Below are 55,983 nucleotides of genomic sequence, written 5' to 3' on the forward strand. Positions count from 1 at the left end.
CCGGCCGGCTCAACCCGCCCGCGGCCCCGCGACTTACTCCACCGTCACGCTCTTGGCGAGGTTGCGCGGCTTGTCCACGTCCGTGCCACGCGCGCATGCCGTGTGGTACGACAGCAGCTGCAGCGGCACCGTATGCAGGATCGGCGACAAGGCGCCGTAGTGCTCGGGCATGCGGATCACGTGCATGCCGTCGCTGCTCGTAATACGGCTGTCGCCGTCGGCGAACACATACAGCTCGCCGCCGCGGGCGCGCACTTCCTGCATGTTCGATTTCAGCTTTTCCAGCAGGGCGTCGTTGGGCGCGATGGTGACCACGGGCATTTGCTCGGTGACGAGCGCCAGCGGCCCGTGCTTGAGCTCGCCGGCGGGATAGGCCTCGGCGTGGATGTAGCTGATCTCCTTCAGCTTCAGCGCGCCTTCCAGGGCGATGGGATAGTGCATGCCGCGCCCCAGGAACAGGGCGTTTTCCTTGCTGGCGAAACGATCCGCCCAGGCCATGATCTGCGGCTCCAGCGCCAGCACCGAGCCGATGGCCGCGGGCAGGTGGCGCAGGTCCTTCAGGTGCTGGGCTTCCTGCTCGGCGCTGAGGTGGCCGCGCGTCTGGGCCAGCGCCAGCGTCAACAGGAACAGCGCCGTCAGCTGGGTGGTGAAGGCCTTGGTCGAGGCCACGCCGATCTCGACGCCGGCGCGGGTGATATACGACAGCTTGCACTCGCGCACCATCGCGCTGGTGGCCACGTTGCAGATGGTCAGCGTGTGCTCCATGCCGAGCGAACGCGCGTGCTTGAGCGCGGCCAGGGTGTCGGCGGTCTCGCCCGATTGCGAGATGGTGACCACCAGGCTGCGCGGGTTCGGCACGCTGTCGCGATAGCGATATTCGCTGGCGATCTCGACCGCCACGGGAATCTTGGCGATGGATTCGATCCAGTACTTGGCGGTCAGGCCGGCGTAGTAGCTGGTGCCGCATGCCAGGATCAGCAGCGAGTCGATGTCCTTGAAGGTCTTGTAGGCTTCGTCGCCGAACAGCTCGGGCGTCACGGATTCGATGTCCTGCAAGGTATCGCCGACCGCGCGCGGCTGCTCGAAGATTTCCTTCTGCATGTAGTGGCGGTACGGACCCAGTTCAGCCGCGCCGGTGTGCACTTGCACGGTGTTGACCTTGCGTTCGACCGGCTTGCCTTCCATGTCGGTGATCCACACGCGCGACAGTTGCAGGTCGACCACATCGCCGTCTTCCAGGTAGATGATCTGGTCGGTGGTACCGGCCAGGGCCAGGGCGTCGGAAGCGAGGAAGTTCTCGTTCTGGCCCACGCCCACCACCAGGGGCGAACCCTGGCGCGCGCCCACCACGCGGTGCGGCTCGTCACGGCAGAACACGGCGATGGCGTACGCCCCATGCAGGCGGCGCACTGCCTGTTGCACGGCCTCGAACAGGTCGCCGTTGTACAGGTGGTTGACCAGGTGCGCGATGACTTCGGTGTCGGTCTGACTTTCGAAGACGTAGCCGGCGGCCTGCAGCTCGGCACGCAGCTCGTCGTGGTTCTCGATGATGCCGTTGTGCACCAGCGCGATGCGCGGCTCGTCCTTGCCCAGGTGCGAGAAATGCGGGTGGGCGTTATGGGTGGCCGGCACGCCGTGGGTAGCCCAGCGAGTATGGGCGATGCCGGTGAATCCGGCCAGCTTGTCCTGGGCGACCTGGTCGGCCAGCTCGGACACGCGCTGCGTGCTGCGCGTGCGGCGCAGGTGGCCGTCGATGTACAGCGCCACGCCGCACGAGTCGTAGCCGCGGTATTCCAGCCGCTTCAGGCCTTCGACCAGGATCGGGGTGATGTCGCGCTGGGCGACGGCGCCAACAATGCCGCACATAGGGGAATCTCCGTGAATTTGCGTATCGGCGCATTGTGCGCTTCCCCGCCTGAAATTTGATTTCTTTCTTTTCTCTTATATGAAAGCTGATTTTCTTACAGAAAAGTGATTAAATATTATTTCTCACTCATCAGTTTAATGAAATATAAATGCAAGAAACACCTGCCAACCCTATCGAACTGGACGACCTGGACCGCCGCATCCTGGATCAACTGCAGCGCGACTGCGCGCTGACCAACCAGGAGCTGGCCACGCGCGTGCACGCCTCGCCCCCGACCTGCCTGCGGCGGGTGCGGCGCCTGGTGGAAACGGGCGTGATCGACCGGCAGGTGGCGATCCTGGCGCCGGAAAAACTCGGCAGCACGCTGACCGCGATCGTGGAAATCACCCTGGATGTGCAGGCGGCCGAGAGCCTGGACGCCTTCGAGCGCAGCCTGGTGGACGAGCCGGCCGTGCTGCAGTGCTATCGCGTGTCGCCGGGGCCGGATTTCGTGGTGGTGGCGCAGGTGCGCGACATGCCGGCCTACCATGCGCTGGTGCACCGGGCCTTCACGGCGCAGGCGAATGTGCGCAATGTGCGGACGTTTTTCTCGGTGCACCGGTCCAAGTTCGAGACGCGCATCGACGTATCGGCGGAGTAGGCGCCGCAAGGCGCTCGCCGTCGCAGGTGTTCGTCGCAGGTGTTCGTCGCAGGTGTTCGTCGCAGGTGTTCGTCGCAGGTGTTCGTCGCAGGTGTCAGACACCCCCCGAGACAACGGCTGCCATGCAACGGGCATCGCAAGGGGTGTCTGACACCTCCCCCACAGGCGCCTGACAGCTCTGCCCTGTGGCGCCCGCCGGTGCAGGCCTAGCCCCGCCGCGCCAGCAACTGCTCGAACTGCGCCAGGTAGCGGCGGCCCATTTCGGTGACGTCGTGCTCGGTGCGCACGTACTCGTAGGCGCGCTGCGTGCAGTCGGCGCGGAACGCGGCGTCGTCCAGGCAGCGCGCCATGCCCTGGGCCAGGGCATGCGCGTCGCCGGTGGGGCACAGCACGCCGCGGCCGTCGGCCACGCTTTCCTTCAAACCGCCGGCGTCGGTCGACACGACCGGCACGCGCTGCAGGAAGGCGTCCAGCACGCTGCTGCCCAGGGCCTCTTCCTGGGAGCTCATGACGAAGACATCGAAGATGCTGTAGAAATCCTCGACGCCCTTGCGAAAGCCGGCGAACAGGTAGACGTCCTGCAGGCCCAGCCGCTGGACCTCTGCGCGTGATTCGGCTTCGCGGTCGCCGCCGGCGCCGAAGTGCACGAAGACGAAGTCGTCGCGCGTGCGGGCCAGCTCGCCCACGGCGCGGATCAGCGTCAACGGATCCTTGTCGCGGATCAGCGCGGCGGAGGTGGCCAGCACCTTGCGGCCGCACAGGCCCAGCTCGTCGACCAGGCGGTCGACGTTGCCGCGGTCGATGAGGTGCGGCTCGACGGCGCTGCGGATGATGACAGGCTGCAGCCCCAGCCGGCGCGGTTCGGCCGCCGCCATCTCGCTGATGGCGACGAAGCAGTCGACGTGGCGCCATTTGGCGCCGGTTTTCCATTCCTCGTTCGGCTCGACCACGAACGACGTGCGGCGCGAAAACACTACCGGACGGCGATGCAGCGCCTTGGTCAGCACGGCCCAGGTGACAGTGTTGGCGGTCTGCGCATGGATGATGTCGTAGCCGCGCCCGGCGCACGCCAGGAAGGCCAGCTGGGCCGGCACATTGCGCACGCCGTGGGCGATGAAGCCCTCCTGGCCGGCGCGCGCCTGCAGCGGGCCGCCGGCGCGGCACAGCAGTTCGACCTCGTGCCCCGCCGCGCGGAAGGCGCGCATGCAGTACAGCGTCTGGCGCTCGCCGCCGCGCCAGCCTTTCTCGAAGTTGAGCTGCAGGATCCTCATGACCGCCCGATGCCCTGGTACTCGAAGCCCTGGGCGCGCATGTCGGCGGGCGCGTAAAGATTGCGGCCGTCGATCACCAGCGGTGCCTTGAGCAGGGCGCGCACGCGCTCCAGGTCGGGCGCGCGGAACACTTTCCATTCGGTGGCGATGAGCAGGCCGTCCGCGCCATCCAGCGCCTGGTACATGTCGTCGGCGAACTCGACCGCCGCATTGCCCGCCAGCAATTGACGGGCATGGGGCATCGCGATGGGGTCGTAGGCGCGCACCCGCGCGCCGCGCCGGGTCAGCTCGGCGATGGCGGCCAGGCTGGGCGCCTCGCGCATATCGTCGGTATTGGGCTTGAAGGCCAGGCCCCACAAGGCGAACGTGCGGCCGGACAAGTCCTCGCCGTAGCGCGCCACCACTTTCTGCGACAGGCGCAGCTTCTGCGCGTCGTTGGCGGCCTCGGCGGCCGCGACCACGCGCATCGGCAGGCCATGCTCCGCGGCGGTGCGCGCCAGCGCCTGCACGTCCTTGGGGAAGCACGAGCCGCCGTAGCCCACCCCGGGGTACAGGAAGTGGTAGCCGATGCGCGGGTCGGCGCCGATGCCGCGCCGCACTTGTTCGATGTCGGCGCCCAGGGCTTCGGCCAGGTTGGCCATCTCGTTCATGAACGAGATGCGGGTGGCCAGCATGGCGTTGGCCGCGTATTTGGTGAGCTCGGCCGAGCGCACGTCCATGACCATCAGGCGCTCATGGGTGCGCTGGAAGGGCGCGTAGATGCGGCGCATCACATCGACGGCGTAGTCGTCGTCGGCGCCCACGATGATGCGGTCGGGGCTCATGAAGTCCTTGATGGCCGCGCCTTCCTTCAGGAACTCGGGATTGGAGGCCACACTGAAGGGGACGTCCACGCCGCGCCCCGCCAGCACCTCGGCGATGGCCTGGCGGACTTTGTCGGCGGTGCCGACGGGCACGGTGGATTTGTCGACCACGACCTTGCGGGTCGTCATGTGGCGCGCGATATTGCGGGCCGCGGCCAGCACGTGCTGCAGGTCGGCCGAACCGTCCTCGCCGGGCGGCGTGCCCACGGCGATGAATTGCACGTCGCCGAAGGCCACGCTGGCGGCGACATCGGTGGTGAATCGCAGGCGGCCGGCCTGGGCATTGCGCTTGACCAGCTCTTCCAGGCCGGGCTCGTAGATGGGAATGCCGCCCTGCTGCAGGGTCTGGATCTTGGCTTGGTCGACATCCAGGCACATGACCTCGTTGCCCATGTCGGCCAGGCAGGCGCCCGAGACCAGCCCAACGTAGCCCGTGCCGATTACCGTGATTTTCATGCGCAATGCCTATAGGGGTCGGTTGAGGCAAATTATAGAGGGACACCGCGCCGGGGCCGGCGCGCATTCCCGCTATGGCGTCTTCAGCTTGTTGACCCGCACCGCGTTCACGCCGACCGCCAGGGCGGCGCACAAGGTGGCCAGCAGCAGCGCGACCGTCGGCCCGCGCGCGCCGCCGACGGCGAAGGCAATGGCCACCAGGGCGGTGCCGAAGCTTTGGCCGAACACCCGCGTCGTGGCTTGCAACCCCCCGGCGGCGCCGCTGCGCTGGCGCGGCGCGGAGGACAACATGGCGCGGTTGTTGGGCGTCTGGAAAAAGCCGAAGCCCATGCCGACCACGAACATCGCGGCCATGATCCACGGATTGCTGGCGCTCAGCGGCAGCAGGGCCAGCGCGGCCAGGCCGGCAACCATGACCGCAGCGCCGACGCCGCTGAGCGTGGCGGCCGAGTAGCGGTCGGACATGCGGCCGGCCAGCGGCGCCACGATGGCGGTGCCCACCGGCCAGGCGCCCATCAGCATGCCGACCTCCAGGTAAGGACGCCCCAGCACCTGCTGGAAATAGAACGGCAGGGACACGTACGAAGCCATCTGCGCCGCGAAGGTGCATGCCGAGGCGGCCACCGCGAACGCCAGCGGCCGGATGCGCAGCAGATCCACCGGCACCAGCGGGGCCGGCTGGTTGCCGGCGCGCCGCACCAGCAGCCAGCCGGCCACCGTGGCGAAGACGATCATGGCCACGCCCTGCCAGGCGCTCTGCCCCAGCGTGTCGACACCCGAGATGAAGATGCCCAGTGTCAGCATGCACAGCAGGGCGCTCAGCCAGTCCAGCCGCACATTGTTGCGCGGCACTTCGGGCAGGTGCCGCAGGCCCAGCATCACGCCTGCACAGACGGGCAGGTTGATGGCGAAGATCCAGCGCCAGTGCGCGAGCTCGAGAATGATCGAGCCGAGGGTGGGCCCCAGCACCGACATGACCGCCACGGTAGTGGCATTCAGGCTGATGCCGCGGCCCAGCATACGCAGCGGGTAGATATTGCGCACCAGCCCGCCGAACATGCACATCAGCGACGCCGCGCCGACGCCTTGCACCACGCGCGCCAGCGTCAGCTGCCACAGCGCGGTGGACAGGGCGCCGCACAGCGAGGCCGTCGCGAACAGGCCCAGGCCGATGGTGAACATGCGGCGAAAGCCGATGCGCTCGGCCAGCGCCGACAAGGGCAGCAGCAGCACCACGACCGCCAGGTTATAGGCGTTGACGATCCACACGGCCTGGGACGGCTGCGCGTTCAAGTCGGCGGCGATGGTCGGCAGCGCCACGTTGGCGATGGTGGTATCCAGCACCGACATGCTGATGCCGGTGAGGACGGTGGCGGCCGCCCAGTAGCGCCGGGGGGCGGGCAGGCCGTCGGGCAGGGCCGGACGGCCGGGAGAGGCCGGATTGGGCCGCTCGGCGCTCACGATTTTTTCTGGGGGCGCTGCCAGCCGTCCACGGTGGTCTGGCGGCTGCGCGAGACCGTGAGCTGCCCGGCCGGCGCGTCGCGCGTCAGGGTGGTGCCCGCCCCCAGCGTCGCACCCTTGCCCACCCGCACCGGCGCCACCAGTTGCGTGTCCGAGCCGATGAAGGCGTCGTCCTCGATGACAGTGCGATGCTTGTTGGCGCCATCGTAGTTGCAGGTGATGGTGCCGGCGCCCACGTTCACCCGGGCGCCGATGTCGGCATCGCCGATATACGCCAGGTGGTTGGCCTTGCTGTCGGCGTCGAGCACGCTGTTCTTGATTTCCACGAAGTTGCCGACATGGCTGCGATCGCCCAGGCGGGCGCCGGGCCGCAGCCGGGCGTACGGGCCGATGCGGGCATCGCGGCCGATGGCGGCCTGCTGCACGTGGCTGAAGGCGTCGATCTGCGTGCCCGCGCCCACTGAAACGTCGCGCAGCACGCAATGCGGGCCGACGCGCACGCCGTCGGCCAGCTCGACCTTGCCTTCGAAGACGCAGCCCACGTCGATGAATACGTCGCGACCGCAGACCAGCGTGCCACGCACGTCGAAGCGTTCCGGATCGGCCAGCGTCACGCCCGCTTCCAGCAGGCGGCGCGCCTGCTCGCGCTGCCAGCGCCGTTCCAGCTCGGCCTGCTGCACGCGGCTGTTCACGCCCAGCGTTTCCCAGCCGGCGGCCGGCTGGGCGGCGCCCACGGGCACGCCGTCCGCCACCGCCAGGCCGACCACGTCGGTCAGGTAGTACTCGCCCTGCGCATTGTTGTTGTCGATGCGGCCCAGCCAGTCTTTCAGCCTGGCGGTCGGCGCGACCAGGATGCCGGTATTGACTTCGCGGATGGCGCGTTCGGCTTCGCTGGCGTCCTTGTGTTCGACGATGCGGACCACCTGGCCCTGCTCGTCGCGCACGATGCGGCCATAGCCCGTGGCGTCGTCCAGGATTTCAGTCAGCACGGCCATGCCCTGGCCGCGCGCTTCGAGCAGGCGCCGCAGCGTGTCGGCCTGCACCAGCGGCACATCGCCATACAGCACCAGCGTCACGTCGTCCTTGCCATCTTCCTGCAGCAGCGGCACGGCCTGCTGTACGGCATGGCCGGTGCCATGCTGGGGTTGCTGCAAGGCGAAGCTCAGGCCGGCGCGGCCCTCGTAGGCGCCGCGCACACGGTCGGCGCCATGGCCCACCACGACGATGATGCGGCCCGGCTCGAGCTGGCTGGCGCTATCGACCACATGCTCCAGCATGGGCTTGCCCGCCAGGGAGTGCAGCACTTTGGGAAGGTCGGACTGCATGCGCTTGCCCAGTCCGGCGGCGAGAATGACGACATTTAGCATAGGGATTCGGAAATGGCGTGAAGCGACAGGCGGCTGCCTGCCGCATGATGATTGAAGCGGAAAATTATGACTTGCGTGGTGCCGGCGCGCGCTTGGCGGCGGCCTTGCGGGGGGCCCGCTTGCGCGGTGCCGCGGCGTCGCCCGGGCGGCCCGGGCCGCCGGCATCCGGAGCCGCCTGCGCGGCGGGCGGGGCGGCCGCCGATTCGGGCAAGGTGGCGGCGGTGGCGGCGGCGATCTGGTTGAATTGCTGCTGCAGCAGGTTCCACCATGCCTGCGAAGCGGACTGCGCGGCCTGGTTCACCTGTTCGGCCGTCGTGGCCTGGCCGGCCTCGGCTTCGGGCTGGGGCGCATCGGCGGGCTGCTGCTGGCTTGCCCGCGGCGGCGTGGCCGGTGCAGGCTTCAAGCCCAGCGCCACTTCCAGCGGCGAGGCGTCGCCGCCCGTGGCGGCGGGGTTCACGAACGAGCGCAGCGTCGCGATGGTGGCGCGCTGCACTTCCAGGCCCTGGATCGTGCTGCTGAGCATCGACAGGTTCATGCGCAGCCAGCTCTCGATGGTGCGCAGGTCGGCGATGCGGCGTTCGAGGTCTTCCAGGTTCATGGGCGGCGTCATCGGCAGGCTTTGCGCCAGGCCGCCCGGGCCCGCCAAGCCGCTCCAGGCCTTGCGCATCATTTCCATGCTGGCCAGCAGCGGGTTGCCGGAAAGATCACCGCCCTGCCCCAGGCCGGGCAGGACGAACGGGTTGCTATTGGATTCGGACATTCAGTCTCCAGAAACGCGCTGCGATGCCTAGCGCGGCAGCACCTGGCCGTTCTCGACCCGCACGTGATCGCCGGACGCGTAGGCGAATGGCTGCGAACTGCGGAACGTGCGGGCGCTGCCATCGTTCATGCGCACGGTCATCTCGTAGTGCGTCACGGTCTGTTGCTGCCTGATATTACGCTCGATTTCGCGACCTGCCAAAGCGCCGCCCACGGCGCCCAGGACGGTCAACGCGTCCTTGCCGCTGCCGCCGCCGAACTGGTGGCCGACCACGCCGCCCACCACGCCGCCGGCGACCGTGCCCACCAGGTTATGGCTGTTGTTCTGCACAGGCACCTGGATGGGCCGAATGGTTTCGACGACCCCGCAGGAGGCGCAGGCGGCCGGCTTGGCGGAGGCCTTGGGCGCGCTCGCGACCTTGGCGGGCGCCGGCTGGGCGGCGGCGGGCGGGGCGCTTTCGGCCGGGGCCGCGCCGGCGGCCTGGCCTTCCTGGCCTTCCCGGGCCTGCTGGGCCTCTTGGGTTGCCTGCACCTGGGCTTCGTGGACCGGGGGTTGGCCGGAGGACTCGGCCCAGGGCGTGGGCAACCAGCCCACCAGGGCCGCCACGGCCACCGTGCACAGGACGATGACCGACACGGCCGCGGTGGCCACCAGCGGGTGCAGGCCGCGGCGCGGCGACGCGCCGGCGGAAACAGGACTGTTCATGATGGCTCTCCATCGACAATACGGCCCGTTGTATAGCATCCGGCAGCCGTATCGGCGTGTTGCGATAGTGACCCTTTGCAAGGCCGGGCCGGCCGATCGGCCCGCATTCTGGGACAATGGCCGCATGGACAAGCCGATTCCCCTGCCCGAGCTCGAACAGGCCATCAATTATTGGCGCAGCCGCCTGCCCTCGCAAGGCGACGAATCGCGGCTGTGCGCCGAAGCCTCCGCGCTGGCCACGCCCTATGCGCTGATGATCATCGGCCATCGGCGGGAAATCGACCCGCGCGAACTGAGCCCCGCCGCGCTGGCGGCCTACCTGGGCTGGCGCGCCGCGCACGGCGCCGCCTGAGCCCCCGGCCGTTTACGAATCGAGCAGTGCCTTGATGTCGTGGGCCAGGGCGTCCGCGCCCAGCGTGTTGTTGGCCAGCACCCGCGATTCGCCCTGGCCGTCGAACAGGTAGAACGCGGCGGTGTGGTCCATGGTGTAGTTCTTGCCGTCCTCGGTGGGCACCTTGGCGTAGTAGGCCTTGAACGAGGCGGCCGCCTGTTTGATCTGGTCGGGCGTGCCCGTCAGGCCCAGGAAGCGCGGATCGAACGTGGTTACATATTGCTTGAGGATCTGGGGCGTATCCCGCTCCGGATCGACCGTGACCATCAGCACCTGCACGCGGTCGGCGTCCGCGCCCAGCTTCTGCATGACCTGCGACAGTTCGGCCAGCGAGGTCGGGCAGACGTCGGGGCACTGGGTAAAGCCGAAGAACACCACGGTGACCTTGCCGGAGAAGTCCTGCAGGGTACGGGCCTGGCCGTTGTGGTCGGTCAGCGCCAGCTTCTTGCCGAGCTGGGTGCCGCTGATGTCGTTGCCCTTGAACGCGGGGGCGGACTGGCCGCAGCCGGCCAGCACGCCGGCAAGCGCGGCGGCCGCCGCGCCACGCAATACGCTGCGGCGGTGGGTGGAAAACACGGACATGAAGCAGGGTCTCCGAGATCAGGCCAGCAGGCCGGCCCAGTGGTCCACCAGCAAGGCGGCGAACAGCAGCGCCAGGTACAGGATGGAAAAGCGGAACAGGCGCCGCGCCAGCGCGTCGCTGTATTCGCGGTACAGGCGCCAGGCGTAGGACACGAACATGCCGCCCAGGACCAGCGCGCACACCAGGTACAGCAGGCCGCTCATGCGGATGACGTATGGCAGCGTGGTGGTGGCCACCAGCGCCAGGCTGTACAGCAGGATGTGCAGGCGGGTGAACTGCTGGCCGTGCGTGACCGGCAGCATGGGCAGCCCGGCCTTGGCGTAGTCGTGGTTGCGGTACAGGGCCAGCGCCCAGAAATGCGGCGGCGTCCAGATGAAGATGATCAACACCAGCACCCAGGCTTCGGCCGGCACGGCATCGGCCACCGCGGCCCAGCCCAGGGCCGGCGGCATGGCGCCCGACAGCCCGCCGATGACGATGTTCTGCGGCGTGCGCGGCTTGAGGATGACGGTATAGATGATGGCGTAGCCCACGAAGGTGGCGAAGGTGAGCCACATGGTGAGCGGATTGACCAGGTGATACAGCACCGCCATGCCCGCCCCGCCCAGCAGCCCCGACAGGGTAATGACCTGGGTGGCCGAGATCGTGCCGCGCGCGGTGGCGCGCCGCGCGGTGCGCAGCATGCGTGCATCGATTTCCTGTTCGATCAGGCAATTGATGGCGAAGGCCGCCGCGGCCAGCAGCCAGATGCCCAGGGTGCCGAACACGACACGGCCGGGATCGGGCAGGCCCGGCACGGCCAGGAACATGCCGATGATGGCGCAGAACACGGCCAGCTGCGTCACGCGCGGCTTGGTCAGCACGAAATACTGGCGCAGCAGTCCGGTTTGGGGGGCGGCGAGACTGGTCATGGGGCTATTTTAAACGCGAGCGGGTTCAGCGGCCGGCGTCGGGCCGCGCCCGGCGGTGGACAGGCGCACCAGCATCACCACGCACGCCAGGGTCAGGCCGGCCGCGCCGCCGTTGTGCAGCACGGCGATCAGCAGCGGCCACTGGAAGAAAATGGTGGTCAGGCCGGTGAACAATTGCGCCGCCAGCAGCGCCAGCACCAGGGTGGCCGGCCCGCGCAGGCCGGGCTCGGACCGCAGCCGCCAGGCCAGCACGCCCAGGTAGGCCAGCACGATGAAGGCGAAATTGCGGTGCACCCAGTGAATCGCGGTCAGCGCGTTCTGCGAGATCATTTCCCCGGAGGGCAGTTCGCCCAGCCCGCGGATGACCGAGAAGCCGCTGCGGAAATCCATGTCGGGCAGCCACTGGCCGTGGCAGGTCGGGAAATCCAGGCAGGCCAGGGCCGCATAGTTGGTGCTGACCCAGCCGCCCAGGGTGATCTGCACAAGCAGCAGCAGCAAGCCTCCCGCCAGCCAGGGCCGCCAGCGCGCCGCCTGTGCCGCCAGGGGCAGGTGCGGGCGCTCGCGGGCCGACAGCCAGGTCATCAGCGCCAGCACCGACAGCCCGAACACCAAATGGGCGGTCACCACGGCGGGCATCAGCTTGTGGGTGACGGTCCAGGCGCCGAAGGCGCCCTGCACGCATACCGCCACCAGCGTGACCACCGCCAGCCTGGGTGATCGGCCCAGTTCGCGCCGGTAGCGCCAGGCCATGTAGACAATGGCGATGATCAGCATGCCCAGCAAGGCGCCGACGTAGCGGTGGATCATCTCGATCCACGCCTTGGACAAGGTGACCGGGCCGAACGGCATGGCCTGCGAAGCCTGGTGGATGTCGCTCATGGCGCCCAGGGGCGTCACGCTGCCATAGCAGCCGGGCCAGTCGGGGCAGCCCAGGCCGGAATCGGTCAGGCGCACGAACGCGCCGAACATGATCAGGTCGAGCGTCAGGAACCAGGTAAAGAAGACCAGCTTCCGGTAGCGTTGCTTGATGCGTTCCATGATGAGCGGCCTAGCCGATGCGCGAGTTGTAGACCAGTTTGCTGATGTCCTTGCGCACCTTGACGCCATCGGCGTTGGCGGGGAACTGCATCATCAGGTTGCCCAGCGGGTCGATGATCCAGATCGGATCGAGCAGGCCCGGCTGGCCGGCCGCGGTATCGCGCGCCAGCAGGAAGCGCGCCAGCTGGTCGGGGCGGGCGCGCACCATGACCGTGCCCTGATAGGCTTCGAGCACCTTGGCCGGCACTTCGCCGTCGTCCGTGATGAACCACACGCGCGCCAGGCGGTCGACGTTCTTGCCCTGGCTGGCGTGCGAGTTGCGCGTAATGAACAGCTTGCGCGCGCAGGTTTCGGGGCAGGCGGCCTCGCCGGCGCTCACCAGCAGCCATTTGCCCTTGAGGCTCTGCAGGTCGAAGGGCTGGCCGTCGAGCGTGGTCAGCTGCAATTCGGCGGCGGCCGGCATGGGGCGTTGCGGGTCGAGCAGCGTGCCATAGTTGCTGGACTCGTCCGGCCACCACTGCGGGTTGCTGTAAAGGACGAAGGCCACCACGATGGGCGCCAGCGTGCACAGGAACACCAGCACCAGCGGCGTCAGCGAGCGCTTTTTGGCGGGGGTGGAAGCGGGAGGGGTTGCGCGAGCCACGAGCTTGTTCTTCCTGGGAATCGTGTTGTGGATATGGGTCAATGGGCGCCGGGACGGGACCGGCGCAGCGCGCGCCAGGCTACCGCCAGCCAGGCGATCGCCGCGATGGCGGCGAACGAGAACCACTGCAGGGCATAGCCCTGGTTCTGGTTGTAGTCCACCGAGGGCTGCGGCCAGTCGCGTACCAGGTCGTCGCCGCCGCCGGATTGCATCAACACGGCGGGCAGCAGGGCCAGCCCGGTTGCCTGCGCATAGGCGGGCAACTCCAGGTTCTGCACCTGCGGCAGGGCGCGGCCGGCCACCGGCAGTGTAGCGGGCAACCGGCCCTGCGACGAGCCGCCTGGCGACCAGAGCTCGAACAGGCGCGGCACCCGGGCGGCCAGCTCGCCCGTCACCGTGTCGGTGCCGGCCGGCGCGGCCGGCGGCGCCGGCGGCGGCTGGCCCGGCGCGCCGCGCGGCAACCAGCCGCGCAGCACCAGCACGGCGCTGCGGCTGGCCGGATCCAGCAGCAGGGGGGTGGCCAGCCAATAGCCTGGCCGCCCTGCCTGGTTGCGGTTGTCCAGCAGTACGCTGTATTGGCCGAGCCATTGCCCGCTGGCCCGCGCCGGCCGCCACGGCGTAAGCTGGGCGGCCGGCGTGGCCGGGGTCAACGCCAGCGGCGGCTGGGCCCGGCCCGCCTGGATGGCCGCCAGCACGGCGCGCCGCTCGTCGGCCCGGCGCAATTGCCAGGCGCCCAGCGAAGCCAGTACGGCGACGGCCACCCCCAGCAGGAGCAATGCCGCGAAAGTGCGCCGGACTGAGTGAGCCATGTCTGCAATAATTCCGTTTTACCCGGAGGCCAAAATGCGCGTACTCGTCGCCCTGGCTTTCATCGGCATTCTGGCCAGCCTGGCATCCGCCCTGGTCTACCTGATGAGGGACAAGGGCACTACCAACCGCACGGTCAATGCTTTGACCGTGCGTATCGGGCTATCGGTAGCCCTGTTCCTGTTCGTTCTGCTGGCCCACCATCTGGGCTGGATAGAAAGCACAGGCATTAGATAGGAACCGGCCGATCCGGTTCCTTTGCCGCTGGACGCACCTGCCAGCATGCGATCCCCCCTCGCGGGGGCATTTAGCGCACCAGCCGGTCCGCAGCGTCGCCCCCTTGAGGGGATGAGCCCGGACAGGAAACAGTCCTGGAGGACTGCTGCCTGCCCGGCGAATCCGGGGCGGCCTGCCAGCGGCGAGGCAGCGCGCGCGCCGCGCTTCGGGGGTGGGACTATTCCTAGAACCAGTAGACGAACAGGTACAGGCCGAGCCAGACGACGTCGACGAAGTGCCAGTACCAGGCCGCGCCTTCGAAGCCGAAGTGATGGTCGGCGGTGAAGTGGCCTTTCATCAGGCGGATCAGGATCACGGTCAGCATGGTGGCGCCCATGATGACGTGAAAGCCGTGGAAGCCGGTCAGCATGTAGAACAGCGACCCGTACACGCCCGAGCTGAACTTCAGGTTCAGTTCGGTGATGGCATGGTGATATTCGTACGCTTGACAGGCCACGAAGATGAAGCCCAGCAGCACCGTGGCGAACAGCCAGAAAATCGTCTTGCCGCGGTGGTTCTCGCGCAGCGCATGGTGGGCGATGGTCAGCGTCACGCCGGACGACAGCAGCAGCGCGGTGTTGATGGTGGGCAGCCAGAACGGGCCGACCGTCTGGAAATGCTCGACCACGCCGGCCGGCCCGAAGTTGGGCCATACGGCCTGGAAGTCGGGCCACAGCAGCAGTTTGTGGTCCAGGTCGCCCAGCCACGGCGTGGTGATCGTGCGCACGTACCAGAGCGCGCCGAAGAAACCGGCGAAGAACATGACCTCGGAAAAGATGAACCAGCTCATGCCCCAGCGGTACGAGAGGTCGATGCGCTTGCTGTTCAGGCCGCTTTCCGATTCCTGGATGGCATCGCCGAACCAGAAATACAGGACCGTGATCAGGCCGAGCACGCCCACCAGCACCAGCCACTTGCCCCAGCTGACGTCGTTCACCCAGGCGGCCGCGCCAAGACCCATGGCCAGCAGGGCCACGGCGGTGCGCACGGGGTGGCCCGAGTCCGCCGGCACGTAGTAATACGGTGCCTCTTTACCTTGAACCGAGTGGCTTGCACTCATGGTCTTCTCCCTGGTACTGATTTGTTGAAATGCGTTGCTTACGTCAGGCTGGCCACCGCCCAGCGCACGATGGCGACCAGCACCAAGACGAATATGACGCCTGCCAGCAGGCCCGCCACGATCAGGTGCACGGGGTTGAGCTTGCCGGCGTCTTCCTGGTAGCCCGCGCCCTTGCGCACGCCGAACATGCCCCACAGCACCGCCTTGAGGGTCTGCAGGAAGTTCAGCTTGCGCTGCGAGGCTTCGCGGATGTCCTGTGTCATGTCGCCCTACTTGACGGCCGTGCCGGTCAGGATGGCCGAGCCGCGGAAGAACGTCCAGGCGAACAGGGCAAGGACGATCGCCAGCAGGACCAACCCGACAATTTTGTTGCGACGGCGTTGCTCAGGTGTCATGACAGCTTACTTCACTTCCTTATTTCACTTCCGGCGGGGTCGTGAAGGTGTGGAACGGAGCCGGCGAGGGCACGGTCCACTCCAGGCCTTCCGCGCCTTCCCAGGGCTTGGCCGCGGCCACTTCGCCCTTGCCGCGGTAGCAGCGCAGGATGGCCCACAGGAACAGCAGCTGCGACAGGCCGAACCAGAAGGCGCCGATGGTGGCCACCTGGTGGAAGGTGGTGAACTGCGCGGCGTAGTCGGCATAGCGGCGCGGCATGCCCGCCAGGCCCAGGAAGTGCATGGGGAAGAACGTGACGTTGAACGAGATCAGCGTCGACCAGAAGTGCAGCTTGCCCAGCTTTTCGCTGTACATGCGGCCGGTCCACTTGGGCACCCAGTAGTACGCGCCGGCGAACAGGGCGAACAGCGAGCCCGCCACCAGCACGTAGTGGAAGTGCGCCACCACGTAATACGTGTCGTGCACCTGGATGTCGATCGGGGCCACCGACAGGATCAGGCCGGTGAAGCCGCCCATGGTGAACACGAAGATGAAGCCCACCGCGAACAGCATGGGAGTTTCGAACGTCATGGAGCCGCGCCACATGGTGGCGATCCAGTTGAACACCTTCACCCCGGTGGGGATGGAGATGAGCATGGTGGCGTACATGAAATACAGCTGGCCGGTGACGGGCATGCCGGTGGTGAACATGTGGTGCGCCCACACGATGAACGACAGCACCGCGATGGCCGAGGTGGCGTACACCATCGAGGCATATCCGAACAGCTTCTTGCGGGCGAACGCGGGAACGATGGCCGACACGATGCCGAAGGCCGGCAGGATCATGATGTAGACCTCGGGGTGCCCGAAGAACCAGAACACGTGCTGGTACAGCACCGGGTCGCCGCCGGCGGCGGCATTGAAGAAGCCGGTGCCGAAGTGGCGGTCGGTCAGCACCATGGTGATGGCGGCCGCCAGCACCGGCATCACGGCGATCAGCAGGAACGCGGTGATCAGCCAGGTCCAGCAGAACATCGGCATCTTCATCAGCGTCATGCCGGGCGCGCGCATGTTCAGGATGGTGACGATGACGTTGATGGCGCCCATGATGGACGAGGCGCCCATGATGTGCACGGCGAAGATGGCCAGGTCCATGCCGGGGCCCATCTGGGCCGACAGCGGCGCGTACAGCGTCCAGCCGGCCGCGGTGGCGCCGCCCGGCACGAAGAACGAGGCGGTCAGCATGATGGCGGCCACGGGCAGCAGCCAGAAGCTGAAGTTGTTCATGCGGGCGAAAGCCATGTCGGAGGCGCCGATCTGCATCGGGATCATCCAGTTGGCGAAGCCCACGAACGACGGCATGATCGCGCCGAACACCATGATCAGGCCGTGCATGGTGGTGAACTGGTTGAACAGTTCGGGCTGGAAGAACTGCAGGCCGGGCTCGAACAGCTCGGTGCGCAGCAGCAGGGCCAGCGTGCCGCCTTCGAGCAGCATGACGAACGAGAAGATGAGATACATCGTCCCGATGTCTTTGTGGTTGGTGGCGAATAGCCAGCGACGCCAGCCGGTCGGCGTGGCGTGGTGGTCATCGTGATCGTGACCGTGGCTGTGGCCAGGCGACACGTGGTCTACAGTGACGCTGCTCATGATGGACTCCTTCCTGCTGTATGCCGGCCTCTGTCCAGGAGGCCGGCAGGTGTCTCTACGTAACGGGTTCTACTGACAGGATACGTGGGGCGCGCTCAGCGCGCGGCCACGACATCCTTGGGCTGTACCACGGGATCCTGTCCCTTGCCCGCATTGCTCCATGCGTTGCGCGTATACGAGATGACCGCGGCGATCTCGACGTCGTTCAGCTGGCCGCCGAACGCGGCCATCGCGGTGCCGGGCCGGCCGTGCAGCACGGTCTGGATCTGCGCATCCTTGGGACCCAGCACGGTCTTGTCGCCGTCCAGCGCCGGGAACGAGCCCGGCACGCCCTTGCCGTTGGCCTGGTGACAGGCCACACAGTTGGCGGCGTAGACTTTCTCGCCACGGGCGACCAGCTCTTCCTTGGTCCATTCCTTGTTGGGATCGTCAGCCGAGGCGGCCATTTTCTTTTTCTGGTCCTCGACCCACTTGTCGTAGTCTTCCTGCGACTTGACCTCGACCACGATGGGCATGAAGGCGTGGTCCTTGCCGCATAGCTCGGCGCACTGGCCGCGGTAGATGCCGGTCTTCTCGGCGCGGAACCAGGTGTCGCGCAGGAAGCCCGGGATGGCGTCCTGCTTGACGCCGAAGTCCGGCACCATCCAGGAGTGGATGACGTCGGCGGCGGTCAGCACGATGCGCACCTTCTTGTCGACCGGCACCACCAGGTGGTTGTCGACTTCCATCAGGTAGAACTCGCCCTTGGGCTCGCGGCCTTCGATCTGGGCGCGCGGCGTGGACAGGGTGGACAGGAACTTGACGCCGGCGGCGGAGCCGTCGACGTATTCGTAGCCCCACTTCCACTGGTAGCCGGTGACCTTGACGGTCAGGTCGGCGCTGGAAGTGTCTTTCATGGCGACCACGGTCTTGGTGGCCGGCAGCGCCATCGCGATGACGATGATGAAGGGGATGACCGTCCAGGCGACTTCCACGCCCAGGTGCTCATGGAAGGTGGCGGCCTTGTGCCCGCGCGACTTCCGGTGCGCCCAGATGGAATAGAACATGACGCCGAAGACGCCGATGAAGATCACGCCACAGATGATCAGCAGCAGCCAGTGCAACCACATGACGTCTTGCGCGATCTGGGTCACGCCTTCGTGCAGGTTGAGCTGGTTGACTTTCGGGCCGCCGGGCATGTCTTGTACCTGCGCGTTGGCGACACTGCCCATCAGCAGTGCACAAGCGCCCAGTATCCCTCTCCACTTCTTCATGCTTACCTCGAAACACGGCGCGGGCGTTTCCACGCCCGCTTGGCGGCGAGAGCGGAATACACGCAATTATTAGACGGCAGGTGCGAAGCCGGGCTAGCACTGCCCGGTCTACCCCACTCGAATCACAAAGAAACCGCAGAATTATAGCGGACGCGCAACCCAATGTAATTTAGCCTCTTGACATTGAGCCCTGCTGCCCCCACTTGACGGCTCTGCGATGGGCCTGCACTACAATCGCCGCCATGCCGAACCCCTCACGCCACGACGATCCGGCGCGCCTGGCCGCGCTGTATGCGCAACTCGCCGGGCGCGTGCAAGAACATCCGCCCGAACTGGCCCTGCCGCTGTACGTGGCCGACCGCTGCTGCGGCTGGGCCACCCAGGCCGCCTGCGATGCACTGCGCCGGTTGGGGCAGATCGAGGTGCGCCCGGACGCGTTGCGCATCGGCAGCGGACTGCAGGCCGGGGAACACCTCGACGCCCTGCTGGCCGAGGTGGCGCGGACGCTGCGCGAGGCCGATTGCCTGCGCGGCTGGCGCGACGAATTGCTGGACGTCCTGGCGGCGGACGAGTGCCTAGGTGCCATCGAGCGCGCCGCAATGCGCCCGCTCGGGTTGCTGACGCGCGCCGTGCACCTGAACGCCTGGACGCCCGACGGCCGGCTGTGGATTGCGCGCCGCGCGCTCAGCAAGGCCACCGACCCCGGCATGTGGGACACCCTGGTGGGCGGCTTGGCGGGCAGCCGGGAAGACCTGCAGCAGGCGCTGCTGCGCGAATGCGCCGAAGAAGCCGGGCTGGAGCCGGCCCAGCTCGCCGCCCGTTCGCCGCTGCGCACCATCCTGCGCATGCACCGGCGGTTGCCCGAGGGTTACCAGGTCGAGGACCTGCTGACCAGCACCTGCGTGCTGCCGGCCGGCACACAGCCGGCCAACCGCGACGGCGAGGTCATGGAGATCGCGCATGTCGACGTGGGCGAGGCGGTGCGACGCATCGCCCACGGCGAATTCACGGTGGAAGCGGCGCTGGTGATCCTGGAAGACATCACACAGCGCCGCGCGCGCGGGGAGATCCCCGCGCAGTAGCGCGGCGGGCCGCCACGGCCCCCGTCAATGCGAGTGGCGCGGGTCGCCTCGCGTCTCGACGACTCGCAGGTACAGCGTGGCCGGCTCCAGGCAGCCGCCGGTGGACAACTGGCCCACCATCTGCCGGTAGATTTCCTGCCAGGGCGTCTGCGATGGCGGGATGGCCACTGGCTGCGCATTCGCCTTGCGCCGCTCCAGCTCGTCGGCATCGACCAGCAGCGTGACCGAGCGCCGGTTCAGGTCCACGCGCAGGCGGTCGCCAGTTTCCAGCAGCGACAAGCCTCCCCCGGCCGCCGCTTCCGGCGACATGTTGAGAATCGAAGGACTGGCCGAGGTGCCGCTCTGGCGCCCGTCGCCCAGGCAGGGCAGCGAGTCGACGCCGCGCTTGAGCAGGTGGGCGGGCGGCCGCATGTTGACTACCTCGGCGCTGCCGGGGTAACCCACCGTGCCGCAGCCGCGAATCACCAGGATGCAGTGCTCGTCGATGTTGAGCGCCGGGTCCTCGATGCGGGCATGGTAGTCCTCCGGGCCGTCGAACACGATGGCGCGCGCCTCGAAGGCATTCTCGTCGCCCGGGGTGTCCAGGTAGGCGCGGCGAAAATCTTCCCCCACCACCGACATTTTCATGATGGCGCTGTCGAAGAAATTGCCCGACAGCACGATGAAGCCGGCGCGGTGCCGCAGCGGCGCGTCGCAGGTGCGGATCACGTCGCGGTCGCGGGTCGCGCCGGCGGCGGCGATGGCGCCGATGGTCTGCCCCGATACGGTCCGACAATCGCCATGCAGGCGGCCGGCGGCCTGCAGTTCATGCAGCACAGCGGGCACGCCACCGGCGCGGTGGAACCCTTCGCCCAGGTGTTCGCCGGCCGGCACGCAATTGACCAGCAGGGGCACGTCCTCGCCCAGCCGCTGCCAGTCGTCCAGCGACAGGTCGATGCCGGCGTGGCGCGCCATGGCGATCAGGTGCGGCGGGCAATTGCTGGACGCCCCCAGCGCCGAAGCCACCACGATGGCGTTCTCGAACGCCTCGCGGGTGAGGATGTGCGAGGGCCGCAGGTCCTCGCGCACCATGTCGCAAATGCGCATGCCGGTGGCGTAGGCCATCTGGCCGCGCTCGCGGTAGGGCGCGGGAATGCTGGCGCAGCCCGGCAGCGACATGCCCAGGGCTTCGGCCAGCGAGTTCATCGACAGCGCCGTGCCCATGGTGTTGCAGTGCCCCACCGAGGGCGAGGAGGCGGTGGCCAGCGTCATGAAGCCCTCGTAGTCGATCTCGCCGGCGGCCATCAGGTTGCGCGCATGCCAGATCACGGTGCCCGAGCCGACCCGCTTGCCGTCGTGCCAGCCGTCAAGCATGGGACCGCCGGACAACACGATGGCCGGGATATCCACCGTGGCGGCGGCCATCAGGCACGCCGGCGTGGTCTTGTCGCAGCCCGTCGTGAGCACCACGCCGTCCAGCGGATAGCCGTGCAGCACCTCGACCAGGCCCAGGTAGGCCAGGTTGCGGTCCAGCGCGGCGGTGGGCCGGCGCCCCTGTTCGGCCAGCGGGTGCACGGGGAATTCCATGGGAATGCCGCCGGCATCGCGAATGCCCGCCTTCACGCGCTCGGCCAACTGCAGATGGTGGCGGTTGCAGGGCGCCAGGTCATTGCCGGTCTGGGCAATGCCGATGATGGGGCGGCCCGACTGCAACTCGGCGCGCGTCAGGCCGTAATTCAGGTAGCGCTCGACATAAATGGCGGTCATGTCGGCGTTGGAAGGATCGTCGAACCATTTCTGGCTGCGCAGCTTGCGGGGCGTCTGGGACATGGCGAATCACTACGATGCAACAGTGGACGATGGCGCCGGGTCCGCCCGGACCCGGCGCGGCGACGCGGCTCAGCCGCGCGCCTTCTGGATTTCGTCTTGCAGTTCCTTGACCAGCTCGGGGCCCAGTTCCTGGGTGTATTTGTCCACCACCGGCTGCACCTTCTGGCGCATGCGGGCGATTTCCTCGTCCGAGACGACATTGATCTTCATGCCGTGCGACTTCAGGGTCTCCATGGCCTTCTGGGAATCGGCGCGACTGTCCTTGCGCTCGAAATCGCGGGACGCCACGGCGGCCTGGCGGATCAGCTTCTGTTCGTCCGGCGACAGGGTGTCCCACCATTTCTTGGACGCCAGCAACACCCACGGCGTATAGACGTGGCGCGTCATGGTCAGGTACGGCTGCACTTCATAGAATTTACTACTCTGGATAGTCGTGACGGGGTTTTCCTGGCCATCGACGGTGCGCGTCTCCAGGGCGGTGAACAATTCCGAGAACGGCATCGGCACCGCGTTGGCCCCCAGCGCGTTGAATACGCCCAGCGCCACCTGGTTCTGCATCACGCGCAACTTGATGCCCTCCAGGTCCTCGGCCTTGACGACCGGGCGCTTGGAATTGGTCAGGTTGCGAAAGCCGTTCTCCCAGTACACCAGGCCCACCAGCCCCTTGGCTTCCAGCTTCTTCAGCAGCCGCTCGCCCAACGGGCCGTCCAGCACGGCATCGGCTTCCTTGTCAGAGTTGAACAGGAACGGCAGGTCGAATACGCCAAACTCTTTCACCATGGTGGCCAGCGGCGCGGTCGAGCCCACCATCATTTCCTGCACGCCGCCCACCAGGGCGCTTTGCATCTGCTCGTCCGAGCCCAGGCTGGCCGAGCCGAACGTCTTCATCTTCATCTTGCCGCCGCTGAGCTTCTCCAGCTCCTCGGCCAGGTGGCGCGCGGCGCGGCCCTGCACGCTGTCTTCGTTCAGGCCGTAGCCGAAGCGGATCAGGCGCGGCTTGATGTCCTGCGCGGCCGCCACGCCGGCGCAGGCGCACGACACGGCGGCCGTGATCGCCAACAGGGTTTTCTTCCAGGTCTTGGTCATGATGTTCCTCCTTGGTTGCTGGGACGCGCGCGGGCCGTGGTTGCCGGGGCAGGGAGATCCAGGGCTCTTTTAGAGTGGACGGGCCCTAGTAAAGCCAGCGCGCGGGTACGGTGATCAGTTCCGGAAAGATCACCAGAATGACGAGCAGGACGGTGTAGGCGGCCACATAGCGCCACACGCCCCGGCAAATGGTTTCCATGTTGATGCGCGCCACGCCGCACACCACGTTGAGCACCGTGCCCACGGGCGGGGTCAGCAGGCCCACGCAGCCCACCATGACGAACATGACGCCGAAATAGATCGGGTCGATGCCCGCCTTGGTGACCACCGGCATCAGCACCGGCGCCAGGATCAGGATGGTGGGCGTCAGGTCCATGACGGTGCCCACCAGCGTCAGCAGCACGAGCAGCGCGAACATCAGCATCCTGGGCTGGTCGAGCACCGGCTCGAGCAGCGCGATCAGGTCCTGCGGCATGTCGGCCAGGGTGATCATGTACGAGGACACCATGGCGGCGGCCACCAGGAACATCACTACCGCGGTGGTGCGCGCGGCGTTGACGAACAGCGGCCCCAGGTCGCGCCAGGTGATCTCGCGGTACACGAACAGGCTGACCAGCAAGGCATAGACGGCGGCCACCACGGCCGCCTCGGTGGGCGTAAAGATGCCGCCGCGCAGCCCGCCGATGATGATGACCGGCAGCATCAGCGCCCAGATGGCCTGCCGCAGCGCCCGCAGGCGCGCCCGCCACGGCTGGCGCGGCGCCGGCGCCAGCGCGCCCTGCCGGCGCGCCACCCAGGACCATACGGCGACCAGCGTCAGCCCCATCAGCAGGCCCGGCGCGATGCCGGCAAAGAACAGCTTGGTAATGGACACATTGGTGGCCACGCCGAAGATGATGAACGAGATCGAAGGCGGGATGATGGGCGCCACGATGCCGCCGGCGGCGATCAGGCCCGAAGCCTGGTCGGCGCTGTAGCCCTGTTCGCGCAGCATTGGAATGAGCAGCGTGCCGAGGGCGGCCGCATCGGCGACCGCCGAGCCCGACAGCGCCGCCAGCAGCACGCTGGCGAAAATCGCCACGTAGCCCAGCCCGCCGCGAATGTGGCCGACGAACATGCCGGCCAGGTTGACGATGCGGCGCGAGATGCCGCCGGCGTTCATCAATTCGCCGGCCAGCATGAACAGCGGCACGGCCATCAGCGTGAAGCTGTTGGCGCCGGACAGCATGTTCTGCGCCAGGATCTGCGGATCGAAGAAATTCAGCTGGAACATCAGGGCGACCGCGCTGAGCAGCAAGGCAAAGGCGATCGGCATGCCCAGGGCGATGAGCCCCAGCAATACCACCAGGAACAGAGTCAGGGTCATGGCAAAGTGCGCGGAAGAAGCGGGATCGCGGGGCTCAGACGAGCGGATCTTCGGGGCTGGCATCCAGCGGCGGCGCGCCGCCGGCCAGCACCCGCACCAGGTCGACGAGGGTCAGCAGCGCCATGGCGACGGCCGCATACAGCACCGCCGCGTCGAACACCGCCATGGGCAGTCCCGTCACGGGCAGGCGCGTGCCCAGCCCGATGATCGTCTGCTTCCAGCTGCCTTCGGCCATCAGCCACAGCACCCATAACGTCAGCAGTTGGCAGCCGATGTGGGCGGCCTTGCGCGCGCCGGGGCCGAAGCGCGCCACCAGCATGGTCACGCCGATGTGCTGGTGGTCGCGCAGCGCCAGCACCGCGCCCAGGAAAATCAGCCACACAAAGGCCAGCCGCGACATCTCGTCGGACACATTGATGCCGGAATTGAATACGTAGCGCAGCGTGACGTTGCCGAACAGCAGCACCACCATGACGACCAGGCAGGCCACCATGAGCCAGGTCTGGAGGCGGCGGCAGCCGTCGGCGGCGCGGTCCAGCCAGGCCCGGGGGCCCCGGGGCGGACGCGGGGAAGCAGCCTGCATGCTTGTCTCCGATTGATCTTTTTCGAATGTTGTGCGATGTTAGCGCTAACATTCGGCCGCTGTAAACCCCTTGCGGCAGACTACGCACTTTTCCGAAAACAAATCCGACATGTCGGCACGCAAGCCCCGCAGCACCCGCGACGGCCGGGTCACCATGCAACAGGTCGCCCGCCGCGCCGGCGTCAGCGCCATCACCGTATCCCGCGCCCTGCGCCTGCCGCAGAAGGTGGCCCCGGCGCTGCGCGAGCGCATCCTGCGCATCTGCCATGAACTGGGCTACGTGCCGAACCACGCCGCCAGCGCGCTGGCATCGGCGCGGTCGCGCAACATCGTGGCGCTGATCCCCTCGCTCAGCAACGTGGTGTTCGTCGACATCATCGCCGGCATCAAGGAAACCCTGGACGCGCATGGCTACCACCTGCTGGTAGGCCTGACCGGCTATTCGCTCGACGCCGAGGAAACCCTGCTGCGCACCTACCTGCAGCATTCGCCCGACGGCCTGATCCTCACCGGCATCGACCACACTCCCGGCGTGTGGCAGCTGTTGGCCAGCGTCGGCGTGCCCACGGTCCACACCATCGAAACGCTGGCTCCGGCCGCCACCGACCTCAGCGTGGGGTTTTCCCAGTTCGATTCCGGCCAGGCGGCCTGCCGCCACCTGGTCGAGCGCGGCTACCGCCGCATCGGCATCATCGGGGCGCAGCTCGACCCGCGGTCGCTGCGCCGCTGCGAAGGCGGCCGCCACGCGCTGCGTGAGGCCGGGCTGTACGACCCGGCGCTCGAAATCATGACGCCCCAGAAATCATCCATCGCCCTCGGCGCGGAACTGCTCGACCAGATGCTCGACCGGCACCCCGATTGCGACGGCCTGTTCTTCTGCAATGACGACCTTGCCCAGGGCGCGGTCTTCCAATGCGCCCGGCGCGGCATCGCGGTGCCGGCCCGCATGGGGCTGGTGGGTTTCCACGACTTTCCCGGCACCGCCTGGACCACCCCGCCGCTGTCGACCATCGCCACGCCGCGCCACCAGATCGGCGCCACAGCAGCCGGCTTGCTGGTGCAGCAGCTGGCCGGCGATGCGCCGGGCCAGCGCCATGTCGACCTGGGGTTCACGCTGGTGCAGCGCGAGACGACCTGAACTGCCGCCAGGCGCCGGCCTCACGCATCGATAGGCGCCGGCGGCGCCGCGGGTGGCGGGCCGGGCGGGGCGGGCGGGGCGGGCGGGGTCGTGGTGCCGGTTTGCGAGAATTGCTTCCACACCTCGATGGCCCGCAGCCGCTGCTTGGCCACCACCTGGATACGCTCGCGCAGGTCCGGATCGCGCGCCAGCAGCGCTTCGAAGTCGCGCAACGACAGCATCAGCAACTTGCTGTAGCCCAGTGAATGCACGTCGGGGTTGATCTGCTGCTCGCCCAGCAGCGCCAGCTCGCCGAAGAACTCGCCGCTGCCCAATTCGACCGTCGTGCCGTCAGGCAGGTGCACCGCCACCGCGCCAGAGGCGACAAAGCACATTTCCAGGCCATGCCGTCCCTGCGTCAGTATCGGCTGGTCTGGCAGCGCCAGGCGGGGCTTGAGCAGCTTGCTGATGGCGCGCAGCGAATCGGGACTCAGGCCTTCAAACAAGGGCACCCGGGTAATCAGCTCGGCGGCGCCGAGCTCCATGTCCAGCGGCGGATGCTTGTCGATGTGGCGCCAGCGGCTTTTCAACTGCGCCATCAGGTCGGCGTAGACCTCGCCGCTGATCAGGAACTGCTCCAGCATGTCGCGATAGCGCATGCGCTCCAGTTCGCGCGCGGTGCGGCCCAGGTAGCTTTCCTGCAGCCACAGCGCGTAAGACGGGTACTGCAGATTCAGCGCCTGCAGGGCGTGATCGATCAGGTCCAGGCGGCGCTGGTGCGCGGTCACGATGCGCTGGGCCGCGGCGTCGCCCAGCAGCGGCGCGATCTGGTCGCGCGCAAACGCGATCAGGCGCTGCGCCACCGAGCGCTTGGTCATCAGGTTGGCGAAACGCTGCCCCAGCTCGCGCGCCAGCCAGCTCTGGAACCCGAACATGTAGTGCATGCGCAGGGCCAGCCGGAAGCCGGTGGAATAGCGCACATCGGCCTCGACGCCCCGCTCGAAGCCTTCCAGCCCGCCGGTGCGCACGGCATCCTCGAGCCGCTCGGAACGCGCCAGCAGCGACTCCGCCATGCGCCAGTCGACGATCTGCGCCTTGAGGATGTCGAAGAACATTTCCTGCTCGCGCTGCGCGACGATGGCCAGGCCCACCGCGACCCGCTGCTCGTCGGTCATCTGGCTGACCTGGCCGTCGTGCACGCTGGCCAGGCTGGCGTCGAACACCGCGTGGATGCGCTCGCTCGCCTCGGGGCTGATGTGATCGGTCTTGGCGACCTCGTCGGCCTTGTCCTGCAGGTCTTCCAGCGCCACCACCAGCGCCTGGTTGCGGATGGTGCGCTCCACCGGCGACAACTGGTTCAGGCCCAGCATGCGGATCAGCGGCCGCAGAGTGATGCCGTTGATGAACAGCGTGGCCAGCACGAAGCCCGTGGTCACCACCGCGATGAACTGCCGCGACGCTTCCGGCACCGCCGCTTGCTCGGTCACGGCCAGCGCCAGCGCGAGCGAGACGGCCCCGCGCAAGCCGCCCCACAACATTACGGTCTTGTAGGGCGTGCTGACCTTGGTGCCCAGCGGCGTCAGGCCCAACAGCGGCAGCAGGCCGAACACCACGATGGCGCGCGCCACCAGGGTCACCACGAAGACCACGGCCACCAGCAGCAGCTCTTCCAGGTCGGCCGCCGCCATCAGCTTGGGGATCAGCATAGCGGCGAACAGGAAGATCAGCGAATTGGCCCAGAAGCCGAACTGCTCCCACGAGCTGGCCAGGTGTTCGAACGTGACCGGAGACATGCGGGTGCGGCCGGTCGAGCCGACCACCAGGCCGGCCACCACGGTTGCCACCACGCCGGACACGGCCAGGTAGTGCTCGGAAATGAAGAAGGACAGATACGCCAGGGTCAGCGTCAGCGTGATTTCCGCAGTGGGGAAGCCGCGCAGCCAGGCGAACAGGAAGCAGGCGCCGCGGCCCATGGCATAGCCGGCAATGCCTCCGCCTATGAAATGAAAGACGAAGTCGTTGAAGACGCCGCTCACCGACAGCGTGCCGCGGCCGCCCAATACCGCCAGCAGCACCGAATACAAGGCGATCGACGCGGCGTCGTTGAACAGGCTCTCGCCCTCGACCAGCGTGGTCAGGCGCTTGGGCGCCCCGACCTCCCGGAAAATGCCGACCACCGCCACCGGGTCGGTGGTGGCCACGATGGCGCCCAGCAGCAGGCAGGCCACCAGGCCATACGACGACACCGCGCTCACCGCAAAGCCCACCACGACCGTGCATACCACCACCGCCACAATGGCCATCATCAGGATGGGGCCGATATCGTCCATCAAGCGGCGCACATTCATGGCCAGGGCCGTCTCGAACAGCAGCACCGGCAGGAACACCATCAGGAAGGTCTCGGACGAGATCTCGAAATGTTCGATCGTGTCGAACAAATCGCCCAGCACCGGCGGCGCCCAGCCATGCAGGTGCAGGCCGATGCCGAGCAGGCAGCCGACGATCGCCAGCAACACCGAATAAGGCAACTTCAAGCGGCCCGCCAGCGGCGGCATGAAGCACACCAGCGTCAGCAAACCGGCCAGGCCGAACACAACAAAACCAATATCCATGAACCGGGCATTCCGGAGCACGCATCGCGCGGAGCAACAAGAATAGCGTCTTTTGCCGCCGGGCCGTCCCAAGGCGAAAAAGCCCTCATGGGGGGCAGCAAGCCGCAGGCGCAGCGCGGGGGCCCCTTCCTCCGCCGGGCCGTCCCAAGGCAAAAAAGGCCCCCATGGGGGGCAGCCAGCCGCAGGCGCAGCGTGGGGCCCCTCCCTCCGGGCTGCCTCGAGACGCGACGCCCGTCCATGTTTCGTTACGCGTCATGGCCGGCTGGGCCGGTTTTTTCGGTAAGGTTATATGGTTCGATATCCGCAGGAGCCGCCCGTGCCGGCAAAGACTTCCAGCGCCGGCCGCGCCGACGCACCAATCCTGGTGGTGCAACTCACCGACACGCATCTGATGGCCGATCCGGCAGGCGTGCTGTGCCACGTCAACACCGACGCGAGCCTGCGCGCGGTGCTGGACCTGGTGCGCGCCAATGGCCATCGGCCCGACCTGCTGCTGGCCACCGGCGACCTGTCGCACGACGGCTCGCCGGCCGCGTACCGCCGCCTGCGCGAACTGCTCGAACAAACCGATTGGCCGGTGCGCTGCCTGCCCGGCAATCACGACGACCCGCAGGCCTTGCGCGAGGCGCTGGGGCAATGGGCCCAGCCGGTCACCGACATAGGCGGCTGGCGCATCGTGCTGCTGGACTCCACCGTGCCGGGCGCCGATGCGGGCCACATCGACGAGGCCCAGTTCGACATGCTGGAACGCGCCGCAGCCCTGGCGGGCGACCGCCATGTGCTGGTGGCCCTGCACCACAATCCGCTGCAAATGGACAGCGCCTGGCAGGACACCATGATGCTCGACAACGCCCAGGAGTTGTTCAGGCGCCTGGCGGAACTGCCCCGCACGCGGGTGCTGCTATGGGGCCACGTGCACCAGGCATTCGACCGCCGGCGCCACCACATGCGCATGCTGGCCACGCCGTCGACCTGCTTCCAGTTCTCCATACGCGATGGCCGGCACGAACTCGACGCGGCCCCGCCGGGCTATCGCTGGCTGAAGCTGTACCGGGACGGCTCGCTGGCGACCGGGGTGCGGCGGCTGGATACAGTCATGTGGCGCGAGGCGCTGGCAGCGTAACCAACAGCAGGCCAGGCCTGGGGCGCGCCTTCAGCGCAAAAAAAACGGGGCACCGATATGCTAGGTGCCCCATAAGCATCCGTTTCATAGGGGAGGGGAAAGAGGAGAAGCCGAAACGGATGACAAGACTGCATGCCGGGAACCGGTATATGCCGTCTACATGGAGTTAGGCGCCTGGACGAGGATTAAGTTTCCGCGTCGAAGGGGTCGGGCCGCGTCGATTTTGAATCAAAATGTATCAACGCGGCTGGCTAGCGGCGCCTCAGGCCGCCGCCAGCGTGCCGCGCATTTTCTTGAGGGCGGCGGCTTCGATCTGGCGGATGCGTTCGGCCGATACGCCGAATTCCTGGGCCAGTTCCTGCAGTGTGATGCCGCCGTCGTCCTGCAGCCAGCGGGCTTCGATGATGCGCCGCGAACGCGGGTCCAGCGCTTCCAGCGCGTGGTTCAGGCCGGCGCCCTGCAGTTCGTCGTGCGCCCGGCGGTCGAGCACGCGGGTGGGTTCCTGGCGGCAATCGTCGGACAGGTACGCGATGGGCGCGAACGGCTCTTCGTCGTCGTCCTGCTTTTCCAGCGACAGGTCGCGGCCAGACAGGCGCACTTCCATTTCGCTGACATCCTCGCGCCGCACATTCAGTTCCTCCGCGATGCGATCGACCTGTTCGGGGTCGAGCGTATGGCCATCGGGACGCATGCTGCGCAGGTTGAAGAACAGCTTGCGCTGGGCCTTGGTGGTGGCCACCTTGACCATGCGCCAGTTGCGGATGATGAATTCGTGGATCTCGGCCTTGATCCAGTGCACGGCGAACGACACCAGGCGCACGCCGCGTTCCGGGTCGAAGCGCTTGACGGCTTTCATGAGGCCGACATTGCCTTCCTGGATGAGATCGGCGTGCGGCAGGCCGTAGCCCAGGTATTGGCGCGCCACCGAAACAACCAGCCGCAGGTGCGACAGCACCAGTTCACGGGCGGCGTCGAGGTCGTCGCGGTCGCGCAGGCGGCGGGCCAGCTCGGTTTCGCGCTCGGCGGTGAGCACCGGCAGGCGGTTCACAGCCGAAATATAGGCTTCGATAGTGCCGAGCGAGCCTGGATTGGCAATGGCCAACGCCAGGGCGTTGCCGGACAGGGCCAACGAGCTGCTGGGTTGTTTCATGGTTGCGGTCTCCAGGATGGGGGTGGACGACTGTATCAGATTGATGTTAGCACTCTCGTCATGCGAGTGCTAATTCGACTGCTGCACCGCGGCAGAGTTCCCGGCCAAGGGCGGACAAATGCGTCCCTATTTATTTCCTCTCCGGGCTGGCCATGCCCATGTCCGGCAAGGCGCGTGCCGGCCCAGGCCTGCCCCGCGGCACGCCGCTTGCCGGGTGGCTAGAGGGGCACCAAGCCAGCCCTTGACGCGAGGACTTCATATGAACGCATTCGCCAAAGCCACGCACGCGCAGGCCCGCGGAGACGACATTGTCTTCGAACTCGAGACGGGCGGGGTCACGCGCCAGTTCGAGATTTCCGGGGACGCCCTGCGGCGCTATTTCGGCGCCGCCGACGGCACGGGCGCCGAGTTGCTGCGCGCTTTCGAAAATGGGCAGGAAAAAATCCAGGCCCTTGCAAAAAAAACGCAATGGGTACCTTCGGACGGCGTGATCAAGCTGGGGGCCGGGGACTTCGATGACGGCTGAGCCGCCAGCCTACCATCCCAGTTCGCGCAGCCGCTCTTCGGTGGCCTCGCCTTCGGGGCGTATCACCACCGCGCCGCGCGGGTCCATGTAGACCCGATAGCGGGCGCCGTCGAACATGGGCATATAGGCGGCGCTGCCATATTGCACGTCGACGAAAGGCAGCCAGTTCGGGAACACACGTTTGAGCGCGGCCAGGTCGGGCACCGGCCAGTCGGCCAGCGCATGCACCGAACGCGGCGCGGCCTGCTCGCGGGCAATGTCGCTGTGGCGGCCGGACAGGCGCTCGAAGGCATACAGCGGCGGCACGCCGGCCAGCAGCGCGGGCAGCCGCCAGCGCACCACCTTGGCGTCGATCTGCCACTGGTCGCCAGCCAGCGGATACATGCGGGTGCCCAGGCCGGGCGCCTCGGCGGTCAGCTGGAACTGGCCCGGCGCCTGCTCGTGGATCTGCACGCGGGCCACCGGCTCGTCGGTGGTCAGGCGCAGGAACTGCACAAGCGTCAGCGCCAGCATGGCCGACACAGCGGCCAGCGCGACCAGCAGGGCGCCGAACAGGCGCCGCACCGGACGCAGCCGGAACACCCGCCGCCCGGACGCATCGCGCGGGCCGCCGCGGCCGAACAGCAGGGCCAGGCCCGGGACCAGCACGACGCAGGCCGCCACGGCCATCCAGACGAAGGGAGCGAAGCCGTATATCACTCGTGGGCCTCCTTGGACATGCGCGCCGGCGCGATGCGGGCAGCGCGTTCCGGCGCAGGACTACGTGTTGTATTGGTCCGCGTGGAAGCGGATGTGGTCCTGCATGAACGTGGAAATGAAGTAGTAGCCGTGATCGTAGCCTTCGTGACGACGCAGTGTCAGTGGCTGGCCGGCCTGCCGGCAGGCCTGTTCGAACACCTCCGGGTACAACTGCTCGGCCAGGAAGCCATCGGCCAGCCCCTGGTCCACCAGGATGCCGGCAGGAAAGGGCCGTTGCGCGCGCGCCATGAGTTCGCTGGCGTCATGGGCTTTCCAGGCTTCCGTGTCGGCCCCCAGATAGCCGCTGAATGCCTTGTGGCCCCAGGGACAGCGCGTGGGCGCCGCTATGGGCGCAAAGGCCGATACCGAGCGGAACCGCCCGGGATGGCGCAGCGCCAGGACCAGCGCGCCATGCCCGCCCATCGAATGGCCGAATATGCCGGCGCGCCCCGGATCGCCGGGCAGCTCGCCCGTGGCAATGCCATAGAGCTCGCCGGCGACATAGCTTTCCATGCGGTAGTGGGCGCGCCACGGCTCGGCGGTCGCATCCAGGTAGAAGCCGGCGCCGGTGCCGAAGTCCCAGTCATCGTCCTCGCTCGCAATGCCGGCGCCGCGCGGGCTGGTATCGGACGCCACCAGCATCAGGCCGCGCTCGGCGGCCAGGCGCTGGGCGCCGCCCTTGATCATGAAGGTCTCTTCGGTGCAGGTCAGCCCGGCCAGGTAGAACAAGACCGGCACGCGCCCCTGCTCGGCCTGCGGCGGCACGAACACGGAAAACCGCATGGGCAGGCCGATCTCGGTCGACGCATGGCGGTAGAAGCGCTGCCAGCCGCCGAAGCAGCGATGTTGCGAGATCAGTTCCAGGGTTGCCATGACCGTTGCTTTCCCGTTGGCGTTTGAAGACGGCGGCGCGTCAATACAGCACTACGGAACGGATCGACTCGCCGCGCTTCATCAGGTCGAAGCCCTCGTTGATCCGCTCCAGCGGCAAGGTATGGGTGATCAGGTCGTCGATGTTGATCTTGCCGTCCATGTACCAGTCGACGATCTTGGGCACGTCGGTGCGGCCGCGCGCGCCGCCGAACGCCGAGCCCTTCCACTGGCGGCCGGTCACCAGCTGGAACGGCCGGGTGCTGATCTCGGCCCCGGCCTCGGCCACGCCGATGATCACGGACTGGCCCCAGCCTTTATGGCAGCATTCCAGCGCCTGGCGCATGACCTGCGTATTGCCGATGCACTCGAAGGAATAATCGGCGCCGCCGTCCGTCAGCTGGACGATATGGTCGACTACGTTCTCGACTTCCTTCGGGTTGACGAAGTGCGTCATGCCGAACTTGCGGGCCATGGCTTCGCGCTCGGGGTTCAGGTCCACGCCGATGATCTTGTCGGCGCCCACCATCTTGGCTCCCTGGATCACATTCAGGCCGATGCCGCCCAGGCCGAACACCACCACATTGGCGCCGGCCTCGACCTTGGCGGTGAACACCACCGCGCCCACGCCAGTGGTGACGCCGCAGCCGATGTAGCAGATCTTGTCGAACGGCGCGTCCTCGCGGACCTTGGCGACGGCGATCTCCGGCACGACGATGTAGTTCGAAAAAGTGGAGGTGCCCATGTAGTGGAACAGCGGCTTGCCGTCCAGCGAAAAGCGCGACGTGGCATCCGGCATCAGGCCCTTGCCCTGCGTCGTCCGGATGGCCTGGCACAGGTTGGTCTTGCGCGACAGGCAGAATTTGCATTGCCGGCACTCCGGCGTGTAGAGCGGGATGACATGATCCCCCTTTTTGAGGGACGCAACGCCCGGGCCCACGTCGACCACGATGCCGGCGCCTTCATGGCCCAGGATCGCCGGAAACAGGCCTTCCGGGTCGGCGCCCGACAGGGTGTAGTAATCCGTATGGCAAATGCCGGTAGCCTTGACCTCGATCAGGACTTCGCCAGCGCGCGGGCCCTCCAGGTCCACTTCTTCCACAGTCAGCGGTGCACCCGCTTTCCAGGCGATGGCGGCTTTGGTCTTCATGCAGGGCTCTCCTTGAGGTGTTTCCACGGCTATTGCGTTTGCAGTCCCGATGTTAACCTGCATGGGCGACCGGCCCGTGAAGCCACGAAAGGCCCGTCGGCAGTCCAGCGGGCGGCCATTTGCGTACCCGCAACGCTTGACCCTCGACGGTTATGGCACTATTTATATATAGTTGATCGACCCCAACGTTCTTTTGGCTGCGCACGCCTCCCTACTATGGCCCGTCTGCCCCGTTTGTATGCCCCCGGGCTGCCCCAGCTGGTGCAGGCCAATTTTGTCCAGCCGCTGGCCGCCCCTTCGCAGCCGGCCCCCCAGGACATCCTGAACCAGCTGGCAGCGTGGCTGGGCGATTCCGCCCAGCGGCACCGTGTCGCGGTGCACGGCTGGGTGCTGGCCAACGACCGCATCCTGCTGCTGGCCACACCGGCCGACGAAGAGGGACTGCCCCGCCTGATGCAGACCCTGGGCCGCAACCTGGCGGCCCGCCTGCGCGGTGGGCGCGTCTTCGCCGGCCGCTACCGCTCGGCGCTGCTCGAGCCCGGCGTCTGGGTGCTGCCGGCCCTGGTCTGGCTCGAAACCCACCCCGTGCGCAGCGGCGGCGCCCACGACCCCGATTCCTGGCCCTGGTCGTCCGCTGGCAGCCACACCGGCAATACCTCGCCGGCCACGCCGCCTTCGCCGTGGCAGTCCGACCACGCCGATTACTGGGCCTGCGGCAATACGCCTTTCGACCGCCAGGCCAATTACCGCCGCCGCCTGCAGGAAGGGCTGTCGCGCGAGCAAAGCCAGCGCATCGACCAGGCCGTGTCCGGCCAATGGGCGCTGGGCGGCCCGGCCTTCATCGCCAGCCTGGCCCACACCGCCAGCCGCCGAGTGGCTCCGGGGCAGCGCGGTCGGCCCCGCAAGAAGCCGGCCGAACCCACCACCGCCGCCACATCCGCCGAAGGCAACGGCGCCTCCGGCACCTGAACCTCCTCGCCACCCCGCCCTATCCGTGCCTCCCAGCCGGGTCCCGACAGGGCACAATCCGGCAATTTCGCCACAAAAATATAGGGACGCATAACGCGTTTTGGCACCCTACCTGCGAAACCGCGGGCTGTGGATTTCCAAACCGAAAACACAACCCTTTGTTTTTTATTGTTTTTTGATTCGGCCCCAAATATTTGCACCATTATGGTGAAATACAAAATATAGGGACATACCCTGTTTATTTGTATTGCGGCGCCTGCCGTGCCGCAGTATCGTCCTTCCCTTGCACTGCAACATCCCGACGCAGGCCACTGCGGAGCGCGCTATGTCACCTACTTCCCACGATGCTTCCTGTCGCCCCGCCGCGACGCCCGTCGATGCCAGCCGCATCGGCCTGCCGGCGCCGCAGGGCCTTTACAACCCCCAGCAGGAACATGACGCCTGTGGCGTCGGGTTCGTCGCCCATATCAAGGGCCGCAAGAGCCACGCCATCATCCAGCAGGGCCTGAAGATCCTGGAAAACCTGGACCACCGCGGCGCGGTGGGGGCCGACAAGCTCATGGGCGACGGCGCCGGCATCCTGATCCAGATCCCCGACGCGCTGTACCGCGACGAGATGAGCCAGCAAGGGGTGACACTGCCGCCGCCCGGCGAGTACGGCGTGGCCATGGTGTTCCTGCCCAAGGAAACCGCCTCGCGCCTGGCCTGCGAACAGGAACTCGAACGCGCCGTGCGCGCCGAGGGCCAGATCGTGCTGGGCTGGCGCGACGTGCCGGTGGATGTCGACATGCCCATGTCGCCCACGGTGCGGTCGGTCGAGCCCGTCATCCGCCAGCTGTTCATCGGCCGCGGCGCCGACGTCATGGTGCCCGACGCGCTGGAGCGCAAGCTGTACGTCATCCGCAAGACCGCCAGCCACGCCATCCAGGCCATGCGCCTGGCGCACGGCAAGGAGTATTTCGTGCCCTCGGCGTCGGTGCGCACCGTGGTCTACAAGGGCCTGCTGCTGGCCGACCAGGTCGGCCGCTACTACCGCGACCTGGCCGACCCGCGCACCGTGTCGGCCCTGGCCCTGGTGCACCAGCGCTTCTCGACCAACACCTTCCCCGCCTGGCCGCTGGCCCACCCGTACCGGATGATCGCCCACAACGGCGAGATCAACACCGTGAAGGGCAACTTCAACTGGCTGCGCGCCCGCGAAGGCATGATGCAGTCGGCCGTGCTGGGCGACGACCTGAAGAAGCTGTACCCCATCGTCTACGAAGGCCAGTCCGACACCGCCACGTTCGACAACTGCCTCGAACTGCTAGTGAACTCGGGCTATTCGCTGGCCCACGCCATGATGATGATGATCCCGGAAGCCTGGGAACAGCACACCCAAATGGACGAAAGCCGCCGCGCGTTCTATGAATACCATGCGGCCATGATGGAACCCTGGGACGGCCCGGCCGCCGTGGCCTTCACCGACGGCCGCCAGATCGGCGCCACGCTGGACCGCAACGGGCTGCGCCCGGCGCGCTACCTGATCACCGACGACGACATGGTCATCATGGCGTCCGAGGCCGGCACGCTGTCCATTCCCGAGAACCGCATCGTCAAGAAGTGGCGCCTGCAGCCCGGCAAGATGTTCCTGATCGACCTGGAGCAGGGCCGCATCATCGACGACGCCGAGATCAAGCTGCAGCTGTCCAACAGCCGCCCGTACCGCCAGTGGATCGAGCGCCTGCAGATCAAGCTGGAGTCGCTGCCCGCGCCCCGCCAGGCCATGCCGGCCACGCAGTCGTCGGTGTCGCTGCTCGACCGCCAGCAGGCCTTCGGCTGGACCCAGGAAGACTACAAGTTCATCCTGGAGCCGATGGCCGCCACGGGCGAGGAAATCGTCGGCTCGATGGGCAACGACGCGCCGCTGGCCGTGCTGTCGAACCGCGCCAAGCCGTTCTACAACTACTTCCGCCAACTGTTCGCGCAGGTGACCAACCCGCCGATCGACCCGATCCGCGAACAACTGGTGATGTCGCTGGTGTCGTTCATCGGCCCCAAGCCCAACCTGCTGGACATCAACAACGTCAACCCGCCGCTGCGCCTGGAAGTCTCGCAGCCGGTGCTGGATTTCGCCGCCATGGCGCAGATCCGCGACATCGAGCAGGTAACCGGCAAGAAGTTCCGCAGCTATGAGCTGGACATCACCTATCCGGCGGCCTGGGGCTCGGAAGGCATCGAGGCCCGCGTGGCCGCGCTGTGCGCGCGCGCTGTCGACGCGGTGCAAAGCGGCTACAACATCCTGATCGTCTCCGATCGCCTGGTCGACAGCGAACGCGTGGCGATCCCGGCGCTGCTGGCCACGTCGGCGGTCCACCAGCACCTGATCCGCGCCGGCCTGCGCACCAACACCGGCCTGGTGGTCGAGACCGGGTCCGCGCGCGAGGTGCACCATTTCGCGCTGCTGGGCGGCTACGGCGCCGAGGCCATCCATCCGTACCTGGCGCTGGAATCGCTGGGCCGCATGGCCGACCCCGACAAGGCGGTCAAGAACTACATCAAGGCCATCGGCAAGGGCCTGAACAAGGTCATGTCCAAGATGGGCATCTCGACCTACATGTCGTACACCGGCGCGCAGATCTTCGAGGCCGTGGGCCTGCAGCGCGCCCTGGTCGACAAGTATTTCACCGGCACGGCCTCCAACATCGAGGGCATCGGCATTTTCCAAGTGGCCGAGGAAGCGCTGCGCCAACACCGCGCCGCGTTCGGCAACGACCCGGTGCTGGCCAACGACCTGGACGCGGGTGGCGAGTATGCCTTCCGCGTGCGCGGCGAAGAGCACATGTGGACGCCCGATTCCATCGCCAAGCTGCAGCATGCGTCGCGCGCCAACAACTACCGCACGTACAAGGAGTACGCGCAGATCATCAACGACCAGAGCCGCCGCCACATGACGTTGCGCGGCCTGTTCGAGTTCCGCTTCGACCCCTCGCGCGCGATTCCGCTGGAAGATGTCGAGCCCGCCAAGGAAATCGTCAAGCGCTTCGCCACGGGCGCCATGTCGCTCGGCTCCATTTCCACCGAGGCCCACACGGTGCTGGCCGTGGCCATGAACCGCATCGGCGGCAAGTCGAACACGGGCGAGGGCGGCGAGGACGAATTGCGCTACCGCGCCGAGATGCGCAACGGCAAGAGCGGCATCAAGAAAGGCGACACGCTGGCCTCGGTGCTGGGCAGCGAACGCATTGAAGCCGACGTGCCGCTGCAGGCCGGCGATTCGCTGCGCTCGCGCATCAAGCAGGTGGCCTCCGGCCGGTTCGGCGTCACGGCCGAGTACCTGGCCAGCGCCGACCAGATCCAGATCAAGATGGCGCAGGGCGCCAAGCCCGGCGAGGGCGGCCAGCTGCCCGGCCACAAGGTGTCGGAATACATCGCCAAGCTGCGCTATTCGGTGCCGGGCGTGGGCCTGATCTCGCCCCCGCCGCACCACGACATCTATTCCATCGAGGACCTGGCCCAGCTCATCCACGACCTGAAGAACGTCAACAGCAAGGCCTCCATCTCGGTCAAGCTGGTGTCGGAAGTGGGGGTGGGCACGGTGGCCGCCGGCGTGGCCAAGGCCAAGGCCGACCATGTCGTGATCGCCGGCCATGACGGCGGCACCGGCGCCTCGCCCGTGTCGTCCATCAAGCATGTCGGCACGCCGTGGGAACTGGGCCTGGCCGAGACGCAGCAGACCCTGGTGCTGAACCACCTGCGCAGCCGCATCCGCGTGCAGGCCGACGGCCAGATGAAGACCGGCCGCGACGTGGTCATCGGCGCGCTGCTGGGCGCCGATGAATTCGGCTTCGCCACGGCTCCGCTGGTGGTCGAGGGCTGCATCATGATGCGCAAGTGCCATCTGAACACCTGCCCGGTCGGCGTGGCCACGCAAGATCCGGTGCTGCGCCGCAAGTTCCAGGGCAAGCCCGAGCACGTGGTGAACTTCTTCTTCTTCATCGCCGAGGAAGTGCGGGAAATCATGGCCCAGCTGGGCATCCGCAAGTTCGACGACCTGATCGGCCGCGCCGACCTGCTCGACATGCGCGCCGGCATCGACCACTGGAAAGCCCAGGGCCTGGACTTCGGCCGCGTCTTCTACCAGCCGCAGGTCGATACCGAGAAGCGCCAGACCGAGGCGCAGGACCACGGCCTGGCCGGCGCGCTCGACCACCTGCTCATCGAACGCAGCAAGCCCGCGCTGGAGCGCGGCGAAAAGGTGTCGTTCATCACGCCCGTGCGCAACCGCAACCGCACCGTCGGCGCCATGCTGTCCGGCGCGCTGGCGGCGCGCTACGGGCACGACGGGCTGCCGGACGACACCATCCACATCCAGTGCAACGGCACCGCCGGCCAGAGCTTCGGCGCTTTCCTGGCGCACGGCATCACGCTGGACCTGGTGGGCGAAGCCAACGACTACGTCGGCAAGGGCCTGTCGGGCGGACGCATCATCGTGCGTTCCCCCAACGATTTCCGCGGCTTCGGCCCCGACCACATCATCGTCGGCAACACCGTGCTGTACGGCGCCCTGGCCGGCGAGGCGTTCTTCAACGGCGTGGGCGGCGAACGTTTCGCCGTGCGCAATTCGGGCGCGGCCGCCGTGGTGGAAGGCACCGGCGACCATGGCTGCGAATACATGACGGGCGGCACGGTCGTGGTGCTGGGCAGCACCGGCCGCAATTTCGCCGCCGGCATGTCCGGGGGCGTTGCCTACGTGTGGGACCCGGACCGCAGCTTCAAGCACCGTTGCAACATGGCCATGGTGGAACTCGAAGCCATCGCGCCGCATGCCGAGCAACACGCGCAGAACAGCCGCGAAGGCTGGCACAGCGCGCAGCGCGGCGGCGAACGCGAGACCGACGAGGCCATCCTGCGCCGGCTGATCGAGGACCACTTCCGCTATACCGGCAGCTTCCGCGCCCGCGAGATCCTGGGCGACTGGGAAGCCTCGCGCGGCAAGTTCATCAAGGTCATGCCGACGGAATACCGCCGTGCGCTGGGCGAAATGTGGCGTGCAGCCAACCCTGAACAACTGGCTGCCTGAGGATTCGAAATGGGAAAGATCACTGGCTTTATGGAATTCCAGCGGCTGCAGGAAGCCACTGAAGCGCCGCAGAAGCGCCTGAAGAACTGGCGCGAATTCGTGCTGCACCTGACCGACGAGCAATCCATGCAGCAGGCCGCCCGCTGCATGGATTGCGGCATCCCGTTCTGCAACAACGGCTGCCCGGTCAACAACATCATCCCCGACTGGAACGACCTGGTGTACCGCCAGGAATGGCGCCGCGCGCTCGACGTGCTGCATTCCACCAACAACTTCCCGGAGTTCACCGGCCGCATCTGCCCCGCGCCGTGCGAAGCCGCCTGTACGCTCAACATCAACAGCGACGCGGTGGGCATCAAGTCGATCGAGCACGCGATCATCGACAAGGGCTGGTCGGAAGGCTGGGTCGTGCCGCAGGTGCCGGCCCGCAAGACAGGCAAGAAAGTGGCCGTGGTCGGCTCGGGCCCGGCCGGCCTGGCTTGCGCCCAGCAGCTGGCGCGCGCCGGCCATTCGGTGACGGTTTTTGAGAAAAGCGACCGCATCGGCGGCCTGCTGCGCTACGGCATCCCCGATTTCAAGCTCGAGAAATCGCAGATCGACCGCCGCATCGCCCAGATGGAAGCCGAGGGTGTCGAATTCGCGCCGTCCACCTATGTGGGCAACCCGGCCGACCCGGTGGCCGACGGCCTGACCGTGCGCACTCCCGAATCGCTGCTCGCCGAATTCGATGCCGTGGCCATGACCGGCGGCTCGGAAACCCCGCGCGACCTGCCCGTGCCCGGCCGCGAGCTCGACGGCGTCTACTTCGCCATGGACTTCCTGCGCCAGCAGAACAAGGCCGTGGCGGGCGACCGCCTGGTCGGCCAGACGCTGGCCAAGGGCAAGCATGTCGTGGTGATCGGCGGCGGCGACACCGGTTCGGACTGCGTCGGCACCAGCAACCGCCATGGCGCGGCCTCGGTCACGCAGTTCGAATTGATGCCCCGGCCACCCGAAGCGGAAGACAAGCCGCTGGTCTGGCCCTACTGGCCGCTGAAGCTGCGCACGTCCTCCTCGCACGAAGAGGGCTGCGAACGCGACTGGGCCGTCACCACCAAGGCGCTCAAAGGCAGCAACGGCAAGGTCGAGAAGCTGGTGGGGGCGCGCGTCGAATGGTTCAGGGACGAAGCCACCGGCCAGATGAAGATGCGCGAGGTCGAGGGCTCGGAATTCGAGATCCAGGCCGACCTCGTGCTGCTGGCCATGGGCTTCGTGTCGCCGGTTCAGCACGTTCTGGATGCCTTCGGCGTGGATCGCGACGCGCGCGGCAACGTGCGTGCCAACACCGACGATTACCGCACCAGCGTGGACAAGGTGTTCGCCGCCGGCGACATGCGCCGCGGACAGTCGCTGGTGGTGTGGGCCATCCGCGAGGGCCGCCAGTGCGCCCGCGCGGTCGACGAGTTCCTCATGGGGTCCAGCGAACTGCCGCGCTGAACCCGCCCGGCCGGGTCTTGGCCGAGACGCCAGGTTTCTTGCGAAACCTGGCGTTTTATTTTGCGTTCGTGTCGCCGCAATGTTGCGCGATCTATACGCGAATCATAAATAACCCTCCTGCTGACATGGATCAAACCGGTTGCCCGGGCGGCCTGCGATCCTCTCGCTTCCCTGTACTCGTAGGAGCGTTCCATGTCAGTGATCCGTACCGTCGCCGCCGCCACGCTGTGCGCCGCCAGCCTGGCCGGCCCCGCCCATGCCCACGAAGCGGGCGACTGGCTGCTCAAGCTGGGCGTCACGCAGGTCAAGCCCAAGTCGGACAACGGCAGCGTGCTGGGCGGCAGCGTCGGCCTGGACGTCAGCAGCAACGTCCGTCCCAGCTTCAGCGTGACCTACATGGCCACCCGGCACGTCGGCATCGAGCTGCTCGGCGCCTGGCCGTTCCAGCACGATATCCGGGGCAGCGGCGGCCTGGGCAAGATCGGCGCCACCAAGCACCTGCCTCCCACGCTCAGCCTGCAGTGGCATTTCCTGCCGGACAGCACGGTGCAGCCTTATGTCGGCGTGGGCGTGAACTACACCCATTTCTTCGACACACAGGCGCGCGGTCCGCTCAGCGGGTCAGACCTGGACCTGGGCGACTCCTGGGGCCTGGCCGGCCAGCTTGGCGTGGACGTCAAGCTCAGCGACAACTGGTTCATGAACGTCGACCTGCGCTATATCGACATTTCGTCCAAGGTGAAGCTCGACGGCCAGCGCATCGGCACGGCGCGCATCGACCCCTGGGTGGCCACCGTGGGCGTGGGCTATCGCTTCTGAAGCGCGGCCTCGCCGCCCGGCGGCCGTGCCTGCGCGTCCAGCTCCGCGCGCAGCGCATCCAGGGCGGGCGACTGGTGCCCGCGGCGCCACGCCAGCATGGTGCGCGCCTCGGTGAATGGCGGCGGCAGGGCACTGACCCGCACCGACCCCTCGGCGCGCAGCACCCCCAGCACCGAACGTGGCACGATCGCCACCCCCGCGCCCGCCGCCACACAAGCCACGATCGCATGGTACGAGGCAAAATCCATCACCCGGCCGGGTGCGATGCCTTCCCGGGCCAGCCAGGCCTCCAGGATGCGCCGGTATGAACAACCGGCGCTGAACGCGATCAGCGTCGCGCCGCGCAAGTCGCGCGCATCCGCCACCAGCGGGCCGGCCAACGGCGATATCACCGCCAGGGTCTCGGTAAAGGCCGGCACGGCCTGCAGGCCATCGTCGGCATACGGCTCGGCCACGAACGCCGCCTCGAGGTCGCCAGCCAGCACCTGGTTGACCAGCGCCGCGCTAGTGCCGGACACCAATTCCATGCTGACGCGCGGCCAGGCAGCGTGATAAGCGGCCAGAATGGGCGGCAAGCGCGCGGCGGCCGTGCTTTCCATGGTGCCGAGCCGCAGCGTGCCGCGCGGCGCGCCTTCCTGCAGCGCGGCGCGCGCTTCATCGGACAGGCGCAGCAAGCGGTCGGCGTAATCCAGCAGCAGGCGCCCCTGGGCCGACAACACCAGCCGGCGATTGTGCCGCTGGAACAGCGTGGCGCCCAGCGCCGATTCCAACTGGCGCAGGCGGGTCGACACGTTGGATTGCACGCGGTTCAAGTGCGCGGCCGCCCGCGCGATCCCGCCGCGCTCGGCCACAGCCTTGAATATCTGCAGGGCATCGAGATCCAAGTTTCTCATTTCAAGAACTCATATTCTGAATAATTCACTATTAAAGATAATCATACGCGCCTAGACTGGCGCCATGTCAGTCTCGCTTGTTTCCCGCGCGCCCACCCCGATTCTCCTGGCCTGGCCGGGCCTGGCCGCGCTGGCCGTCGCCATGGGCATCGGCCGCTTCGCTTTCACGCCGATCTGGCCGCTGATGGCCCAGGAGGCCGGCCTGGGGCTGGCCCAGGGCGGCTGGCTGGCGTCGGCCAACTACGCCGGCTATCTGGCCGGCGCGCTGGCCGCGGTGGCGTTTCCCGTACGTCGGGTAAGCGCCGGCCTGCTGGGCAGCCTGGCCGCGGTGGTGCTGCTGACGCTGGGCATGGCGGTGCTGGACGGCATGGCGGCGTGGCTGGCGCTGCGGCTTGCGGCCGGCTACGCCAGCGCCTGGGCCTTCATCTGCGTAGCGGCATGGCGCCCGGTGCCGCCCGGCGCCCCCGGCGAGGCCCGCATCCTGAACTGGACATACTGCGGCGTGGGCGTCGGCATTGCCGCCAGCGGCCTGGCCTGCCTGGCCCTGATGCGGGCGGGCGCAGGGGCGGGCCTGAACTGGCTGGCGCTGGGCGGGCTGGCGGGCGCGGCCACGCTGGCGGTGGCCGTGGCATTGCGGCGCCGGCCGGCGGTGGCGGTGGCGCCCGCCGCGACCACTGCGCAGCCGGCCCTCCCGGCCGGCGAACGGCGCGACATCCGCTGGCTGACCCTGCACTATGGGCTGTTCGGCATGGGCTATATCGTGCCCGCGACGTTCCTGCCGGCCATGGCGCAGGCGCGGGTCGCCGACCCCGCCGTATTCGGCTGGGTGTGGCCATGTTTCGGCGCCGCGGCCGCGGCGTCCTGCCTGATCGCGCCGCGCCTGGCGCGCGGCGGCGACGAGCGGCGCACCTGGCGCGCCGCCCAGTTGCTGATGGCGGCCGGCATGGCGGCCCCGGCGCTGCGCGACTCGCTGGGCGCGATCGCCCTGGCCGCATTGCTGGTGGGCGGCACCTTCGTGGTGATCACCCAGGCGGGCATGCAGGCCGCGCGGCGCAGCGCCGGCGCCAGCGCGGCCCGCGCGGCGGCGGCCATGACGGCGGCGTTCGCCCTGGGCCAGATCCTCGGGCCGCTGGCCGCGGCCTGGGCGGGCCGGCTCGGCGTGGACCTGGCCACGGTGCTGGGCGCCAGCGCCGCGCTGCTGGCGCTGGCCGCATTGGCCATTCCGCAACGGGCATAATGGCAGGTTCCGCGCTATATCGAAAAGAGGAGTCCGCGCATGAAACCGCTACGCCCCCTGCTGGCTGGCCTGCTGGCCGCCGCCGCCCTGGCCGGCACCGCCGCCCACGCCCAGGATGCCGGCAGCTGGCCCAGCAAGCCCATCACGCTGATCGTGCCCTACGCCCCTGGCGGCTTCGCCGATACCCGCGTGCGCCTGTTGGCGCGCAAGCTGGCCGATTCGCTCAAGCAGAGCGTGGTGGTCGAGAACAAGGCCGGCGCCGGCGGGGTGATCGGCACCAACCTGATCGCCAAGGCCGCTCCTGACGGCTATACGATCGGCACCGGCAACCTGGCGCCGATGGCCGTCAACCCCACGCTGATGCCCGACATCCCCTATGACGCGACCAAGGACCTGGCCCCCGTCATCCTGATCGAGAACAGCCCGCTGGTCCTGAGCGTCAACAATTCCCTGCCGGTCAAGAACCTGCAGGAACTGATCGCCCTGGCCAAGAAAGAGCCCGGGAAACTGACCTTCGGCTCCTCCGGCGTGGGTGGCGCCCACCACCTGTCGGGCGAGATGTTCCGCGAGCAGGCCGGCATCGACATCGTGCATGTACCGTACAAGGGCGGCAGCCTGGCGGCCACCGACCTGATGGGCGGCCATATTTCCATGATGTTCGAAATGGGCTATTCGGCCCTGCCGGCCATACGCGGCAACAAGATCCATCCCATTGCCGTGACCTCCGCCAAGCGGCTGGACGTCCTGCCCGAAGTGCCCACCCTGGCCGAAGCGGGCCTGCCCGGCTTCGAGTCCTACAACTGGCAAGGCATCGTGGCGCCGGCCGGCACCCCCGCGCCCATCATCGCCCGGCTCAACAGCGAGTTCAACCGCATCCTGCAGGACGCGGAAGTGCAGAAGGCCATCGCCGACACCGGCAGCCAGGCCGGGGGCGGCACCCCCGAGGAATTCGGCGCCTTCATTGCCAGCGAGACCCGCAAATGGGCCGAAGTCATCAAAAAAGGCAACATTACGCTGCAATAACGCGGTAAATACGCCGTCGGGCAGGCTGGCCGCTACACGCTACAATGGCCGTCGCCATGGGGGCCAGCCTCTTGCCGGCCCCCTCAACCCCCCGCTGCCTATGCCCGTTCAAACTCGCAACAGCCCGGACTACGCCCTGTCCCTGGACAGGGTTTCGCTAGGCTATGGCGATTTCACGGTATTGCAGGACATCACCATGGAAGTCCGACCTGGGCAGGTCGTGGCCGTCATGGGCGGCTCCGGCTCGGGCAAGACCACCCTGTTGCGGGCGGCTACCGGCCAGTTGCAGGCCCTGCGGGGCCAGGTGCGGGCATTCGGCACCGACCTCGGCCAGGTCGACGGCGACGGCCTGCGGGCGCTGCGCAAGCGCATGGGCGTGCTGTTCCAGCAAGGCGCGCTGTTCACCGACCTGAACGTCTTCGAGAACGTCGCGTTCCCGCTGCGCGAGCATACGCGGCAGCCCGAGGCGGAACTCACCGCGCGCGTGCTCGACACCCTCGACGCGGTCGGCCTGCGAGCCGCCGCCCACTTGCGGGTGGCGGAAATCTCCGGCGGCATGGCGCGCCGCGTGGCGCTGGCGCGCGCGGTGGTGCTGGAGCCCGAACTCATTCTCTACGACGAGCCCTTCGCCGGCCTGGACCCCATCTCGATGGGCATCACCGCGCGCCTGATCCGCGACCTGGCGGACCGGCTGCATTGCGCCTCGGTGCTCATCACCCACGACGTGCAGGAATCGTTCGCCATCGCCGACCAGGTATATCTGGTCGGCCAGGGCCGGCTGGTGGCCGCGGGCACGCCGCAGACGCTGTCCGAATCGCAAGATCCCTACGTGCGGCAATTCCTGCGCGGCGAACCCGACGGTCCAGTGGCTTTCCAGTACCCCGACACCCCGGCCTTCCAGGCCTGGCTGGCGCGGCAACAAGGACGCAAATCATGAGCGGGCCGACCCAGGCTCTCGCCGCATTGGGCCGCTGGGTGCGCACCCAGGTCAGCGGCGTGGGCTTCTTCACCCGGTTCCTGGGCGCGCTGCTGGCGCGCAGCGGCATCGCCGTGTCGCGGCCTGGGCTGGTGTCGCAGCAAGTACACTTCATCGGTAACTATTCCCTGCTGATCATCGCCGTATCCGGCATGTTCGTCGGCTTCGTGCTTGGCCTGCAGGGCTATTACACGCTCAACCGCTACGGCTCCGAGGAGGCCCTCGGGCTGCTGGTGGCGCTGTCGCTGGTGCGCGAACTCGGCCCGGTCGTCACGGCCCTGCTGTTCGCCGGCCGCGCCGGCACGTCGCTGACGGCCGAAATCGGCCTCATGAAGGCCGGCGAACAACTCGCCGCCATGGAGGTCATGGCGGTCGATCCCATGCGGCGGGTGCTGGTGCCGCGCTTCTGGGGCGGCATCATCGCCATGCCGGTGCTGGCGGCGGTGTTCTCCATGGTAGGCATCCTGGGCGGCTGGATCGTCGGCGTGCTGCTCATCGGCGTGGACGCCGGCGCGTTCTGGTCGCAGATGCAAAGCGGCGTGGACGTCTGGGACGACGTGGCCAACGGCGTGCTCAAGAGCCTGGTGTTCGGCGTCACCATCACCCTGGTGGCGCTCTACGAGGGCTGGCAGGCGCGCCCCACGCCCGAAGGGGTGGCCCGCGCCACGACGCGCACCGTCGTGGTGGGCTCGCTGGCCGTGCTGGGCCTGGACTTCCTCCTGACCGCCCTGATGTTTGGCAATTGATACGGATTCATCATGTCACGCGAAAAAACCGATTTCTGGGTAGGGCTCTTCGTGTTGCTGGGCGCGGCCGCGCTGGTGTTCCTGGCCTTGCGGGCCGGCAATCTCAGCAGCTTCTCGTTTGCGCCCACCTACACCTTGACGGCCAATTTCGACAACATCGGCGGCCTCAAGGCGCGCGCCCCGGTCAAGAGCGCCGGCGTGGTGGTGGGCCGGGTCAGCAACATCAGTTTCGACGACAAGGTCTTCCAGGCGGTGGTCACGCTCGACCTCGAGGAAGGCTACCAGTTCCCCAAGGACTCCTCGGCATCCATCCTCACCTCCGGGCTGCTGGGCGAGCAGTATGTGGGGCTGTCCGCCGGCAGCGAAGAGGAGAACTTTGCCGACGGCGGCAAAATCCGCTATACCCAGAGCGCGGTCGTGCTGGAACAGCTCATCAGCCAATTCCTCTACGGCACCGCGGAAAAACAGGGCACCACGCCGGGGAATTGACGGCGCGCCGCGCGGGCTCGGGGATAATCTCCGGGCTCGTCCCGAGCGCCATCCACGGCATCCAGTGAACCACCAGAACCTTACGACCCCGGGGCCGACCCCACCATGAAGACGCCTACCTACGTTCGATTCGCCTCCGCCCTGGCCGTGTGCGCCGTGACCGCGGGCTGCGCCGCGCCCGGCAACCCCGATCCGCGCGACCCCTGGGAAGGTTTCAACCGGGGCGTCTACAAGTTCAACGACACCGTCGACCGCGCCCTGTTCAAACCGGTCGCCCAGGCCTATACCTACATCACGCCGCAGCCGGTGCGCAGCTGCGTGCACAACATGTTCAGCAACGTGGGCGACCTCTGGTCGGCCACCAACAGCTTCCTGCAGGGTCGCGGCCACGATTTCGTCAACACCCTGGGACGCTTCCTGTTCAACACGACCATGGGGGTGGGCGGCTGCTTCGACGTCGCCTCGGCCAACGGCGCGCGCCGGATTCCCAACGACTTCGGCACCACCCTGGGCGTGTGGGGCTTCGGCCAGGGCCCCTACCTGGTGCTGCCGCTGTTCGGCGCCAGCTCGGTACGCGACGGCATCGGCCTGATCGGCGACTGGCAGGGTGGTATCGTCACCTATTCCAGCCCGGGCGCCATCGACAATATCCGCTGGCGCAACTCGCTGTGGGGCCTGGATGTCGTCGACACCCGCGCCAGCCTGCTCGACACCACCGACATGGTCGACCGCGTCGCGCTCGATCCCTACAGCTTCATCCGCGACGCCTACCTGCAGCGTCGGGCGGCCATGGTGCGCGGCACGGCGGGCGACGAAGAAAGCCTGCCCGATTACAGCGACGACGAGGGCGACGCGTCCACGCCCGCCCCGGCCCAGCCGGCCGCTCCCGCCTCCAGCCAGTAAGGGCGCGGCCTCATTCAGCAAGGAGTTCTCATGCGGTTTCCTGTCTATTCCGTGTTGCAGCGCCTGTTCTTCGCCGCGGCGCTCGGCCTGATGGCCGCCGCCGGCGCCCAGGCCAAGCCCGACCCCAATGGCGCCCCGGACAAGTTCGTGCTGGACGCCGCCAACGAGGCACTGGCCGCCATCAAGGCCGACGGCCAGCTGCGCGCCGGCGACCTGAACCGCATCAACCAGGCGGTCGACACCTACATCCTGCCGTACGTCAATTTCCGCAAGACCACCCAGCTGGCGGCCGGCCGCTACTGGCGCCAGGCCACGCCGCAACAGCGCGACGCGCTGGCCGACGCCTTCCGCGGCACCCTGATCCGCACCTACAGCGGCGCGCTGACCAGCGTGAACCAGAACACCACCATCAAGCTGCTGCCGTTCCGCGGCGACCCCAACGCCGACGACGTGGTGGTGCGCAGCCTGATCACGCAGGCCAACGGCCAGCCGGTCCAGGTGGATTACCGGCTCGAAAAAGACCCCGCGCAAGGCTGGCGCATCTACGACATGAACGTCGAGGGCATCTGGCTGATCCAGAACTACCGCAACCAGTTCGCCCAGCAGATCAACCAATCGGGCATCGATGGCCTGATCCAGGCGCTCAACCAGCGCAACCAGTAAGCCAGCAGGCGGCGCGCCCCCGGGCCACCGGGAGGCGCGCCGCCTTTTATAATGGGTGATTCGCTCTTTACCGGAGCCTCGCCGCTACCATGTCCGCCGTCAGCCTAGAACACGTTTCCAAGATCTATCCGCCGCGCCTGCCCGGCTGGAAAAAGCTGCTCGGACACACCGCCGGACCAGGCTTCCAGGCCTTGAACGACGTCAGCCTGACCATCGAGCCGGGCGAGTTCTTCGGGCTGCTGGGCCCCAACGGCGCGGGCAAGACCACCCTGATCTCCATCCTGGCCGGCCTGGCGCGCGCCTCCAGCGGCCGGGCCAGCGTCTGTGGCTACGATGTGGCCGCCGACTACAAGGCCGCCCGGCGCGCCCTGGGCGTGGTGCCGCAGGAACTGGTCTACGACCCGTTCTTCACCGTGCGCGAAACCCTGCGCATCCAGTCCGGCTATTTCGGTCTGCGCAAGAACGACGACTGGATCGACGAGATCCTGTTCAACCTCGGCCTGGCCGACAAGGCCAATTCCAATATGCGCGCCCTGTCGGGCGGCATGAAGCGGCGCGTGCTGGTGGCCCAGGCGCTGGTGCACCGCCCGCCCGTCATCGTGCTCGACGAGCCCACCGCCGGCGTAGACGTCGACCTGCGCCGCACGCTATGGGAATTCATCTCGCGCCTGAACAAGGCCGGCCACACCATCATGCTGACCACCCACTACCTGGAAGAAGCCGAAGCCCTGTGCGGCCGCATCGCCATGCTCAAGGGCGGCCGCATCGTCGCGCTGGACACCACCCAGGCGCTGTTGGCGCGGGTGGGCGGGGTCGACCTCGAAGACGCCTTCGTGCGCATCATGCACCGCGACGACACCCCCGTGGCCGACCTGCAACCCGAAGAGGTCTCGTCGTGACGCCGCCCCTGACCCCCACCTCCCAACCGCTGGTGCAGCCCCGCCTGGACGCCGGGTCGGGCTTTCCCACGCTGTTGCGCAAGGAACTGCTGCGCTTCTGGAAAGTCGCCTTCCAGACCATTGCCGCGCCGGTGGTCACCGCGCTGCTGTACCTGCTGGTGTTCGCCCAGGTGCTGGAAGGCCGCGTCATGGTGTACGGCACCGTGCCATACACCGCGTTCCTGATTCCCGGGCTGATGATGATGAGCATGCTGCAGAATGCCTTCGCCAACCCGTCGTCTTCGCTGATCCAGAGCCGCATCACCGGCAACCTGGTATTCGTGCTGCTGCCGCCGCTGTCGCACCGCGAAATCTTCTCGGCCTACCTGCTGGCCGCGGTGGCGCGCGGCTTGGCGGTGGGCGCCTGTGTGTGGCTGGTGGCCATCTGCTTCACGCCGCTGCCGCCCGCCCACCCCCTGTGGATCATCGCCTTCGCCGTCCTGGCCTGCGGCATCATGGGCGCGCTGGGCCTGATCGCGGGCCTCTGGTCGGAGAAGTTCGACCAGTTGGCGGTGTTCCAGAATTTCCTGATCATGCCGGCCACGTTCCTGTCCGGCGTGTTCTATTCCATTCACACGCTGCCGCCGTTCTGGCAGGCCGTATCGCACTGGAACCCCATCTTCTACACTATCGACGGCTTCCGCTACGGCTTTTTCTCCGTGTCGGACGTCTCGCCGTGGCGCAGCCTGGCGGTAGTGGCCGGGGTATTCGTCGTCCTGGCGATCACCACGATGCGCTTGCTGGCCAGCGGCTACAAACTCAGGAATTGACGTCCATGCTACCCACCCCCGAGCAGGTCCGCCAATATATCGCCGACGGCCTGCCGTGCGAGCACCTCGACGTACAAGGCGACGGCTCGCACTTCGACGCCCTCATCGTCAGCCGGGCCTTCGAGGGCAAGCGTCCGGTCGCCCGCCATCAGCTCGTCTACGCGGCGCTGGGCGAACGCATGAAGGCCGAGATCCACGCGCTTTCCATGCGCACGCTCACTCCGGACGAATACACCAAGGCGGGCAACTGATGGACAAGCTACGCATTACCGGCGGCCCGCAACTGCGCGGCGAAGTCGCCATTTCCGGCGCCAAGAACGCGGCCCTGCCGATCCTCTGCGCGGGCCTGCTCACGGCCGACGCGATCTCGATCGCCAATGTGCCGGACCTGAACGACACCTCCACCATGCTGCGCCTGCTCGGCCGCATGGGCGTGAAGGCCGAACGCGGCGCCGACGGCATCGTCACCGTGCAGGCCGACCACGTCGACAACCTCGAGGCGCCGTACGAGCTGGTCAAGACCATGCGCGCCTCGATCCTGGTGCTCGGGCCGCTGCTGGCGCGCTTCGGTGAAGCGCGCGTGAGCCTGCCCGGCGGCTGCACCATCGGCCAGCGTCCCGTCGACCAGCACATCAAGGGCCTGGCCGCGCTCGGGGCCGACGTCAGCATCGAACACGGCTTCGTGGTGGCCCGGGCCAAGCGCCTGAAGGGGGCTCCGATCCGCACCGACATGGTGACGGTCACCGGCACCGAGAACCTGCTGATGGCGGCCGTGCTGGCCGAAGGTCGGACCGTGCTCGAGAACGCCGCACGCGAGCCCGAGGTCATCGACCTGGCCGAGCTGCTCATCAAGATGGGCGCCCGCATCCAGGGCCACGGCACCGACCGCATCGTGATCGACGGCGTCGACCGCCTGCACGGCGCCGAGCACCGCGTCATTCCCGACCGCATCGAGGCCGGCACGTTCCTGTGCGCCGTGGGCGCGGCCGGCGGCGACATCATGCTGCGCAATGCCGCCCCCGGCGCCATGGGCGCCACGCTCGATAAACTGCTCGAAGCCGGCCTGGCCATCGAGACCGGCCCGGACTGGATCCACGCCGCCATGCAGGGCCGGCCGCGCGCGGTCGGCGTGCGTACCCACGAATACCCGGGCTTCGCCACCGACATGCAAGCCCAGCTCATGGCCCTGGACACGGTCGCCGAGGGCACCGCCGTCATCGTCGAGACCATCTTCGAAAATCGCTACATGCACGTGCAGGAGCTGCGCCGCATGGGCGCCGACATCGACATCGACGGCCACACCGCCGTGGTGCGCGGCGTGGCGCGCCTGTCCGGCGCCGCGGTCATGGCGACCGACCTGCGCGCCTCGGCCAGCCTGGTGATCGCCGGCCTGGCCGCCGAGGGCCAGACCACGGTCGACCGCATCTACCACCTCGATCGCGGCTACGACAAAATGGAAGTCAAGCTGCGCTCGCTGGGCGCCGACATCCAGCGCCTGACCGGCAAGGAAGCCCCATGACCGCCGCGCCCATCACCCTGGCGCTGTCCAAGGGCCGCATCTTCGAGGAAACCCTGCCACTGCTGGCCGAGGCCGGCATCCAGGTGGCCGAGAACCCGGAAAACTCGCGCAAGCTCATCCTGCCCACCAGCGATCCCGCGCTGCGGCTCATCATCGTGCGCGCCTCCGACGTGCCCACCTATGTGCAGTACGGCGCCGCCGACCTGGGCATCGCCGGCAAGGACGTCCTGATCGAGCACGCCGCCCAGCAGCCGGGCGGCCTGTACCAGCCGATCGACCTCGACATCGCCAAATGCCGGCTGTGCGTGGCGGTACGCAACGGCTTCGACTACCAGGCGGCGGTGCACCAGGGCGCCCGCCTGCGCGTCGCCACCAAGTATGTGCAATCGGCGCGCGAACACTTCGCTGCCAAGGGCGTGTACGTCGACATCATCAAGCTCTATGGCTCCATGGAGCTGGCCCCGCTGGTCGGGCTGGCCGATTGCATCGTCGACCTCGTGTCTTCCGGCGGCACGCTGCGCGCCAACGACCTGGTCGCCGTCGAAGACATCATGCCCATCTCCTCGCGCCTGATCGTCAACCAGGCCTCGCTCAAGACCCGCGGCGCGCGCCTGCAACCGCTGCTCGACGCCTTCGAGCGGGCCGCCCGCCGGGGAGCCGGCCGGGCCTGACGCCCTGCGGGCCGCCCACGCCCGCTACACTACGTTTTTGCCCCCGGCGGCGGCACCCGCATCAGCGCCGCCGCGGGCCTGTTTTCTTGCATCACCATGACGCCATGGCCCTGATCAACCGCCTCGATTCCCGCCAACCGGGATTCTCCTCCGCGCTGTCCCGGCTGCTGGCCTTCGAGGCCGCCGAGGACGAGTCCATCGACCGCGCCGCCGCCGGCATCCTGGCCGACGTGCGCAGCCGCGGCGACGCCGCCCTGCTGGAATACACCCAGCGGTTCGACCGCGTGGCGGCCACGTCCGCCCAGGCCCTGGAAATTCCCAAGGCCGACTGGCAGGCCGCGCTGGCGGCGCTGCCCATGGCGCAGCGCAATGCGCTCGAGACCGCGGCCGACCGGGTGCGCGCCTATCACGAGCACCAGCGCGGCGAAACCTGGACCTACACCGACGCCGAAGGCAACCTGCTGGGCCAGCAGATCACCCCGCTGGACCGCGTCGGCCTGTACGTGCCCGGCGGCAAGGCGGCCTATCCCTCGTCGGTGCTGATGAACGCCATCCCGGCCAAGGTCGCCGGCGTGCCCGAGCTGATCATGGTCACCCCCACCCCGGACGGCGCGCGCAACCCCATCGTGCTGGCCGCCGCGGCCATCGCCGGGGTGGACCGCGCCTTCGCCATCGGCGGCGCGCAGGCGGTAGGCGCGCTGGCCTACGGCACCGCCACCGTGCCGGCGGTCGACAAGATCGTCGGCCCCGGCAACGCCTACGTGGCGGCCGCCAAGCGCCGCGTGTTCGGCACCGTGGGCATCGACATGATCGCCGGCCCCAGCGAAATCCTCGTCATCTGCGACGGCAAGACGCCGGCCGACTGGATCGCCATGGACTTGTTCTCGCAGGCCGAGCACGACGAGCTGGCCCAGTCCATCCTGTTGTGCCCCGACGCCGCCTTCATCGACGAGGTGGAGGCCGCCATCGCCCGCCTGCTGCCCACCATGCCGCGCGCCGACATCCTGCGCGTCAGCCTGGCCAACCGCGGCGCCCTGATCCTGGTGCGCGACCTCGACGAAGCCTGCGCCATCGCCAACGATATCGCCCCCGAACACCTCGAGATCTCCACCGAGCAGCCCGAGCACTGGACCGCCCGCATCCGTCATGCCGGCGCCATCTTCATGGGCCGCTTCAGCTCCGAGTCCCTGGGCGACTACTGCGCCGGGCCCAACCACGTGCTGCCCACCTCGCGCACCGCGCGTTTTTCCTCGCCGCTGGGGGTGTACGACTTCCAGAAGCGCTCGAGCCTGATCCAGGTATCGCGGCAGGGCGCCCAGACACTCGGCCGCATCGCCGCCGAACTGGCGCTGGGCGAGGGCCTGCCGGCGCACGCGGCCAGCGCGCAATACCGGCTGGACAACCCGTGAGCGCCGCCCGGCCGCCCGAGCCCGGGCACGCGGCGGCCGAGGCCGTGGCCGGCCGCATTGCCGACACGGTGCGCGCCGACATCCGCGCGCTGGCCGCCTACGCGGTGGCGCCGGCCGCCGACGGCATCAAGCTCGATGCCATGGAATGCCCGTACGAGCTGCCCGAGGCAGTGCGCGAGGACATCGCCCGCGCCGTGCGCGACGCGGCCCTCAACCGCTACCCGCCGGGGGGCGTCGGCACGCTCGACCACGATGTCCGGCAAGCCTTCGGCATCCCCGCCGCGGCCGGCCTCCTGTTCGGCAACGGGTCCGACGAGCTGATCCACCTGATCGTCCAGGCCTGTTGCGAGCCCGGCGATACCGTCATGTCGCCCTGGCCGTCGTTCGTATACTTCGACATGGCGGCGCGCTTCGACCACGCCCGCTTCGTGGGCGTGCCGCTCACCGACACCCTGGAGCTGGACCTGCCCGCCATGCTGCAGGCCATCTCGCGGCATCGTCCCAAAGTGGTGTTCCTGGCCCTGCCCAACAATCCCACTGGCGGCCTGTGGCCCGACCAGGCGGTACAGGCGATCATCGACGCCGCGCCCGGGCTGGTAGTGCTGGACGAGGCCTACCAGCCGTTCGCCGGCCATACCTGGATGCCGCGCCTGCCGGCGCTGCCCAACGTGGTGGTGCTGCGCACCGTATCCAAGATCGGCCTGGCCGGCCTGCGCTTCGGCTACCTGGCCGGCCATCCCGGCTGGATCGCCCAGTTCGACAAGGTGCGCCCGCCCTACAACCTGAATGTGCTGACCCAGGCGGCGCTGCGCGCGGTCTTGCGCCACAAGCCGGTGCTCGACGCCCAGGCCGCGCGGCTGCGCGCCGACCGCGGCCCGCTCGCGGCCAGCCTGGCGGCCTTGCCCGGGGTAAGCGTCTTTCCCAGCGCCGGCAATTTCGTGCTTGCGCGCTTTTCCGGCCAGCCGGACGGCAACGCCGTGCATCTTGCCCTGAAAACGCGCAAAATACTGGTCAAGAACTTCTCCGGCGCCCATCCGCTGCTGGCCGGCTGCCTGCGCATCTCGGTCGGCACGCCGGCCGAGAACGCCGCGCTGCTGGCCGCCCTGCAAGACATTCTCCGTTCCTACTAGGCTCGCCCCCACCGTTTATGCGTACCGCCGAAATCACCCGCAACACCAACGAAACGCGCATCCGCGTGGCCGTCAACCTGGACGGCACCGGCGCGCAGACCATCGACACCGGCGTGCCGTTCCTGGACCACATGCTCGACCAGATCGCCCGGCACGGCCTGATCGACCTCGACATCAAGGCCGAAGGCGACCTGCACATCGACGCCCACCACACGGTCGAAGACGTCGGCATCACCCTGGGCATGGCCGTCGCCAAGGCGGTCGGCGGCAAGGCCGGCCTGCGCCGCTACGGGCATGCCTACGTGCCGCTGGACGAGGCCCTGTCGCGCGTGGTCGTCGATTTCTCCGGCCGTCCGGGCCTGGAATATCACATCCCATTCACGCGCGCGCGCATCGGCGACTTCGACGTCGACCTGACCCGCGAGTTCTTCCAGGGCTTCGTCAACCACGCCCTGGTCACGCTGCACATCGACAACCTGCGCGGCGTCAACGCCCACCACCAGTGCGAGACGGTCTTCAAGGCCTTCGGCCGCGCGCTGCGCATGGCGCTGGAACACGATCCGCGCATGGGCGACGTGGTGCCCTCCACCAAAGGCGTGCTGTAACCCACCCGCCAGGCAGATTTCAGTGACCTCCATTGCCATCGTCGATTACGGAATGGGCAACTTCCATTCCGTCGCGCGCGCGCTGCGCTATGCCGC

At 67.8% G+C, this 55,983-nt stretch carries 54 protein-coding genes (1 of these 54 only partly in view); 27 read left to right on the forward strand and 27 right to left on the reverse strand.

The window, feature by feature from the left end:
• Positions 1 to 33 precede the first annotated feature (33 nt).
• Entirely contained in the window at positions 34 to 1,866 is a 1,833-nt protein-coding gene (gene glmS / locus ACKTT0_RS07490) for a glutamine--fructose-6-phosphate transaminase (isomerizing) (protein WP_407849328.1), read from the reverse strand.
• A gap of 149 nt (positions 1,867 to 2,015) precedes the next feature.
• Between glmS and ACKTT0_RS07495 the strand changes: the two genes are divergently transcribed.
• Positions 2,016 to 2,507, forward strand: coding sequence for an Lrp/AsnC family transcriptional regulator (locus ACKTT0_RS07495; protein ID WP_407849329.1), 492 nt, complete (start codon positions 2,016 to 2,018; stop codon positions 2,505 to 2,507).
• A gap of 206 nt (positions 2,508 to 2,713) precedes the next feature.
• On the opposite strand, the gene ACKTT0_RS07500 is transcribed toward ACKTT0_RS07495, so the two are convergent.
• From ACKTT0_RS07500 to ACKTT0_RS07525, 6 genes are all read right to left on the reverse strand, one after another.
• Positions 2,714 to 3,778 carry a glycosyltransferase family 4 protein gene (locus ACKTT0_RS07500; RefSeq protein ID WP_407849330.1) on the reverse strand — a complete coding sequence of 355 codons (1,065 nt, stop codon included), beginning with the start codon at positions 3,776 to 3,778 and terminating at the stop codon, positions 2,714 to 2,716.
• A complete protein-coding gene (locus ACKTT0_RS07505) occupies positions 3,775 to 5,097 on the reverse strand; it encodes a UDP-glucose dehydrogenase family protein (protein ID WP_407849331.1) in 1,323 nt (440 codons plus the stop codon). The genes ACKTT0_RS07500 and ACKTT0_RS07505 overlap by 4 nt, the downstream gene beginning before the upstream one ends.
• Positions 5,098 to 5,169: 72 nt before the next feature.
• A complete protein-coding gene (locus ACKTT0_RS07510; RefSeq protein ID WP_407849332.1) occupies positions 5,170 to 6,558 on the reverse strand; it encodes an MFS transporter in 1,389 nt (462 codons plus the stop codon).
• Entirely contained in the window at positions 6,555 to 7,925 is a 1,371-nt protein-coding gene (gene glmU / locus ACKTT0_RS07515) for a bifunctional UDP-N-acetylglucosamine diphosphorylase/glucosamine-1-phosphate N-acetyltransferase GlmU (RefSeq protein ID WP_407849333.1), read from the reverse strand. The genes ACKTT0_RS07510 and glmU overlap by 4 nt, the downstream gene beginning before the upstream one ends.
• Before the next feature lie 64 nt (positions 7,926 to 7,989).
• Positions 7,990 to 8,685 (reverse strand): PhaM family polyhydroxyalkanoate granule multifunctional regulatory protein, encoded by a 696-nt coding sequence (locus ACKTT0_RS07520; RefSeq protein WP_407849334.1) that lies wholly within the window; start codon positions 8,683 to 8,685, stop codon positions 7,990 to 7,992.
• A gap of 27 nt (positions 8,686 to 8,712) precedes the next feature.
• On the reverse strand, positions 8,713 to 9,390 hold the full coding sequence (locus ACKTT0_RS07525) for a glycine zipper 2TM domain-containing protein (protein WP_407849335.1): 678 nt from the start codon (positions 9,388 to 9,390) through the stop codon (positions 8,713 to 8,715).
• Positions 9,391 to 9,514: 124 nt separating this feature from the next.
• Here ACKTT0_RS07525 and ACKTT0_RS07530 point away from each other — a divergent pair, with 124 nt between their 5' ends.
• Positions 9,515 to 9,742: a DUF3717 domain-containing protein gene (locus ACKTT0_RS07530; RefSeq protein WP_028353694.1), complete on the forward strand. Its 228-nt coding sequence runs from the start codon at positions 9,515 to 9,517 to the stop codon at positions 9,740 to 9,742.
• A 12-nt stretch (positions 9,743 to 9,754) separates the two neighbouring features.
• On the opposite strand, the gene ACKTT0_RS07535 is transcribed toward ACKTT0_RS07530, so the two are convergent.
• Genes ACKTT0_RS07535 through ACKTT0_RS07555 form a run of 5 tightly spaced genes read right to left on the reverse strand, consistent with a single transcriptional unit; the run spans position 9,755 to position 13,765 of the window.
• A complete protein-coding gene (locus ACKTT0_RS07535; RefSeq protein WP_407849336.1) occupies positions 9,755 to 10,363 on the reverse strand; it encodes an SCO family protein in 609 nt (202 codons plus the stop codon).
• 18 nt (positions 10,364 to 10,381) lie between these two features.
• The gene (gene cyoE, locus ACKTT0_RS07540; protein ID WP_407849337.1) at positions 10,382 to 11,275 is read right to left on the reverse strand and encodes a heme o synthase; all 894 of its coding nucleotides are present in this window, start codon (positions 11,273 to 11,275) and stop codon (positions 10,382 to 10,384) included.
• Between the two features lie 9 nt (positions 11,276 to 11,284).
• Positions 11,285 to 12,313 carry a COX15/CtaA family protein gene (locus ACKTT0_RS07545; RefSeq protein WP_407849338.1) on the reverse strand — a complete coding sequence of 343 codons (1,029 nt, stop codon included), beginning with the start codon at positions 12,311 to 12,313 and terminating at the stop codon, positions 11,285 to 11,287.
• A gap of 10 nt (positions 12,314 to 12,323) precedes the next feature.
• Complete coding sequence (locus ACKTT0_RS07550; protein WP_407849339.1) at positions 12,324 to 12,956, reverse strand: SCO family protein; 633 nt, start codon at positions 12,954 to 12,956, stop codon at positions 12,324 to 12,326.
• Between the two features lie 38 nt (positions 12,957 to 12,994).
• On the reverse strand, positions 12,995 to 13,765 hold the full coding sequence (locus tag ACKTT0_RS07555) for an SURF1 family protein (RefSeq protein ID WP_407849340.1): 771 nt from the start codon (positions 13,763 to 13,765) through the stop codon (positions 12,995 to 12,997).
• A 34-nt stretch (positions 13,766 to 13,799) separates the two neighbouring features.
• Here ACKTT0_RS07555 and ACKTT0_RS07560 point away from each other — a divergent pair, with 34 nt between their 5' ends.
• Positions 13,800 to 14,000: a twin transmembrane helix small protein gene (locus ACKTT0_RS07560; RefSeq protein WP_028353700.1), complete on the forward strand. Its 201-nt coding sequence runs from the start codon at positions 13,800 to 13,802 to the stop codon at positions 13,998 to 14,000.
• Positions 14,001 to 14,223: 223 nt separating this feature from the next.
• Here the strand turns inward: ACKTT0_RS07560 and ACKTT0_RS07565 are convergent, their stop codons facing one another.
• From ACKTT0_RS07565 to coxB, 5 genes are all read right to left on the reverse strand, one after another.
• A complete protein-coding gene (locus tag ACKTT0_RS07565) occupies positions 14,224 to 15,099 on the reverse strand; it encodes a cytochrome c oxidase subunit 3 (RefSeq protein ID WP_407849341.1) in 876 nt (291 codons plus the stop codon).
• Positions 15,100 to 15,137: 38 nt separating this feature from the next.
• Complete coding sequence (locus tag ACKTT0_RS07570; protein WP_028353702.1) at positions 15,138 to 15,362, reverse strand: DUF2970 domain-containing protein; 225 nt, start codon at positions 15,360 to 15,362, stop codon at positions 15,138 to 15,140.
• A gap of 6 nt (positions 15,363 to 15,368) precedes the next feature.
• Positions 15,369 to 15,494: a cytochrome oxidase small assembly protein gene (locus ACKTT0_RS07575; RefSeq protein WP_028353703.1), complete on the reverse strand. Its 126-nt coding sequence runs from the start codon at positions 15,492 to 15,494 to the stop codon at positions 15,369 to 15,371.
• 19 nt (positions 15,495 to 15,513) lie between these two features.
• The gene (gene ctaD, locus ACKTT0_RS07580; RefSeq protein ID WP_407849342.1) at positions 15,514 to 17,124 is read right to left on the reverse strand and encodes a cytochrome c oxidase subunit I; all 1,611 of its coding nucleotides are present in this window, start codon (positions 17,122 to 17,124) and stop codon (positions 15,514 to 15,516) included.
• Between the two features lie 95 nt (positions 17,125 to 17,219).
• Positions 17,220 to 18,377 carry a cytochrome c oxidase subunit II gene (gene coxB, locus ACKTT0_RS07585; RefSeq protein ID WP_407849343.1) on the reverse strand — a complete coding sequence of 386 codons (1,158 nt, stop codon included), beginning with the start codon at positions 18,375 to 18,377 and terminating at the stop codon, positions 17,220 to 17,222.
• Positions 18,378 to 18,619: 242 nt separating this feature from the next.
• Here coxB and ACKTT0_RS07590 point away from each other — a divergent pair, with 242 nt between their 5' ends.
• A complete protein-coding gene (locus tag ACKTT0_RS07590) occupies positions 18,620 to 19,459 on the forward strand; it encodes an NUDIX hydrolase (protein WP_407849344.1) in 840 nt (279 codons plus the stop codon).
• A 24-nt stretch (positions 19,460 to 19,483) separates the two neighbouring features.
• On the opposite strand, the gene ACKTT0_RS07595 is transcribed toward ACKTT0_RS07590, so the two are convergent.
• From ACKTT0_RS07595 to ACKTT0_RS07610, 4 genes are all read right to left on the reverse strand, one after another.
• Positions 19,484 to 21,268: an IlvD/Edd family dehydratase gene (locus tag ACKTT0_RS07595; RefSeq protein ID WP_407849345.1), complete on the reverse strand. Its 1,785-nt coding sequence runs from the start codon at positions 21,266 to 21,268 to the stop codon at positions 19,484 to 19,486.
• Between the two features lie 69 nt (positions 21,269 to 21,337).
• Entirely contained in the window at positions 21,338 to 22,354 is a 1,017-nt protein-coding gene (locus ACKTT0_RS07600; RefSeq protein WP_407849346.1) for a TRAP transporter substrate-binding protein, read from the reverse strand.
• Positions 22,355 to 22,439: 85 nt separating this feature from the next.
• Positions 22,440 to 23,720: a TRAP transporter large permease gene (locus ACKTT0_RS07605; protein WP_407849347.1), complete on the reverse strand. Its 1,281-nt coding sequence runs from the start codon at positions 23,718 to 23,720 to the stop codon at positions 22,440 to 22,442.
• 34 nt (positions 23,721 to 23,754) lie between these two features.
• Positions 23,755 to 24,213 carry a TRAP transporter small permease gene (locus ACKTT0_RS07610; RefSeq protein ID WP_407852391.1) on the reverse strand — a complete coding sequence of 153 codons (459 nt, stop codon included), beginning with the start codon at positions 24,211 to 24,213 and terminating at the stop codon, positions 23,755 to 23,757.
• Between the two features lie 199 nt (positions 24,214 to 24,412).
• Here ACKTT0_RS07610 and gntR point away from each other — a divergent pair, with 199 nt between their 5' ends.
• A complete protein-coding gene (gene gntR / locus ACKTT0_RS07615) occupies positions 24,413 to 25,441 on the forward strand; it encodes an HTH-type transcriptional regulator GntR (RefSeq protein WP_407849348.1) in 1,029 nt (342 codons plus the stop codon).
• 20 nt (positions 25,442 to 25,461) lie between these two features.
• On the opposite strand, the gene ACKTT0_RS07620 is transcribed toward gntR, so the two are convergent.
• On the reverse strand, positions 25,462 to 28,032 hold the full coding sequence (locus ACKTT0_RS07620) for a cation:proton antiporter (RefSeq protein WP_407849349.1): 2,571 nt from the start codon (positions 28,030 to 28,032) through the stop codon (positions 25,462 to 25,464).
• 289 nt (positions 28,033 to 28,321) lie between these two features.
• Here ACKTT0_RS07620 and ACKTT0_RS07625 point away from each other — a divergent pair, with 289 nt between their 5' ends.
• Positions 28,322 to 29,155 (forward strand): phosphodiesterase, encoded by an 834-nt coding sequence (locus tag ACKTT0_RS07625; RefSeq protein ID WP_407849350.1) that lies wholly within the window; start codon positions 28,322 to 28,324, stop codon positions 29,153 to 29,155.
• 262 nt (positions 29,156 to 29,417) lie between these two features.
• Here the strand turns inward: ACKTT0_RS07625 and rpoH are convergent, their stop codons facing one another.
• Positions 29,418 to 30,305, reverse strand: coding sequence for an RNA polymerase sigma factor RpoH (gene rpoH, locus ACKTT0_RS07630; RefSeq protein ID WP_407849351.1), 888 nt, complete (start codon positions 30,303 to 30,305; stop codon positions 29,418 to 29,420).
• Between the two features lie 259 nt (positions 30,306 to 30,564).
• Between rpoH and ACKTT0_RS07635 the strand changes: the two genes are divergently transcribed.
• Complete coding sequence (locus ACKTT0_RS07635) at positions 30,565 to 30,831, forward strand: DUF1488 family protein (protein ID WP_407849352.1); 267 nt, start codon at positions 30,565 to 30,567, stop codon at positions 30,829 to 30,831.
• A gap of 9 nt (positions 30,832 to 30,840) precedes the next feature.
• Here ACKTT0_RS07635 and ACKTT0_RS07640 read toward each other — a convergent pair whose 3' ends face one another.
• From ACKTT0_RS07640 to ACKTT0_RS07650, 3 genes are read right to left on the reverse strand one after another with little or no spacing between them, the layout of a single operon-like run.
• Positions 30,841 to 31,530: a hypothetical protein gene (locus tag ACKTT0_RS07640; protein WP_407849353.1), complete on the reverse strand. Its 690-nt coding sequence runs from the start codon at positions 31,528 to 31,530 to the stop codon at positions 30,841 to 30,843.
• A 60-nt stretch (positions 31,531 to 31,590) separates the two neighbouring features.
• Positions 31,591 to 32,442 (reverse strand): S-formylglutathione hydrolase, encoded by an 852-nt coding sequence (gene fghA / locus ACKTT0_RS07645; protein ID WP_407849354.1) that lies wholly within the window; start codon positions 32,440 to 32,442, stop codon positions 31,591 to 31,593.
• A 40-nt stretch (positions 32,443 to 32,482) separates the two neighbouring features.
• Complete coding sequence (locus tag ACKTT0_RS07650; RefSeq protein WP_028353717.1) at positions 32,483 to 33,589, reverse strand: S-(hydroxymethyl)glutathione dehydrogenase/class III alcohol dehydrogenase; 1,107 nt, start codon at positions 33,587 to 33,589, stop codon at positions 32,483 to 32,485.
• Positions 33,590 to 33,805: 216 nt separating this feature from the next.
• Between ACKTT0_RS07650 and ACKTT0_RS07655 the strand changes: the two genes are divergently transcribed.
• The 4 genes from ACKTT0_RS07655 (at position 33,806) to ACKTT0_RS07670 (ending at position 41,915) form a co-directional block, all read left to right on the forward strand.
• Positions 33,806 to 34,558 carry a transposase gene (locus tag ACKTT0_RS07655; RefSeq protein ID WP_407849355.1) on the forward strand — a complete coding sequence of 251 codons (753 nt, stop codon included), beginning with the start codon at positions 33,806 to 33,808 and terminating at the stop codon, positions 34,556 to 34,558.
• A 325-nt stretch (positions 34,559 to 34,883) separates the two neighbouring features.
• A complete protein-coding gene (locus ACKTT0_RS07660) occupies positions 34,884 to 39,620 on the forward strand; it encodes a glutamate synthase-related protein (RefSeq protein ID WP_407849356.1) in 4,737 nt (1,578 codons plus the stop codon).
• A 9-nt stretch (positions 39,621 to 39,629) separates the two neighbouring features.
• On the forward strand, positions 39,630 to 41,096 hold the full coding sequence (locus tag ACKTT0_RS07665) for a glutamate synthase subunit beta (RefSeq protein WP_407849357.1): 1,467 nt from the start codon (positions 39,630 to 39,632) through the stop codon (positions 41,094 to 41,096).
• Positions 41,097 to 41,288: 192 nt separating this feature from the next.
• Positions 41,289 to 41,915: an OmpW/AlkL family protein gene (locus tag ACKTT0_RS07670; protein ID WP_407849358.1), complete on the forward strand. Its 627-nt coding sequence runs from the start codon at positions 41,289 to 41,291 to the stop codon at positions 41,913 to 41,915.
• On the opposite strand, the gene ACKTT0_RS07675 is transcribed toward ACKTT0_RS07670, so the two are convergent.
• Positions 41,903 to 42,808, reverse strand: a complete 906-nt coding sequence (locus tag ACKTT0_RS07675) for a LysR family transcriptional regulator (protein WP_407849359.1) — start codon at positions 42,806 to 42,808, stop codon at positions 41,903 to 41,905. The two genes, ACKTT0_RS07670 and ACKTT0_RS07675, sit on opposite strands and share 13 nt — an antisense overlap.
• A 64-nt stretch (positions 42,809 to 42,872) precedes the next feature.
• Here ACKTT0_RS07675 and ACKTT0_RS07680 point away from each other — a divergent pair, with 64 nt between their 5' ends.
• The 16 genes from ACKTT0_RS07680 to hisH form a co-directional block, all read left to right on the forward strand.
• Entirely contained in the window at positions 42,873 to 44,045 is a 1,173-nt protein-coding gene (locus tag ACKTT0_RS07680; RefSeq protein ID WP_407849360.1) for a YbfB/YjiJ family MFS transporter, read from the forward strand.
• Between the two features lie 39 nt (positions 44,046 to 44,084).
• Entirely contained in the window at positions 44,085 to 45,068 is a 984-nt protein-coding gene (locus tag ACKTT0_RS07685) for a Bug family tripartite tricarboxylate transporter substrate binding protein (RefSeq protein ID WP_407849361.1), read from the forward strand.
• A 100-nt stretch (positions 45,069 to 45,168) separates the two neighbouring features.
• Positions 45,169 to 46,005, forward strand: coding sequence for an ABC transporter ATP-binding protein (locus tag ACKTT0_RS07690; RefSeq protein WP_407849362.1), 837 nt, complete (start codon positions 45,169 to 45,171; stop codon positions 46,003 to 46,005).
• Entirely contained in the window at positions 46,002 to 46,790 is a 789-nt protein-coding gene (gene mlaE / locus ACKTT0_RS07695) for a lipid asymmetry maintenance ABC transporter permease subunit MlaE (RefSeq protein ID WP_407849363.1), read from the forward strand. The genes ACKTT0_RS07690 and mlaE overlap by 4 nt, the downstream gene beginning before the upstream one ends.
• A 12-nt stretch (positions 46,791 to 46,802) precedes the next feature.
• A complete protein-coding gene (gene mlaD, locus ACKTT0_RS07700) occupies positions 46,803 to 47,279 on the forward strand; it encodes an outer membrane lipid asymmetry maintenance protein MlaD (protein WP_407849364.1) in 477 nt (158 codons plus the stop codon).
• A 105-nt stretch (positions 47,280 to 47,384) separates the two neighbouring features.
• Entirely contained in the window at positions 47,385 to 48,182 is a 798-nt protein-coding gene (locus ACKTT0_RS07705; protein ID WP_407849365.1) for an MlaA family lipoprotein, read from the forward strand.
• A 30-nt stretch (positions 48,183 to 48,212) separates the two neighbouring features.
• A complete protein-coding gene (locus tag ACKTT0_RS07710; RefSeq protein WP_407849366.1) occupies positions 48,213 to 48,845 on the forward strand; it encodes an MlaC/ttg2D family ABC transporter substrate-binding protein in 633 nt (210 codons plus the stop codon).
• Positions 48,846 to 48,934: 89 nt separating this feature from the next.
• Entirely contained in the window at positions 48,935 to 49,744 is an 810-nt protein-coding gene (locus ACKTT0_RS07715; protein WP_407849367.1) for an ABC transporter ATP-binding protein, read from the forward strand.
• Positions 49,741 to 50,553 carry an ABC transporter permease gene (locus ACKTT0_RS07720; RefSeq protein WP_407849368.1) on the forward strand — a complete coding sequence of 271 codons (813 nt, stop codon included), beginning with the start codon at positions 49,741 to 49,743 and terminating at the stop codon, positions 50,551 to 50,553. Before ACKTT0_RS07715 ends, ACKTT0_RS07720 begins: the two co-directional genes overlap by 4 nt.
• Positions 50,554 to 50,558: 5 nt before the next feature.
• Complete coding sequence (locus tag ACKTT0_RS07725) at positions 50,559 to 50,804, forward strand: BolA family protein (protein WP_028353732.1); 246 nt, start codon at positions 50,559 to 50,561, stop codon at positions 50,802 to 50,804.
• Entirely contained in the window at positions 50,804 to 52,072 is a 1,269-nt protein-coding gene (murA, locus tag ACKTT0_RS07730) for a UDP-N-acetylglucosamine 1-carboxyvinyltransferase (protein ID WP_407849369.1), read from the forward strand. The genes ACKTT0_RS07725 and murA overlap by 1 nt, the downstream gene beginning before the upstream one ends.
• Positions 52,069 to 52,743, forward strand: a complete 675-nt coding sequence (gene hisG / locus ACKTT0_RS07735) for an ATP phosphoribosyltransferase (protein WP_407849370.1) — start codon at positions 52,069 to 52,071, stop codon at positions 52,741 to 52,743. The genes murA and hisG overlap by 4 nt, the downstream gene beginning before the upstream one ends.
• A 104-nt stretch (positions 52,744 to 52,847) precedes the next feature.
• Positions 52,848 to 54,152, forward strand: coding sequence for a histidinol dehydrogenase (gene hisD, locus ACKTT0_RS07740; RefSeq protein ID WP_407849371.1), 1,305 nt, complete (start codon positions 52,848 to 52,850; stop codon positions 54,150 to 54,152).
• Positions 54,149 to 55,282: a histidinol-phosphate transaminase gene (gene hisC, locus ACKTT0_RS07745; RefSeq protein WP_407849372.1), complete on the forward strand. Its 1,134-nt coding sequence runs from the start codon at positions 54,149 to 54,151 to the stop codon at positions 55,280 to 55,282. Before hisD ends, hisC begins: the two co-directional genes overlap by 4 nt.
• A gap of 17 nt (positions 55,283 to 55,299) precedes the next feature.
• Positions 55,300 to 55,887 carry an imidazoleglycerol-phosphate dehydratase HisB gene (gene hisB / locus ACKTT0_RS07750; RefSeq protein ID WP_407849373.1) on the forward strand — a complete coding sequence of 196 codons (588 nt, stop codon included), beginning with the start codon at positions 55,300 to 55,302 and terminating at the stop codon, positions 55,885 to 55,887.
• A 22-nt stretch (positions 55,888 to 55,909) separates the two neighbouring features.
• Positions 55,910 to 55,983, forward strand: partial view of an imidazole glycerol phosphate synthase subunit HisH gene (gene hisH, locus ACKTT0_RS07755; protein WP_407849374.1) — the beginning only. Its footprint extends 580 nt past the window's final position; the window shows 74 of its 654 coding nt (coding positions 1-74); it begins with the start codon at positions 55,910 to 55,912; its stop codon lies beyond the right edge, outside the window.

Source organism: Bordetella saccharivorans, assembly GCF_045862855.1.
Taxonomy (GTDB): domain Bacteria; phylum Pseudomonadota; class Gammaproteobacteria; order Burkholderiales; family Burkholderiaceae_B; genus Bordetella_A; species Bordetella_A petrii_F.

Coding starts and splice junctions, on each gene's coding strand:
- ACKTT0_RS07665 (WP_407849357.1), top strand. CDS start 39,630: ATGGGAAAGATCACTGGCTTTATGGAATTCCAGCGGCTGCAGGAAGCC.
- glmU (WP_407849333.1), bottom strand. CDS start 7,925: ATGCTAAATGTCGTCATTCTCGCCGCCGGACTGGGCAAGCGCATGCAG.
- ACKTT0_RS07545 (WP_407849338.1), bottom strand. CDS start 12,313: ATGGAACGCATCAAGCAACGCTACCGGAAGCTGGTCTTCTTTACCTGG.
- mlaE (WP_407849363.1), top strand. CDS start 46,002: ATGAGCGGGCCGACCCAGGCTCTCGCCGCATTGGGCCGCTGGGTGCGC.
- ACKTT0_RS07565 (WP_407849341.1), bottom strand. CDS start 15,099: ATGAGTGCAAGCCACTCGGTTCAAGGTAAAGAGGCACCGTATTACTAC.
- ACKTT0_RS07620 (WP_407849349.1), bottom strand. CDS start 28,032: ATGGATATTGGTTTTGTTGTGTTCGGCCTGGCCGGTTTGCTGACGCTG.
- hisB (WP_407849373.1), top strand. CDS start 55,300: ATGCGTACCGCCGAAATCACCCGCAACACCAACGAAACGCGCATCCGC.
- coxB (WP_407849343.1), bottom strand. CDS start 18,377: ATGAAGAAGTGGAGAGGGATACTGGGCGCTTGTGCACTGCTGATGGGC.
- ACKTT0_RS07705 (WP_407849365.1), top strand. CDS start 47,385: ATGAAGACGCCTACCTACGTTCGATTCGCCTCCGCCCTGGCCGTGTGC.
- rpoH (WP_407849351.1), bottom strand. CDS start 30,305: ATGAAACAACCCAGCAGCTCGTTGGCCCTGTCCGGCAACGCCCTGGCG.
- ACKTT0_RS07610 (WP_407852391.1), bottom strand. CDS start 24,213: ATGGTGGCCTGCCTGGTCGTCATGGTGGTGCTGCTGTTCGGCAACGTC.
- ACKTT0_RS07605 (WP_407849347.1), bottom strand. CDS start 23,720: ATGACCCTGACTCTGTTCCTGGTGGTATTGCTGGGGCTCATCGCCCTG.
- mlaD (WP_407849364.1), top strand. CDS start 46,803: ATGTCACGCGAAAAAACCGATTTCTGGGTAGGGCTCTTCGTGTTGCTG.
- glmS (WP_407849328.1), bottom strand. CDS start 1,866: ATGTGCGGCATTGTTGGCGCCGTCGCCCAGCGCGACATCACCCCGATC.
- gntR (WP_407849348.1), top strand. CDS start 24,413: ATGTCGGCACGCAAGCCCCGCAGCACCCGCGACGGCCGGGTCACCATG.
- fghA (WP_407849354.1), bottom strand. CDS start 32,442: ATGGCAACCCTGGAACTGATCTCGCAACATCGCTGCTTCGGCGGCTGG.
- ctaD (WP_407849342.1), bottom strand. CDS start 17,124: ATGAGCAGCGTCACTGTAGACCACGTGTCGCCTGGCCACAGCCACGGT.
- ACKTT0_RS07710 (WP_407849366.1), top strand. CDS start 48,213: ATGCGGTTTCCTGTCTATTCCGTGTTGCAGCGCCTGTTCTTCGCCGCG.
- murA (WP_407849369.1), top strand. CDS start 50,804: ATGGACAAGCTACGCATTACCGGCGGCCCGCAACTGCGCGGCGAAGTC.
- ACKTT0_RS07635 (WP_407849352.1), top strand. CDS start 30,565: ATGAACGCATTCGCCAAAGCCACGCACGCGCAGGCCCGCGGAGACGAC.
- ACKTT0_RS07560 (WP_028353700.1), top strand. CDS start 13,800: ATGCGCGTACTCGTCGCCCTGGCTTTCATCGGCATTCTGGCCAGCCTG.
- cyoE (WP_407849337.1), bottom strand. CDS start 11,275: ATGACCAGTCTCGCCGCCCCCCAAACCGGACTGCTGCGCCAGTATTTC.
- ACKTT0_RS07600 (WP_407849346.1), bottom strand. CDS start 22,354: ATGACCAAGACCTGGAAGAAAACCCTGTTGGCGATCACGGCCGCCGTG.
- ACKTT0_RS07660 (WP_407849356.1), top strand. CDS start 34,884: ATGTCACCTACTTCCCACGATGCTTCCTGTCGCCCCGCCGCGACGCCC.
- ACKTT0_RS07530 (WP_028353694.1), top strand. CDS start 9,515: ATGGACAAGCCGATTCCCCTGCCCGAGCTCGAACAGGCCATCAATTAT.
- ACKTT0_RS07525 (WP_407849335.1), bottom strand. CDS start 9,390: ATGAACAGTCCTGTTTCCGCCGGCGCGTCGCCGCGCCGCGGCCTGCAC.
- ACKTT0_RS07670 (WP_407849358.1), top strand. CDS start 41,289: ATGTCAGTGATCCGTACCGTCGCCGCCGCCACGCTGTGCGCCGCCAGC.
- ACKTT0_RS07625 (WP_407849350.1), top strand. CDS start 28,322: ATGGTTCGATATCCGCAGGAGCCGCCCGTGCCGGCAAAGACTTCCAGC.
- ACKTT0_RS07555 (WP_407849340.1), bottom strand. CDS start 13,765: ATGGCTCACTCAGTCCGGCGCACTTTCGCGGCATTGCTCCTGCTGGGG.
- ACKTT0_RS07595 (WP_407849345.1), bottom strand. CDS start 21,268: ATGTCCCAGACGCCCCGCAAGCTGCGCAGCCAGAAATGGTTCGACGAT.
- ACKTT0_RS07690 (WP_407849362.1), top strand. CDS start 45,169: ATGCCCGTTCAAACTCGCAACAGCCCGGACTACGCCCTGTCCCTGGAC.
- ACKTT0_RS07500 (WP_407849330.1), bottom strand. CDS start 3,778: ATGAGGATCCTGCAGCTCAACTTCGAGAAAGGCTGGCGCGGCGGCGAG.
- ACKTT0_RS07650 (WP_028353717.1), bottom strand. CDS start 33,589: ATGAAGACCAAAGCCGCCATCGCCTGGAAAGCGGGTGCACCGCTGACT.
- ACKTT0_RS07495 (WP_407849329.1), top strand. CDS start 2,016: ATGCAAGAAACACCTGCCAACCCTATCGAACTGGACGACCTGGACCGC.
- ACKTT0_RS07685 (WP_407849361.1), top strand. CDS start 44,085: ATGAAACCGCTACGCCCCCTGCTGGCTGGCCTGCTGGCCGCCGCCGCC.
- ACKTT0_RS07675 (WP_407849359.1), bottom strand. CDS start 42,808: ATGAGAAACTTGGATCTCGATGCCCTGCAGATATTCAAGGCTGTGGCC.
- ACKTT0_RS07725 (WP_028353732.1), top strand. CDS start 50,559: ATGCTACCCACCCCCGAGCAGGTCCGCCAATATATCGCCGACGGCCTG.
- ACKTT0_RS07575 (WP_028353703.1), bottom strand. CDS start 15,494: ATGACACCTGAGCAACGCCGTCGCAACAAAATTGTCGGGTTGGTCCTG.
- ACKTT0_RS07535 (WP_407849336.1), bottom strand. CDS start 10,363: ATGTCCGTGTTTTCCACCCACCGCCGCAGCGTATTGCGTGGCGCGGCG.
- ACKTT0_RS07570 (WP_028353702.1), bottom strand. CDS start 15,362: ATGACACAGGACATCCGCGAAGCCTCGCAGCGCAAGCTGAACTTCCTG.
- ACKTT0_RS07520 (WP_407849334.1), bottom strand. CDS start 8,685: ATGTCCGAATCCAATAGCAACCCGTTCGTCCTGCCCGGCCTGGGGCAG.
- ACKTT0_RS07715 (WP_407849367.1), top strand. CDS start 48,935: ATGTCCGCCGTCAGCCTAGAACACGTTTCCAAGATCTATCCGCCGCGC.
- ACKTT0_RS07680 (WP_407849360.1), top strand. CDS start 42,873: ATGTCAGTCTCGCTTGTTTCCCGCGCGCCCACCCCGATTCTCCTGGCC.
- ACKTT0_RS07505 (WP_407849331.1), bottom strand. CDS start 5,097: ATGAAAATCACGGTAATCGGCACGGGCTACGTTGGGCTGGTCTCGGGC.
- hisD (WP_407849371.1), top strand. CDS start 52,848: ATGGCCCTGATCAACCGCCTCGATTCCCGCCAACCGGGATTCTCCTCC.
- ACKTT0_RS07655 (WP_407849355.1), top strand. CDS start 33,806: ATGGCCCGTCTGCCCCGTTTGTATGCCCCCGGGCTGCCCCAGCTGGTG.
- hisG (WP_407849370.1), top strand. CDS start 52,069: ATGACCGCCGCGCCCATCACCCTGGCGCTGTCCAAGGGCCGCATCTTC.
- ACKTT0_RS07590 (WP_407849344.1), top strand. CDS start 18,620: ATGCCGAACCCCTCACGCCACGACGATCCGGCGCGCCTGGCCGCGCTG.